Below are 55,116 nucleotides of genomic sequence, written 5' to 3' on the forward strand. Positions count from 1 at the left end.
CGCCTCGACGGTGCGGTTGAACACCGCGATCTTGTTGCCCTTTTCAGCGATGTTGAGCGCCAGGTTCGAGCCCATGACGCCGAGACCGATTAGGCCGATTTCCGCCTGTGACACGTGATTGCCTCCTCAGGAGATTGGACGAGGTGATGTTTCAAATTGCTAAAGGGGAACTACCCGGCGACCGCAGTCTCCCGCGGCCGCCTGGGGCAATGGCGGCTAGAAGGCGAGTTGCACCTTCATCGACCGATTGCGGTCGCCTGCCGTCTCGAACGCGGCCACCGCGTCCTCCAGCGGGAAGATGCCGGTCAAGAGTGGGGTCAGGTCCACCCGGCCGGCGTTGATGAGATCGACGGCCAGCCCGAACTCTTCGTGAAACCGGAACGTGCCACGCATCTCGATTTCTTTCGCCACCACCAAGTTTTGCGGGATGGCAACGTCACCCCCAAGCCCAAGCTGGACGAGCACCGATCGCGGTTTGAGAACCTCGAGACCGGAGCGCACCGCCTGTGCATTGCCCGAAGCCTCGAACTGCACGTCGAAGGTGCCTTTGTTGGCTGCATAGGCTGCGAGATGATCGGGAGCGTTGGCAACATTGATCACCCGGTCGGCGCCGATCATGAGCGCCTTGTCGAGCACGCCGTCCATGACGTCGGTCGCCACGATCTCGCGCGCGCCGTGCACACGCGCGGCAATGATTGCCAGCGCCCCGATCGGCCCGCAGCCGGTGACGAGCACCCGCTTGCCGGTGAGCGAACCCGCTCGCGCCACGGCGTGAAGCGTCACGGCAAAAGGCTCGGCCATCGCCGCTTCGTTGATCGACACGCCATCAGCGACCTTGTGGCACTGCCACGCCTCGGCGACCAGGCGCTGCCGGAACGCCCCCTGGATATGCGGCATCGGCATGGCGCTGCCGTAGAAGCGCATGTTCAGGCAATGGTTCTGCTGGCCGCGCTGGCAATAGTCGCAGGACCCGCAGGGACGGCTCGGCGACACCGCCACCCGGTCGCCGACGGCCAGCGTGGAGACTCCGTCGCCAAGCGCCTTCACCGTGCCGGCGACCTCGTGGCCGAGGATCATCGGCTCGCGCAGCCGCACCGTGCCGAAGCCGCCATGGTTATAGTAGTGAAGATCCGATCCGCAGATGCCGCCGGCTTCGATCTCAATCTCGACCTGGTCCTTTCCCGGCGCCTCCGGTTCCCGCTCCTCGATCCGCAAATCCTTGGCGGCATGAATGACAACGGCTTTCATCTTATCGCCTCAGATGACGGGGGTAATGAGCGCTTCGCCGGCAAAATGCGCAGCGAGGTTGTCCCGCACCAGCTTGCCCATCGCCTTGCGGGTTTCGATCGTGCCGGAGGCGTGATGCGGCTGCAGCAGGACATTGTCGAGCTTCAGGAAGCGCGGATTGAGCTTCGGCTCGCCCTCGAAGACATCGAGCGCCGCCGAACCCAGCGCACCGCTTTCGAGCGCATCGAGCAACGCGTGCTCATCGATGTTGGAGGCGCGCGAGATGTTGATTAGCATGCCCTCCGGACCGAGCGCTTCGATCACCGCTTTCGAGACAATGTGCCGCGTCGCTGCCGAGGCTGCGAGCGTCACGAACAACACGTCGGAGCGCTCTGCCAATGCGACAGGATCGGCGACGAAGGTCATGCCGTCTGCATAGGGCTTCTCGGAGACGTCGCTATAGGCGATGTCCATGTCGAAACCCTTGAGGCGCTTGGCGACCTCGAAGCCGATGCGGCCAAGGCCGAGCACCCCGGCCTTCTGGCCCCAGACCCGCCGCTTCAGCGGATAGAGGCCTTTGGCTGCCCAGCTGCCGTCCTTGACCCAGCGTTCGGCGCCGATCATGCCACGCGACTGGCAGAGCATCATGGCGACGCCGAGATCGGCGACGTCGTTGGTCAAGACATCGGGGGTGTTGGTGACGCGAATGCCGCGCTCGCGGCAGGCGGCGAGATCGACGGCGTCATAACCGACGCCATAGACGGAGACGATCTTAACCTGTGGCAGCCTGCCGATCAGATCCGCCGATGCGCCGAGTTCGCCTCGGGTGGCGATCGCTCGGATCTTCGGGCCGTGTGTCGCCAGGAAAGCGTCGCGATCCTCGGCCTCGTAGATCTTGTGGACGGCGTAACGCGCTTCGAGCTCCACCAGGTCCCACTCCGGATAGGGGCCCATCAGCAGGATGTCCGGTTTCGTCATCAGTTTCCTCCCGTGGTTTGTTCACTGGCCGCGCGATCGGCGCGGCTCGCCAGCATGTTCATCGCCAGCGCAACGATGCGCTCCAGCGACTGGTCGATTTCGATGGTAACGACGTCCGCCTCCCCCGAAGGCAGTTCGAGGGTGGCAAGTTGGCTGTCGAGCAGCGACAGCGGCATGTAATGGCCCTTGCGCTCTCCCAGCCGCGCCGCCAGCAGCGCCCGCGTTCCCTGCAGGAAGACGAAGGTGATCGGCTGCCAGGCGACGTCCCTCAAGCGCTCGCGATAGGCGCGCTTCAAGGCCGAGCACGACACGACGGTGGCAATCGGGCTCGCCAGCCGGCTGCCGATCTTGTCCAGCCAGGGCCAGCGGTCCGCATCGGTAAGCGGGATGCCGCTGCGCATCTTCTCGACATTGGCGGCCGAATGCAGGCTGTCGCCCTCGATGAAGCGCGCACCGAGATAGCTGGCGAGCCGTTCGCCAACCGCGGACTTACCGCAGCCGGATACGCCCATGACGACGACCGGGCCGAAGCCGCGGCAGACCTCAGAGGCTGGTGGTGATGCCGCCATCGACATAAAGCGTGTGTCCGTTGACAAAGGAGGAGGCCCTGCTCGCGAGAAAGACCGCTGCACCCACCAGTTCTTCGACCTCGCCCCAGCGGGCCGCCGGCGTGCGCTTTTCCAGCCAGGAGGAGAACTCCGCGCTGTCGACCAGCGCCTGGTTCAGCGGCGTCTTGAAGTAGCCGGGGGCGATCGCATTCACCTGCAATCCATACTTTGCCCAGTCGGTGCACATACCGCGCGTCAGGTTCCTCACCGCGCCCTTGGTCGCCGTGTAAGGCGCGATCGACGGGCGCGCGAGCTCGCTCTGCACCGAGGCGATGTTGATGATCTTGCCGGCGCCGCGGCCGATCATGTGCCGCGCCACCGCCTGGCCGACATAAAAGACACTGGAGACATTCGTCTTCAGCAGCTGCTCCCAGCGTTCGGCGGGAAAATCCTCAAGCGGCGCGCGGAACTGCATGCCGGCATTGTTGACGAGGATATCGATGGCGCCGACATGCCTCTCGATCTGATCGACGCCGCGCTTCACCGCTTCGGCGTCAGTCACGTCGAAATCCGCCACATCGACCAAGTGGCCGGCGTCCTTCAAGGCGGCAGCGGCCGCATCAAGCTTCGAACGGTCGCGACCGTTGAGCACAAGGGCAGCGCCATGCTCGGCCAGACCACGCGCCAGCGCCAAACCGATCCCCTGCGATGAGCCCGTCACCAAGGCCCGACGGCCCTTCAGGTCGAAAAGTGAAAATGACAAACCTGTTCTCCTTAACCGCCGGACGCCTCGCGCGAGATACGCCCGGACCTTGGTCAGCCTTCGACCACGAGCCCTTTTGCCTTCAGCACCGGCTCGAGCTTGCTGACTTCGATGACCGATTTTCCTGCCTTGTATGCGGCAATATACTCAGCTTCAGCATCTTCGCGCGCCTGCGACAGCCTCGCGACCTCGAAAGCCTCTTCCCGCCGCACCACGACCAGGCCATCAGCGTCGCCGACAATGATGTCGCCGGGATGGACAAGCTCCCCGCCGATGATGATCGGGTCGTTGGTGGCGGTCAGGGTCTCCTTGACCGTGCCCTTGATGCAGACGCTGAGCGAGAACACCGGAAATCCGAGCTCGCGCAATTGCAGCGTGTCGCGCACGCCGGTGTCCGTCACGAGGCCGCCAATGCCCTTCGCAAGGCAGGCATTGGCAAGCACGTCGCCGAACGATCCAGCCTCCTCATAGTCGCCCGCCGAAACGACGATGATGTCGCCCGGCTGAGCGTAGTTGATTGCAAGCTGCAGCATGATGTTGTCGCGGGGCGCGCAACGGACCGTGAAGGCCGGGCCGCAAAGCTTCATGCGGTAGTCGACAGGTTTGATGCGGGAGGACAATGCCCCCCGGCGTCCCTGCGCTTCATGGATCGTTGCCGGCGAAAACTTGGCGACCGCTTCCACTTCGGCGGCACTCGGACGAATGGGCATTTTCTTGATATGCGTCATGATTTTTCCCACGGGTGGTCGCGGCGGGCGCGACGCCCGCCGTTTGCGTTGTTCAAAACATTCGGAAAACGGGGGTCGCTTACGCGAGACCCGGCCCCATCAGGGGATCGGGTCGAATTTCAGGTCGGAGAGCGGTGCAACCTTGTCGGTGCGCGCCATTTTGTATTCGGTATTCGGGCCAAGCCATTTATCCCAGATCTGGTTGATCTCACCGCTATCATCGAGCTTGTGCAGCACTTCGTTGATCTTGGCTGTCAATGCCGGCTGATCCTTTGCCATGCCGACGCCGATCGGCTGGAACAGCATGGGCTCAGGGATCATGCGCATTTCCTTGCCGCGGGTCTTCGATTCGTTGACCAGCTTCGTGGTCGTCATCGTGTTAGCGACCATGCCGCGCGCCTTGCCCTGCTGCACGGCGAGGTAGGCTGATGCGGTATCCTGGAAGGTGAGCGGCTCGGACTTGTTGAGCTTGATTGACATTTCCGAGGTCGAACCCTTGGTGGAGGCCAGTCGCTGGCCAACATAGTCGGCCTTTGCCTTGCCGGCATCATCCGCCAGCACGATCAACATTTCCTTGGCCAGATAATAGGGGTCGCTGAACTGGATCTGTTCGGCACGGCTCTGGGTGTAAGCGAGGTTGGCGACGGTGATGTCAACGCGCCCAAGCTTTACCTCCGGCACGCGGGCTTCGACCGAAACCGGCTTGATCTCGGCTTTCACGCCGAGTTCGCGGGCAATCGCGCCGCAAAGATCGACGTCGAAGCCGACCATTTCGCGCGTCTTTGCGTCCGGAGCAGCGAAGGGCGGCACGTCCGCGAAAGTCGCGCAACGCAAGGTCTTATTCGCGATGATGTCTTCGAGCTGATCAGCTTTTGCCGGACCTGCGAGCGCCGCTGCCGCAACGCTCATTCCGAGAATAAGATGACTGCACTTCATTGCTGTTCTCCTTCGTTTGTTGGCTTTTCTCGTTTTAGTGGCGCAGGTCCGCGAGGAAGCGCTGCGCACGCGGATGCCTGGGGTTCTTGAAGAACTCCTCAGGCGTCGCGGTCTCGATGATCTGGCCTGCATCGATGAACCAGATGCGGTCAGCGACGTCACGGGCGAAGCCCATTTCGTGGGTGACGCACATCATGGTCATGCCTTCGGCCGCGAGAGACTTCATGACATTCAGCACTTCGCCAACCATTTCCGGGTCGAGTGCGCTGGTTGGCTCATCGAACAGCATGACAGGCGGCTCCATGGCGAGCGCGCGGGCGATCGCCACGCGCTGCTGCTGCCCGCCGGACAATTGGCCCGGATAAGCATTGGCCTTTTCACGAAGGCCGACGCGCTCGAGCAGCTTCAGCGCCTTCTCGTGAGCCTCCGCCGGCGCCACACCTTTCACTCGGATCGGGGACATCGCGACATTGTCTATCGCGGAGAGGTGCGGGAAGAGATTGAAGCTCTGGAAGACGAAGCCGATGCGGCTGCGCAGACGGTTGAGGTCTCGCCCGCTCATCGGCGCATGAAGGTCCTGTCCTTCGAAGAAGATCGAACCGCTGTTGATCTCTTCAAGCCGGTTGACGGTGCGGATCAACGTTGACTTGCCCGATCCGGAAGGGCCGCAAATGACGACCACTTCGCCCCGCGCCACCGTCGCGTCGATCCCTTTCAAGACGTCATAATCGCCGTAGCTCTTGCGGACATCGGCGAGCCGGATCGCCTGATCCTTTGCGAAGGGGGAGGTTGACGCGGTCATGGCTGCTCCGTGGCGTTCGGTGTCAGGGGAATCGGCAACTGCCCACGGCGTTTCGGGGCAACAAGGCCGGCACGCCGGCGTGTGATGCGCCGTTCGACCACACCGGTGAGCCAAGTGAGCGACCAGCAGATCACGTAGTAGGTCAGCGCCAGGATAAGGAAGACCTGGAAGGGCTGCGTGAGGAGCTGGTTGTTGACCTGGCTGGCAGCGAAGGTGAGGTCCGGCACGTTGATAACGTAGCCGAGTGTCGTGTCCTTGATGGTTGCGACGAAGGTCGACAGCATGCTCGGGATCATGTTGTAAAGCGCCTGCGGCAGGATCACGTAGCGCATCGCGCTGAAATAGCTGTGACCGAGCGCGCGAGCCGCATCCATCTGGCCCTGACCCAAAGCGACGATGCCTGCGCGGATGATTTCGCTCAGAAACGCGCCCTGATAGACGACCAGGGTCGTCAGCATGGTGAGGAAGCTCGGCACATCGGCGCCCGTCAGAAGCGGCACGAGGAAGTAACTCCAGAGCACGAGCATCAGCAGCGGCACGCCGCGGGTCACATAGACGAGCACGGTCACCGGCCAACGCAGGACCCGGTATTTAGAAAGTCTGGCGAAAGCCAGAAGGATCGCGAACGGAAAGGCAATCGCGATGCTGAGCGCCGAAAGGATCAGCGTATTGGCAAGGCCGCCGAGCGGTCCGTTCGGGTACTGCCCGATAAGGAGCAGCAACCAGTATTGGTCGACGATGGCGATCAGGTCGTGGATCATCGTCTCGCTCCATTCGCCGGATCAGCACGCCAGGTGAGGTAGGCACCAGCGGCCATGATTATCAGGGTGAAGAAGAGATAGAGGATCGTACCGACCAGGTAGATTTCGAAGGTTCGGAAGGAGAGGTTCTCGATCTCCTTGACGGCATGAGTGAGCTCCGGCGCGCCGATCACGATGGCAAGGCTGCTGTTCTTGAAGAGCGAAACACTGTGATTGACGAGCGCCGGCAGCGCGTTGCGGACACCCTGCGGGATCAGCACGAAGCGCATCGCTGAGAGATAGCCGTGACCCAAGGCACGCGCCGCCTCCATCTGGCCAGGATTGACCGAGCGCAGGCCGGAGCGCAGATCCTCACTGAAGTAGGCCGCCTGGCAGAGCCCGAGCCCGACGACGGCAAAGATCATTTCCGCCGAATGCGCCGAAAGCCAGTCGGCCAGCCCTGAGGGCAGGATCGTATAGATGCCGAAATACCAGAGCATGAGCTGCACGAGCGTCGGTACATTCCGGTGGTAGGAAACGTAAGCTGCGACCGCCGCATTGCCGATGCGGCCGGGAGAAAACCGGATCGCGAGCAGGATGATCGCGAGCGTCATCGCCAGAGTCCACGAGCACACGGCGATGATGAAGGTCATCTCGATGCCATGCAGCAGCATGGCCACGTATTCCGGGTTCCCGAGGATCGCGGCGAGTTCAAAGCCCTTCACGACCGTGGTTCCTTCGTCTGTGGCTTGGCCGTTTGCAGACCGCCCATGACCTGAAGCGTCGGCGTGATTTCCATGTGCCCGATGTTGACCGCGACGGGTGCGGCGATCGCAAAGGCAATCGCATCGGCGATATCGCTCGCCTGCGGCAGTTCAAAACCGTCGATGAAGCGCTCACGGATGGAAGGATCGTTGCCGTGAACATGATTGAAGATGTCGGTCGCGACCCGGCCCGGGCAGATCTCGGTTACGCGCACGCGTTTGCCAAAGGTATCGATGCGCAGCTGATTGGAGAGCATGCTGACGCCGGCCTTGGTAGCGTGATAGGTGGAGTTACCGCCGAAATTGTAGTTGCCGGCAATCGAAGAAATGTTGATGACATGGCCGCGATCGCGCGTCGCCATGCCAGGCACGATCAGCCGGCAGAGATGGAGGACGGCGCGCAAGTTGACGTCGACGAGGAGATCGATGTCGCCTTCGTCCGCCTCGAGGAACTTCTTGGGCCGGTCGACGCCGGCATTGTTCACCAAAACGTCGAACTCAACTTCACTGGCAAGCTTTGCCAGTGCGGCACGGTCGGTTACGTCGATGGTGTGGGGAATGCAGCCGGTGCGCTCCGCGAGTGCCTTCAGCGCATCGGCGCTACGGGCAACCGCATGCACTTCGAGGCCCTCGCGGCGGAGCCGCTCGACGACCGCCGCACCGATCCCGGAGGATGCGCCCGTCACGAGTGCGGTTCTGTAATCGGAAAAGGACATTTTGGTTCCCCTGTTGTTGAATGAGAGAGTAACGAAGGTTTTCAGGTCTGAATAAGACCGTTTGAATCTGGATGGATAACGAAGGCTTATGACTTGCGGCGAACCCACCGGCCTGTAACATTTGCGCCGAACAGGCAGGCAGGGCATATGGATACCAGGCGTCTCAAATCCTTCATCGTCATCGTCGACACCGGGAGCATCACACGTGCGGCCGACGTTCTTCACATCGCGCAGCCGGCCCTCAGTCAGCAACTTGCCGCGCTGGAGGACCATTTCGGACAGAAGCTCCTGATCCGCAGCCAGCAGGGAGTGTCGATGACGGAGGCAGGAAAGGCCGTCTATCGTCATGCCCAGATCGTCCTTCGCCAGATGGACCAGGCACAGGCAGACGTGAAGGCAGCCGGCGCCACCCTTGTCGGGCGCGTCTCGGTCGGCCTCGTACCCTTCTCAAGTGCCGCAACACTCTCGGTCGACCTGTTGACAGAGACGCGCAAGCGGCACCCAGGCATCCTGCTGCATCTGACCGAAAGCGTCGGCCAGACCTACAGCCAGATGATCATGAACGGCCGGCTGGAAATGGCGCTGATCCATGGTACGGGACCAATCAAGGGCGTACGGTTCGAGCCGGTCTTCGTCGAAGAGTTTCACCTCGTGGCACATCGCGATTTCGGCATCGAACCGGGTGACGCGCCGCTACCGTTGAGTGCGCTCAACGACATTCCGCTGCTCCTTCCGCCACCATACAATTTCGTGCGCCGGGCGATCGACCTTGCTTTCACGCGCGCGCGCCTGTCGCTCAATGTCGTGGCCGAGGTCGAAATCGTCCGCACACTCGGGCGCGCCGTCTCAAGTGGCGTCGGCGCGACCATCATGCCACGCGCGATCGCGGAACGGATCGTTGCAGAATCCTCCGAGCCTCTGGTTTCACGCATGGTGGCGCCGAAGATTGAGGAGACCCTATCGCTCTGCGTTTCCGATCAGAGCGAACTATCAGAGCCAGCACTGGCGGTGAGGTCGATCCTCATGGAACTCACCGCCCGTCTCAAAGACTGAGTGCTCACCGAAGACCGGCGCAGAATTCGGCGATGCGACCGCAGGCCTCACTCAGTTGCTCCATGCTGGTCGCGTAGGAGATGCGGAAGAACGGGCTCATGCCGTAGGCCGCGCCCTGCACGGTCGTCACGTGATGTTCGTCGAGCAGCGCCAATACGAAATCCGTGTCGTTCTCGATCCTGCGACCCTTCTTGCTGGTCCGGCCGATGAGCTCGGAAATGTTCGGGAAAACGTAGAATGCACCTTCCGGCTTATGGCAGCGGATCCCTTCGATTGCACTCAGCCGCTCAACCACGAAGTCGCGCCGCTTCCGGTAGATGGCCGCCCGCTCCCTAAGGATGTCCTGCGGACCGTCGAGCACTGCGGCAACAGCGGCCTGCGTGATCGTCGACGTGCCGCCGCTGTTCTGACCGTTGACGTTGCTGATCGCCTTGATCAGGTCCTTCGGGCCGCCGCAGAAGCCGAGGCGCCAGCCGGTCATCGCATAGGCCTTCGATGCACCGTTGACCGTCAGCACGCGATCCTTAAGGCGCGGTTCGACCTCGGCAATCGTGCAGAATTCGAAGTCGTCGTAGATCAGGTGCTCGTACATGTCGTCGGTCATGATCCAGACATCCGGGTGCCTGAGCATCACCTCGGTAATCGCTTTCATCTCGGCGCGTGAGCAGGCAGCACCGGTCGGGTTGTTTGGGAAGTTCAGAAACAGCCACTTAGTGCGCGGCGTGATCGCGGCTTCGAGGTCTTCGGCCCTGAGTTTGAAGCCGTTCTGTTGCGGGCAATCGACCGGAGCCGGTAGCGCGCCGGCGAATTTCACGATATCCGCATAGCTGATCCATGAGGGCGAAGGGATGACGACCTCGTCGCCGGGATTGCAGGTGGCAAGGACGGCGTTGAAGATGATCTGCTTGCCGCCGCCGGCCACAACGATCTCGGAGGGATCGTAGTCGAGGTTGTTGTCCCGCTTGAACTTGCGGGCGATGGCCTGCCGAAGTGGCGGAGTTCCGTCGAGTGGTGGATACTTCGTGTCGCCTGCAAGAGCTGCTGCATGGGCCGCCTCGACGGCGTTGGCGGGCGTCGGAAAATCCGGCTCGCCTGAGGAGAGGCTGATAACCTTGATGCCGTTTGCTGCAAGGTCGCGGGCGCGCTGGCTCATGGTAGCAGAAGCGGAAACGGAAACGTTCTTCAAGCGGTCGGCAATAGCGGGCATGATCGTTGCTTTCGATAGGGACGGATAAGGTTTTGCAGTGCGCGAGGGCTCAACCCAGAAGCCTGGAGACGGGCGTGACCACGCCGCCAGCCGCCTCGATTTCGCTGCGGACGGTACGGGCAAGTTCGAGCGAACCCGGCGTATCGCTGTGCACGAGGATGGAACGAGCCAGCATGGGGATCACGGTCCCGTCGATGGCGGTCACGGTCCCCTCGATCAGAAACTGCCGCACCCTTGCGCGCACCAGCGCCTCCTCCTTGACGAGGGCACCGGGCTTGCCACGCGGCACGAGTTTGCCTTCGGCGTCATAGGCGCGGTCCGCGAGGAAGAGGGTCAGCGTCTTGAGCCCGGCATCGAGCGCCGCGCGTTCAATGGTGCTGCCGGACGTGCCAAAGACAATCAATTCGGGATCGACCGCACGGATCGCCGCCATCATCGCAGCCGCCAGGGTCGGGTCGCGATTGACCATGTTGCCCATTGCAGCATGAAAACTGACATGGGAGACGCGCACATCTTCCGCACGCGCGATCGCAATCAGCGCGCCCAGCTGGTAGAGCATCTGTTGGCGCAGCTCATCAGGTCCGAAGGGCAGTTCGCGGCGGCCGAAACCTTGCCGGTCCGGCAAGCCCGGATGCGCACCGACATCAACTCCCCTCGCCCGTGCGAGACGCACCATCCGGGCCATCGTCTCGGGGTCGCCGGCATGAAAACCGCAGGCGACGTTGGCGGAAGTCACGACATCCATCATCGCTTCGTCATCGCAGAGCGAATAGGGTCCGAAGCCCTCGCCCATGTCGGAATTGAGATCCACCTTCATCAATGTCCTCCTAAGCCATGGCGGCGAGCGCCTTGCTGACGAGGCGCGCGGTATTTCTGATGTCTTCGACATAGGCGGCGAGCGCCTTCTCGATGGCCCGAGCCTCGGCGTGCGTCGCCGGCAAGAAACGCAGCGTCGAACCAATCCGGGCCTGTCCCATCCGCCAGAGATCCGCCTCGATGACGCCGGCGATCTTCGGATAGCCTCCGGCCGTGTTGGCATCACTCATCTGGACGATCGGTTCGCCTGCAGGTGGCACCTGGATGACACCGGGCACGACGCCGTGCGAACGCATCTCCACCACCTCCACCGGATGGATCGGATCTCCGCTGAGGCGATACCCGGTGCGGTCGCTGCGCGCCGAGATCTTCCACGGTTGGCGCCAGAACCGGTCCGCGTCGGACCCGAAGAGATCATGTTCGCCGGCCGGCAGTGCGCGAATGAGAAGCGCCCCACCTTCGTCAACAGGAAACACATCTTTCAAAGCAACCGTTGGCGGCACGACGCCGAAGCCGCCCTTCGGCAGGACTGCGGGTTCGGCTGGACCGGTCGCGATGTCGTCGCCGACGGCAAGGGTTCGGCCGGAAAGCCCACCGAAGTTTCCGCGCAACGACGTGCTGCGCGATCCCATCACCTGAGCCACATCGACCCCGCCAGTCAGGCTCACATAGGCCCGTGCATCGCGAAGCGGTGGAAAGAGCTCCAGCACCTGACCGGCCTCAGCTTGCACAGCCCACCAGGGTGGCAGGGCGACGCCGTCGAGCTTCGCCCCGCAATCAGCACCGGTGACGGCGAATGCGCCGCCTTTCACAAAACGTAGCCGGAAAGGAAAAGTCTGTACCTCGATGACGGCGGCACCCTGCGGATTGCCGAGGAGAATGTTTCCGACCTCCATAGCCAGCGAGTCCATCGCTCCTGAGGCCGTGACTCCGATGTTGCGATAACCCGGCCGCCCCAAATCCTGGACGGTGTTCAGCGGACCTGTTTCGACGATCTCGATCACAGCTCGATCCTTTCGGGGCGGAAGCGCACGATATCGCCAGGCGCCATCAGAGCGGGTGTTGCGGCCAAGGCATCGAACATCTGAAGTTCGGCAAAGCCGATCGAATTCCATCCATTCGGGCCGGTCAGCACAGCCACGCCGGTCTGCATGCCGCCGATCGTTACGCAGCCCCGCGCCATCTTGAGCGAGGGCACGGTCTTTCGCGGCATGTGGATGCGTGGATCAAGCCCTTGCAGATACCCGAAGCCCGGCGCACTGCCGAGGGCGAAGACGCGATAGATGCCTTCGTGGTGAATGCGCACGACTTCCCGATCGCTAAGGCCGCTGAGGTCACAGAGCGCCGGAAGGTCGGTGGCATGTTCGCCGCCATAGATGACGGAGACATCAATTTGCCGACCGGCAAGATCGATGCCCTGCGCGCGCTGCCATTCGTCCTGCAGTTGTTGGACGACCGCTTCCGGATCGTCTGGGGTCTCCTTCAAGATCATCAGCAGGTTCGTCATACCCGGAACGATCTCGGCGACGTCTTCGTGTCCCTCGAGCGCGCGGGAGAGCGCCCAGATACGCCTCTGGTTTGGCAGGTCGAAGGCGCCGGGTGCCTCAAGCAGAAAGGCACGCGCACCGATGAAGGAAATCTTGGCCAACCCCTCGGTATTCGGGACGATTGAAGTCGGCGTCGGAAATGGCATCTGTTGCAGGACACTCATTAGGCGTGTTCCATCGTCAAAACGGGATCGCCGTAGCCAATCAGCTCTCCGGCACGGGCGTGAACTCCTGCCACGAGAGCGGTTGCCGGCGCGATTACCGGGATGAGGATCGGCCCGACCTCTACAAAACCGGCGATATCGCCCGCCTCAAGCGTACGGTCCTCGCCGGCAAGCGGTCCAGGTCCGAAGCCGCCGGGATGCCGGTCGCGAAACACTCCGGCAAGCGGCGCCTTGACGGCCCGACCTTCAAGGACCGAAGAGGCGGCGTCCTGAGCCTCGTCACGATGCCTCACCGGGCTTGCGTCGGGGGCCAGCACAATCTTCAAGGCGTGCCCGTCCTTCGTGCTGATCTCCAACTCGCTCGCGCCGGAAGCGCCAAGCCAGGTGGTGAGAGTGGAGATTAGCGCCGGATCGGAGAAGTCACCGATCCCGGATCTGCCTGACGATCGGTCACGCCTTGACACAGGCTTCCTCCCTCAAACGTTTTTCAAGATGATGAATATCGACGCAGCCCTGCATGAAATCCGGATCGGCGAAGATTCTTTCGTGCAGCAGAAGGTTGGTGGAGATGCCCTCGATCCTGGTTTCCGCAAGGGCGACCTGCATGCGCCGGATCGCCTCGTCGCGGGTCGGCGCATGGACGATCAGCTTGGCGATCAGAGAATCATAGTATGGGGAAACCCGGTATCCGGCCGAGACATGGGTATCGACACGAATGCCCGGTCCGCTCGGAAAACGAACCGCTGATATGCGGCCCGGGGCAGCCATGAAAGTGGTCGGGTCCTCCGCGTTGATGCGGCATTCGAAGGCGTGTCCCCTCGCCTCGCCGCGAAAGCGGCCCATGTCGAGCACGTCGCCCTGGGCGGCACGCAACTGTTCGTGGACCAGGTCGACGCCGGCTGTCGCCTCCGTCACGGGATGTTCGACCTGCAGCCGGGTGTTCATTTCGATGAAGTAGAACTCCCCGTGCTCGTACAGGAACTCGAAGGTACCAACGCCGCGGTAGCCGATCTGCCGGCAGGCCTCGGCGCAGCGCGCGCCGATCCTCTCTGCGAGCTCCGGCGCGATACCGGGTGCCGGAGCCTCCTCGACGACCTTCTGGTGCCGTCGCTGAACGGAGCAATCGCGATGACCGACCCAGGCCGCATGGCCGTGATGGTCGCAGAGTACCTGGAACTCGACATGGCGCGGGTGCTCCAGAAACTTTTCCATGTAGAGCTCGGGCTTGCCGAAGGCGCGGCGCGCCTCCTCACGCGTAATCGCGACCGCGTCGGCTATGTCGGCGCCATCGCGCACGACGCGCATGCCCCGCCCGCCGCCGCCACCGGCCGCCTTGACGATGACCGGGTAGCCAATGGCCTCGGCAAGAACGCGCACGGCCTCGACATTATCAGGGAGAGGTTCGCCCGGTCCCGGCACACAAGGGACGCCGGCAGCCATCATCGCGCGCTTCGCCGCGATCTTGTCGCCCATGGTACGGATCGCCGAGGCCGGGGGGCCGACGAAAACCAGCCCGGCCTTTTCGACGGCTTCGGCGAAATCAGCATTCTCCGAGAGAAAACCGTAACCCGGATGGATCGCCTCCGCGCCGGTCACACGCGCGGCAAGCAGTATGGCCGCCTGGTTGAGGTAGCTCCTGGCCGGTGACGGCGGCCCGATCGAGAGTGGACCACCTTCGGCGGGCGCTGCCGCTCCGGCCCTATCCGCCTCGGATGCAACAAGGATCGCGCGAAGGCCGAGTTCCTTGCAGGCCCGTTCGATCCGGGCGGCGATTTCTCCGCGATTGGCGATGAGGACGGACTGGAATGAGTGGCCGATTTCCCGGGCGGCCTGGAAAGACGCGTCCATCAGCCGATCTCCACGAGCGGGTCACCGAAGGTGACCTCCTGGGCGTCCTCAAAGAAGATGCGCGTAACGATACCGCCGAACGGAGCCGAGATGGTCGTGAAGACCTTCATCGCCTCCACGATGCAGAGAGCCTGCCCCACGTCTACCACATCGCCTTCCGCCACGATTGGAGCGGATCCCGGGCTGTTTGACCGATGTACGATGCCTGAAGTCGAAGCGCGAACAAGCTGTGTTTGCGGCCGGTCATCCAACCTAGCCGGCTCGTCCGTCGCTAGTGCCTGTACTGTGGTTGGAATTTCCTGGCTGGCTGCAGCGTCACGAACCGGCTTGCGGATGACGACGGTCGTGTCCGCATCGCTGACTGCCAACTCAGAGACGCGAGAACGCCCGACAAAATCGAGAAGCGTCTTGATCTTCTGCAGATCCATTGTTTTCCCCATGGAACAAAGATCACCGGGGTGCGGCCCTTAGAGCCGCGATCCGTCCGGTGCATTCGGGGGAATCTTACACAGCATCCCGATTGATGGGGGCAGACAAACTTTGAATAGAGAAACCACGGCCAGGTCTAGAAACTGCGGCGATGAACGAATGGAGCGTCCGAGGCAGCGGCCGCGACATCCTACCCGAGCCCTTCGCACCAGGCTTGACCGATTAAAGAGGTGCCGCGCGGGCCGGATGCGACGGGTCCGTCATGCGACTGAGTGAATTGTCCTGTTTCTCTTAGAGATAAGATAGCAGACACAGGATGCTTCCGGTGCGACGGCATGTTCGCGCGAGCAGTCGTGACAAGCACGAGCGTCAACACAGTCGCTCTGATGGCTTATCCATTCAACGCTCCGCTGCCAAGGCGACTTCGGTCTAGTCTGATGATTATGCAAATTCCCGCGCCAGAAGCTTGAGGAGTCGAGTGCCATTGAGTAGCAATTAGAGTTCAAGGGTTGATGCCGATACTGGTCGCGATTGAATGAATAGAGATGAATATCTAAACGACTGCGCCAAATACCTGGGTCGACTAGGTCATGAAATTAGAGCGCTTAACGCAGCGGGGCGCTTCGACATCAACTCCGTCACCGAGGATTTCCTGGTTCCGATTCTCAAGGAGATTTTCGACTGTCCGGAGCTTCGAAACCAGAACGAGATTCAACAGAATTTTCCTTCTGTCGACCTCGGCTGCAGGAAATCGAGAATTTCGTTTCAGGTTACGACGGACGCCTCGAGCGACAAGGTGGTCAAAACCTTAACAAAATTTCGCGAACACAATTTGGAACAGTTCTTCGAGCGAGTCTGCGTTTTGACGATCACGGAGAAGCAGTCGAGCTATACCGCCAAGGCATTGGGCGAAGCGATATCTGCACTTTCTGTCAGATTTGATCCCGCGTCTGACATCCTCGATATCAGTGACATCGTCTCTCGCCTAAGCAACCTTGATACGCCTAAGCTCGGGCGAATTGACCAGTATCTCGCGTTAGAATTTAAAAAGCGAGATCAGCATCTGCAGTTTCGTATGGAATTGGAAAAATTCCTCGAATTCTCTCAAAATAAAATTGATGTAGAGAAAAATTCAAAGAAATACATTCCGAGCATATTTGTTGAAACCCATAAAACAAAAGAGGAAATGAGACTTTTTGCTCATCCTCTATTCTTTTGCAGAAAAATCCAAGACGTCCTCAGTAAGATAAATTATTATGACTTAAATCATCTGCTAAAGATTGGCAGACAATCCGAACTTTTTCTTGAATTTAACAGAGAGATTCTAGGCGCCACGCCGACGACATTCCCTGAACTATGGCCGTGGCTGACCGCAGTCGACACTGCCATTGAAAGAGAGCTGCGGAAGGTCGGCCCCCTTTCCTGGAGCTACAAAGAGTATGGGGGAAAGTACGCGCCGAAAAACGGAGATGCGGCTAGTTGGTCGATCGTGCGTTTCCGCATTGAGAGCATAACAACCGGTCTCACCTGGCTGCTGCGGGATGCCCGCTCCTTAATTGCTCTAATGCGGAATAAGGTTTTCTTGATCACGAGTATGGCCGGACAGGGTAAAACCAACTTCGTTTGCGATCTCGTCGATAGGCAGTTCCGCGCATTTGAACTGCCTTGCATCTTTGTGCCAGCGAGAGAGTTGAATAGCTATCAACCCCGTCAGCGCTTGCTCGGGTATATATCGAACAACCGCTATGCACCAAGCTTTTCATCAATCCATCAGTATTTAGGCTTCTTCAACGAGGTAGCCGGTGAGTTCGGGAAGCCGTTCCTCGTTGTTATTGATGGCATCAATGAGGTGAACGCACTCGATGAATTTAACGGTGAGCTAAAAGATTTCTGTAACGCCGTCTGCCAGTACGATTCGATCAAAGTGGTGATTACGTGCCGAAGCGAGTTTTTTGATCAAAAATACTCGTCTCTATTGAACGAACCGTTCAGCGACCAGGTGCACAGGGTCATGAACCTCCGCGAAAAAATGACTGACGCCAGCAAGCGAAGACTTCTCCGATCGTATCTCGATCACTTCCATGTCACGGGGCGTCTCTCGGGTGCTGCGAAAGGGTTTCTCCAGAACGACCTCTTGCTCCTTCGCATCTTTTCCGAAAGTAATGAAGGACAAGACGTCGGCTATCTGTCTGACATCTACAAAGGCGACTTATTCGAGGAATTCCTGAGAAGGAAAATTGAAGCCTTCCCAGAACGTCTAAAGTCGAAGGCACTTCCCACACTGATAAAGATCGTTTCGTCGATGCTTGAGGCCGATGATTTCTCGACGATTTCTGTGCGCAAATTTTCGGATGAAGAAAAGGAAGTCGTTCTTCGTTATGTCGCCGAAGACGTAATCCTGAGGCAGGAGATCACGCCGGCCGGGCTCGCAAATCTCGGTGAGCTCGTCATCTCATTCACCTATGACGAATTGCGAGACTTCGTCATCGCGTACAATTTCATCCAAGATGCGGGAAGCGCGGAGAGCATGAACCGAGCGCTCTCCAACCTATCCGGTCGGCCGGTCTTCGAGGGGGTGTATCGATACGTCTACTTGCTGGCCAGGAAGCTGGGAGTGAGGACCGCCGTCGAAGCTTGTGAAGGCTCGGACGACTTTGTGAACCACTATGCACTGAACGTCCATCTGGTGCCCCCGAATGTGCAGAATGTGCAAGATGTCGAACGGTTAAATGCGATCCTGGCAGAAACTGCTTTTCCGGATAGGGTACGCCGCGCTGCCGCGTTTTTGATACGTCGTGGCAATTTGGCTGAACTGTTGAATATCAACATTCTGATCGAGCACCTAAATGGCTTGGATGCAGCGGATCATAATGAATTCATCAAAATTCTCTTCACCGACCGAAACGACTTCGATCTCAGTAACTGGCAAGGAAGACTCAACCAGTTTGTCGAGCAGGTGTGTGATGCTAATCGAGATGTGGTCTTGAAAGACCGTTCTCCCGAATGGTGGGCATTCTTCCTGCACGTCTCGTCGTCGGCTGGATGGTTTGAACGAGAGAGTGTCGCGGGCCTTTTCGCCAAAAACGCACACACCTCTACATTGAGCACGGCATTGCGCTTAGTCGAACCGGCCAAAGCGAAGTCCGTGCGCGCATTGGCAGCCGAAATTCAGTCCTCGCCGGAGGGTAAATGAGATGGACGAAGAGATAGATGTTCTCTCGGTAAACATTATACCGGAGTTCAGCGAATTTCTAAGCGCCCTGAAGATTAGGGATGCTGGCCTCGGGGCGCAGCTATTCAAATCCGTCTACGACCACATTTTCGTAGCGTCTACCGATCTGAGGAAAGAATACGACCGTTACTACTGCGTCGAGTATCCGTCTCTCGGCGAATATCTCGAATGCGCCCAGAATGTATATCTTGAAGACAACGAGCTGGAAAAGACGCATATCTTGAAATTCAAGCTAGATCACGGCCTTATGAACCAGGCTTACGAGGACAACATACTCGAAACCGTGGTCGACGCCATTCGAAAGCTGGAGGCCAAAAATGAAAATTAAGATGGATTTTGTGTCCAACAGCTCATCGACGTCGTTCGTTTACATATCAAAGGAAATGCTCTCGAAGGAGGACTTTTTCGGTGCGGCAGGTGTTAGCCCCGACAGCCCCGTCGCGTCGCTGTTCGAGTCGATGTTCTACCAACTGAAATCAAGTATCGAGGGTGGCAAAACCTTGCAATCATTGGAGGACGTCGATGCTCTCGCAGGCGGAGATGAATTCACTACCGAAGTCCTCGAACGGATGCGTGATGCCATCAAGCAGGGAAAAACGGTTACAACCGGGCATCTTAGCAGCGACGAATGTCTCGCAGAGACACTCCTTTGCACCGAAATTTTCGAGATCGAATCCGAAAGGTTTTATATCAATGCGTACGACAACTACTGGTAACGCAAACCTGAGGGTCAATCGGTACAAGGATTTAGGGTATTCCACGTTTTCGAACGCTCGAACTGGGTTTTTTGCGCGCGTGCCGGATGCGGGTAAACCCGAACCATTTTGGTCGCCGCATGGTCCAGAGTTAATGGACATATCCATTACGAACTGGTGCGATAAGGGTTGCGTCTTCTGTTACAAGTCGTCAACCAAACACGGATCTCACATGGCTTTGCGAGACTACAAGCGTGTTATAGATGAAGCCGCAACCATGGGGACATTTCAGGTCGCGCTTGGGGGTGGCAACCCCAATCAACACCCGGACTTTGAAGAAATTCTCGAATACACCGCGGCGAGAGGAATCATTCCCAACTATACGACGAACGGTCGAGGGTTGACGGAGAACATATTATCGGTAACGAAGCAGCACTGCGGAGCCGTGGCGGTATCCGCTTACCCTCCCTATCTTGAAACCGCCGATACCCTGAGACTGCTTGCCGACTGGAAGGTCAAAACTAACGTCCATTTTATAATCGATAGCCAGAGCATAGACACTGCCATTGAATGGCTCAGCGCGCCTCCTGAATTCTTAAAGGAAATCAATGCGCTCGTTTTCCTGAACTATAAGCCATCAGGACGTAAGGTCTTTGAAGAGCGACTTCTCCGAAACAGCCCGCGCGTAGATGAATTCTTCAAGCTAGCGACGTCCCCACAAGCCAAACTGAGGGTCGGTTTTGATGCGTGCTGCGTAAGCGGAGTATTTGCGAGGACAGGCGCGAGCACCAGCCTAGTGGACGCTTGTGATGCCGGTCGGTTCTCGTTGTATGTATCCGAAGACCTGAGAGTGTATCCATGCTCGTTCCAGAGCGGACTAGTGGAGGGGGACCAATTCAGCGATGAGAATTCGCTCCTCAATATATGGCACAACTCGGCGAACGTCGGTTCATTCAGAGATTACTTCGCATCCAACCGATGCGGTGGTTGCTCGCATAAAAAAAATTGCATGAACGGCTGTCCCATCTTCGACCAGTTGGTGGTCTGTGGGAACCGCTAGGAACCATTCTGACAATCCGAGTGGTTGCCCGGAAGCGAATGCCCACTCCGGATAATCCAAACAGGTTTTTAGATCGCCTAACCGACAGCTCCATTCCCCACATCGGGGTGATGTAAGTTCCCATCAGGACTATTCCTCGTCGTCCCATTGCTTGTTCGCTATAGGGGTAAACGCCGAGCCCTTGAGTTCACCAATCAGGACCAGACGTACGATGGACCGTAGCGTCGCGAGTTCTTCTTTTGTAACCCTTTTGCCCTCGTAAGCGGCAAGGAGACCCCGTCTGGCGTAGGGGGTTGGCGGTCGGATATCGATAGCGCACGTTGTGAGCCGATGTGAGCTTCTATGTCTGCACCTAGTTCTGGAACTAGAACCTTCCACATGATCGAAGCTGTCGCCGAGCGCCTCGAGGGTGCGCCACGGCAGCTTCGCCGACGGTGGTCGGATGAGTTCAAATCGCAGGTGGTGGCCGAGGCGCTGGAGCCGGGCGCGAGCGTATCGGCGATCGCCCATCGGATCGGCATTCGTCCGTCGCAGCTCTTCGCCTGGCGTCGTGACGCTCTGGACCATGCCTCCTCGCAGCGTTCGGCTGGCGAAGTGGCCTCGGCGCGCCCGGCTGCCCCGGTGATCGAGGTTGTCATTGGCGACATTGTCGTGCGCGTCGGCGCAGATGTTGACGAGGCGCACTTGCAGCGGGTGATCCGGGCGGTGCGTTCGGCATGATCCCGTCCGGCGTGAAGGTGTTCCTGGCCAGTCATCCGGTCGACTTCCGCAAGGGCCCCGACAGCTTGCTGTCGCTAGTGCGGGATTCCGGCAGTGATCCGTTCAACGGTGCGCTATATGTCTTCCGGGCCAAACGAGCGGATAGAGTGAAGATCGTCTGGTGGGACGGCTCCGGCGTCTGCCTTTATGCCAAGCGGCTGGAAAAGTCGCAGTTCTGCTGGCCGCGGATCGGCCATAACCGGGTTCAGCTCAACCATGCCCAGCTTCTGGCGCTCATCGATGGCATGGATTGGAAGCGGGTTCGATCTGTGCCGGTGAAGCCGCCGGAGATTGTTGGGTAAAAGCCCTGCGGCGAAGTGAATCAGTAGCCTGAAAGGGCAGGAAAACCGGAGCAAAATGTGCTCTGGTCGAACCGATGACGCCGCCCGATCTCAAACTCCCGGAGGACGTAGAAGCGCTGAAAGCCATGGTGCTTGCCATGGCCGAAAAGGCGGCGCGGATCGACGCCTTGGAGAGCGAGGTCGCTGATCTTAAGGCACGAAACGCCGATGCCGATGAGCGCATCGAGCGGCTGACGCAGATCCTGAAAGCATTCGATCGCGCCCGCTTCGGCCGGCGATCGGAAAAGCTCGGCTCCCCCACCACCGACGACGAGCAGCAGGCCTTTGTCTTCGAGGAAATCGAGACTGGCATCGCCGCGATCAGAGCACAGGTCAGCAAGGGCCGCGAGCGCCCAGAAGGCAAACGTCCGCCGCGGCCACGCAAGGGCTTCGCACCTCACCTGGAGCGGGTCGAAGTCGTCATCGAGCCGGAGGATCGGCCGGAGCATGCCGGCAAGCAGAAGGTGCTGATCGGCGAGGACGTCTCGGAGCGGCTGGATGTGGTGCCGGCGAAGTTCCGCGTCATCGTCACCCGTCGCCCGAAGTATGGCTTCAAAAACGAGGACGGCGTCATCCAGGCGCCGGCGCCGGCACACATCATCGAGAGCGGCATTCCGACGGAAGCGCTTCTGGCGCAGATCGCCGTCTCCAAATATGCTGATGGTCTGCCGCTCTATCGGCAGGAAGCGATCTACGCCCGCGACAAGGTCGAGCTCGACCGCAAACTGATGGCCCAGTGGATGGGCAAGCTCGGGTTCGAGCTGGAGATCCTTGCCGACTACCTCTTCGATGAGATCAAGAAGGCCGAACGGATCTTCGCCGACGAAACCACCTTGCCGACGCTCGCTCCCGGCTCCGGATCGACGAAGACAGCCTATCTATGGGCCTACGCCAGGGATGATCGACCATTTGGCGGCAGCGGTCCGCCGATGGTGGCCTACCGTTTTGAGGACAGTCGGGCCGGCGAGTGCGTCGCCCGGCATCTCAAGGGCTACCGCGGCATTCTCCAGGTCGACGGTTATGCCGCCTACAACAAGCTGGTCCGCTCCGATGGCGGCAATGACGGCGTCACATTGGCTGGCTGCTGGTCACACAGTCGGCGCAAGTTCTATGAGCTGCATGTCGGCAAAAGCTCCGAGATTGCAACGACGACGGTCGAGCGGATGGCAAAGCTCTGGCAGATCGAGGAGACCGTGCGCGGCCAAAGCCCTGACGCCCGCGTCGCCGCGCGTCAGCAAACCTCCGCCGCGATCGTCACCGAGCTCTTCGCCCTATGGCAGAAGACCCTGCCGCGGATCTCCGGCAAATCGAAGCTCGCCGAGGCGATCCGTTACGCCATCTCGCGTCGCGCCATCTTCGAATGCTTCCTGACCGACGGTCGCGTCGAGCTCGACTCCAACATCGTCGAGCGAGCGATCAGGCCCCAGGCCATCACGAGAAAGAACTCACTCTTCGCCGGCAGCGACGGCGGCGGAAGGAGCTGGGCGACCATCGCGACACTCCTGCAGACGGCAAAAATGAACAACGTCGATCCGCTCGCCTGGCTCACGCAAACGCTCGAGCGCATCGCCAGTGGCTGGCCGAGCAGCGAAATCGACGCGCTCATGCCGTGGAACTACGCCGGCTGAACGGCCTCAGCTTGCCGCTTACTTGCCCTCGTGCAGTACCGAGCTTCTTCTTCGATATGCGGTCCGCGCCCGTTTCTTGAGTTCGGCGACTTCCTCCTCAGAGCAGTTTGCGGTTCTGGCGGCCTCCTCCACCATCCTTGCGATCGCAGCACTGATTGGTTCGACTCGCATCGTGTCCAGCGCGTTTGCGAGGTCATTGCGGCCAAGCGCATTGGCCTCATCGATCCACTTCTTCAGGAGGTCTCGGGCCTGTGGGTCGCGTTCGGCACGCGCAGCAATCAATTCAATGATCGTCGAGAGATTGATGAAGCGTGCAGCAAGACTGACCTCGAAGTCGACATCGGAAAACACCCGCAACGCCTCGCTAAACGGATATTCCTCTGGAACCTCTGCAACCGCATCGCTCAACACAGTCACCGGGAGCCCGACCGAATAGCTGTCATGCCTCACGCTCGCCAAAGGCGTCTCGCCTGCTGGAAAAGCGCTAATGTGCGCCAGATCCACGTGCCCCCCTGAAGAGACGATCTTGATCGGTGTTTGCACAGGGCGCATCGATATATCCAACCTTGCTGCCGCCCATGACAGACGATGTAGAACCGTTCTGAGCCGGACTTCCAGGTCGCTTTCTCCGCAATTAACTCTGATGATGAGGTAGGCCGTCTGTTCAAGTCGATGGAACGACGCGTCCCAGCCAGCGAACGAAAAACCGATCTCTACGTTCAATGCGATAGGATGCCGGGCGCTTCTCCCAATGAAGTCGACGCTCGCCGGGATGTCCAATGGGACCAGCAGGTCGTATCTCTGATCCCGTCCCCCATTTGTAGATGTTTGCTCCTCGGCCTTCACTGACTAACCCTCCGCCACCCATCAAGCGCGCTTGTCCCAGCATATCAAGCCATCACAGATGGTCGGCTGATACACGAAGCGCGCGGTATCCTCTATTCGCAGACCTGCGCAGGCAGGTCAGTTTCTACCGGCAATCGACACGTTGCCTGCCCAAGCGCCGGAAGTCATGGCTGGTCGGTTGCCGTGTATAGGACTGACACATTGGCTAGCCTCAATCCGCCTGATCGCAGGCTGTCATCCCTTTAAGCGCTCAGAATTCGGCCGTTTTGAAAAGACGACCTGCTTGGCCGCTGTCGTCCAAACGCAGAACGATTTCATCATCAGCAAAAGCAACGAGCTTGCCCTTGGCGTCACGGGGCAGATCGGACGCTATGACGGTCATGATGTACTGGAGCTTGCGGTTGCTGATCTGATCGCGAACGACTTCAAGGAAAGCCAGCTTCTTCCGATCGTCAAGCGCTTCCATCATCCCGTCGTGGTAGACGAAATGAAAGAACGGAATGTCCTCATAGACGCGCAAGAGTGCGAGGTCGAATAGAGCGCAAATCAGCTTCTTGTAGCTAGTTCCCTCCCCCTGGCTCGATGCAACCCCCTTCTGGCCAGCGAGACCCAAGCTGATCTTATAGTCCAGATTGTTGTTCGAATTGACCTGGAAGAAGAACAGGCCCTCGTGGTTCAGGACTTTTTGGCAATAGTCATTGAAGATACGGGTGAAGCGTTTGTAGATAACCGTCGGCTTGGACAGCATATCCTTAATCTCGTCAACGACGCGGCCGCGGTCACGTTCCGCCTCACGGACCTGCCGAGCGGTTTCCACCACCGCCTCAAGTTTCTTGCGCTGCTCGCCGAGGTAGACAAGCTGCGCCCGTTGCTCGGTGACATCCTTCTGCAAGGCCTTGAACTTGTCGAACGTATCGGTCGAGCGGAGCACTTTCAGACGTTGGACGCGTTGAGCATCAAGTGACGCCTTGCGACCTTCAGCGGCCGAAAGTTCCTCCTCCAATTCCTTGCGACGCTTGCGCAGCGCCGCGTTGCGCTCCTGCGTGACCTTCTTCTTGAACTCGACCAGCTCGCTGTATTGTTTTTTCAGCTGCGCCGGGAAATGGAGCTTTGCATCGTCGAAGATCGATTGTACCTCGTCCAGATCGAACTTGTCCTTGTGGCTGAGCGAGCTGTCGATCTGGCCAATGTCGTATCGAGCATCATAGATCTGCTGGTTCAGGCTCGCGATCTCGCTCTCGATGGTCTCCACCAAATCGCGCATGAGGCGGCGCTCTTCGTCATCGAAGCGGAAGGCATCGATTTGCGCCTCAAGATCCTCGACGTGTTGTTGGAGCACGCCGAGTTCGGCCGTCAGCTTGGGCAGATCCTCTTCCCTGAACTGGACCTCCGCCTGTTGCTCCCCCTGCTTTTCCTGAAGCTTCTGGATGAGCTCGTCGAGCTCGTACTTCCTGATGATAGGCTTCTGGTTGAAGCCAAACAGATGGGCGACAAACGGCTTCCAGTGAAGGTCGCGTCCGGCCTGGAACTTTTGCAGCTGCAGCTCATCACTCCAGTCGCCCTGAGATCGCAGGAAATACGTGATTGCCTTCCTATAATCGTAAGGCTTTAGCGCTCTGAGATCGAGCCATGCGTCAAGAAGCTTGATCGCTTCGTCGATCGGCAGATCGGGGTGATCCCAGCCATCATCGGCTGCCGCGCTGAAATCTGCATCCGGGTCTTCGTGACGGGAGAGCGCGATCCGGGTTGGCGCGACCACGCTGCGCCTTATGGTCGCGTAGCCGCCACTGTTCAAGGCGATCTCAAGAAAGAAAACGAATTCCGAAAAGCGGTCCCGATGCCTATAGAGAAAGCTCTCCTGTGACCATCCCTTCAGCATCATGAAGTCGATGAGGTGCAGGAGTGTCGTCTTGCCGAGATTATGTGAGTCTTTTTTGCGATCTTTAGGATGCTTCACCTCACCGAGCACCACATTCAGACGATTGGCGTCGGCTCCGTGATTGAAAGCAACCGGCGAGAGGATATCTGGAAGGTTGGAGTATAGGCGGCTGAGCTGCATGGTCAGTCAGTCCCCCTTATATTCGAGCGTATCGTTCTTGAGGTGATACTCGGCCTTGCCCAGGAGAAACAGGAGGTCGAGGGCGGGCAGGAAGGAAAGCTCCCCATTGGCGCCCACCCGTCGGATCACGACGCCGCGCAGTTTCTCAAATTCACAGACGCCCCGCTTCTGAAGCTCTTTGAGGACGAGCGAAAACACGCGCAGCAATGAAGTGTCCAGGTTCAGATGCTTCTTAGGCGTCAGCGTGGACGACATCTTCGTTCTCCTCCAGCTGCTTGATGCCAATATCGCAATTGAAATACATATAGTGCAGCAAGATCGAAATCAGGCGGCGTTTGCCCCGCAGGGCCTCACGCTTCTCCTGGATCTGTTCGTACATGAAGACGAAGATGTCATCGAACGCTCCGAACTGAGCACGCCTGGCGATGATCTTCTGCTTCAGCTCATCGGCAGCATCATGATAGAGCGCCGCGAATTCCTCGTTTCTCGGATTCTGGAGGAACTGGGCGACGCGATCGAAATGCGGCATGGATTGAGCGACGATCACCTGCTTGTAGTATTCGTCGGAGACGCCGTTGAGCTTGTTTTTCAGCGGCATCTTGAGCTTCTCGAAATCGAGCGCGCTGTCAAACTCGCTGGCAGCGTCGTCCTTGGTATAAGCGTGGAGCGCGCCGATCACTTCCACCAGTTCGTCCGGGTTGAAGCGGAAAGGCGATGGGTCAAGCCAATTGGGCAATGTCTCTCGGATATTCGCGCAGTCGTCGAGCGCAAGGTGGAGACGTTCTACGCCGATAATGTGCGCGGAGTCGATCCCGAGCCCCAAGAGATCCTTCATGAACTTTTCGTCAGCACCGCCCGTATATTTCCGGTTGGTGAAAACGAGATAGTGATCGCAAATGCCGTCACCGTTCAGACGCTTGATCTTGCCATGCTCTTTCCCGAGCAGACCAGCGAAATCCGGGTCAGAACACGATTTGTTTGGCGCGCTGATGTGCTTGGCCTGGAGGACAAAATGTCCGGACAGCGGCGACGCAGCGCTCGGGAATGCGTTCGCAGTGCCGTGGAACTTTCCATCGCGGCCACCGTCCCGTCCGCGAGCGAAAGGGGTTACGCCCTCGCCTAACCAGCGTACGCAAATGCGGACGACGAGCTTCTCAAACTCATCTTCATTAAGCTCGTGCAGTCTGTAATCGCGAGGCAGCATGGGATCAGGATTGCAAACAAAAGTTGAATATAACTCTAACGGATTTGGAGTATCCGAGGGCAAATGCGTTTGCAATGCGTGGAGACGACTGAACGATGAAATCACTGACCGTCCGACAAACGCCGGCGCTTTGAGAGGCAGGGTGATAGACAGGCTCATCACACCACGCCCCACGCCCGAAACCTCCCCCTCCCCGTCATCTCACGCAGGCCAAGCTCACCGACAATTCGCCGCGCCGCCTGCGGCGTGACCTCGAGCGTCTTCCCAACCATGCCGGCCGAGACAAGCGGCTTCGCCATGACCAGCTCGATCAGCTCCGGCAGCTTTGACGACGTCCGCCGGCCGTTGAGCTTTCGCTCCATCATCTGCCGCGCCAGCGCCAGCCGATCGTGTTCCTTCAGACCGAGCTCGGCTGCCGCGATCAGGCCGCGGGCGATGGCCAGCAACCGTGTTTCGCGGTCGCGATGCCGGCGGCGATCGACGGGAATGGATTTCAGGCCGAAGTTGAACGCGGCGAGATGCGCTGCAGTGGTGATGCCGGCCTGGCGCAGGATGGACGCCGCCAGCAGCCGGCCAAGCCAGGGCGCACGCTGCAAGACGGCCAGTTCATTCCAGGCATCCAGCGCAAGGACGGCCTGCAGCACCGGCGGCAGATCTCCTATCAGGGTAAGCGCGCCACGCCATTCCTCGAGACGCGCGTCCTCGTCCCAATCGAGATCATAGACCAGCGGATCCCGTTCTCGGACGGCGGCCTGAGCCGCGCCGGGCGTCTTGGCTACCTCGATCGCTGCCTCCGATCGGGCGAGCAGCGCATCGATAGCGGCGAGCTCGGCGTCGAACGGACTGGAATTTTGCTCGGCTGCGTCTTCCCCCTGCCCTCCTCCGCCGGACGCAGCATCCGCCGGCGGAACGACACAGACTGGACTATCGGCACGAAGGTATGCTGCAGGCCACGCCTGCCGGAGGCCGTCGGGGCTGAGCGCCCAGCCAGGCGGCTGCGCGGCGATGCGCCGGCGGGAGCGCAGCACGTCGCGGGCAATGGTCAGCTCGTGGGTCGGGGTGCGAATGTCGTGGCCGGCGTCGTGCAACACTAGGTCCTCGAGGTGGACAAGCTCGCCGTCGATCCACAGCGAGGCGCAGGCATCGGCAAAATGGGATCGTTCGAGAAAGCCTTCGCCGACGGCTGAGCGAGCGATGCGCTCGTCAAGACGGGTGAGTGCGACACCGGCGTCGGAGATGGGCCGCAGCAGGCTTCGGATGGGCAATTTGGCGAGATCGTAAGGCATTGAAATCATGGTAAATGATTTGCTAAGAGAACTCTATCTCAAAGTTAGAGTTCTTCACTTGGTATGGCTGCTGGAAGCACGTCTCACTATCGATAGTATCCAAGTATCGATACGATGGATTTCGAGGCGCAAATCGCCTATGGCAGTCTGGCTAGATCAGTTGAAACGCCGGGTTTTGCGGGCTTTTCAGCGGATTTCGCCCGGGATAGCCGGACTCCCCACAACAGTATTCCGCAGCCCGGTCGGCCCACAAGGCTCCTCCTATCTTTGGGAATTGCGCGCCGGCGCCTTCCATCAGGCCCCCTCGCTTTCGAAGCCACCTCCGAAACGCTGTTTTTCCCGGCATTTCCGCCACAGGAGCCCGCTGACACGCATTCGCCAATGCCGACGCTCCATTGCTCGTCCGCGGCGACATTTCGAGTCTGGGGGGGCCGCTGTTCGATATATAAAACACGCTTGCAACTGTTCAATTTTTGACGCATTCCTTATTTGTACAAAGCCCCTCGAAACAAGACCGTTAAAAGCGCGATGGCGAAGCCACTAACAGTTAACGTCCAACAATCTCCCAAGCGGCTAATCGGTTATGCCCGCGTTTCGACCGACGATCAGGTTCACGACTCCCAGCTGGACGAACTGCGGGCCGCCGGCTGCGATCGGATCTACCAAGAACAGGGCTCCGGGGCATCGCGGGCTCGTCCGGTGTTGACGCGACTGCTCGGCGAGCTCACCGCGGGTGACGTCCTCATCGTTGTCCGCCTCGATCGGCTGGCCAGATCGGTGAGTCATCTCTTGGCGGTGATAGAAGACCTCGAGGAGCGCGGCGTGCATTTCCGGTCGATCCGCGACCCGATCGACACCTCGACGCCACAGGGCATGTTCTCCCTCCAGGTTCTCGGCGCGGTCGCCCAGCTCGAGCGGGCGCTGATCGCCGAACGCACCAAAGCCGGCATCAAGGCGGCGAAGGCGCGCGGCAAGCTTCCCGGAAACCCCGGCCTGCGAGAACGGCGACCTGAGGCAATCAAGGCCGTCTCCAAAGCGCGCGAGAAACGCTATCTCGATGAGCTCATTGCGTCCGCGCAGACGTGGTTGCCGATGGTACGGCAACTCCGGCCCCAGCACAGTTGGGACAATGTCGTGCGGGTGCTCAATCGCCGCGGTCACGACTGGACCGTCGAGCGCCTGCGACGCGCCGTTCATCGCATGGTCCGCGAAAAGCTCGCGGAAAAAGATCTCCTGGCCCGATCCCCTCGCCGCGCCCCCGAGGACCATCTGATGAAGCTGGTGGCGGCGATCGCCATTGCCGATCCCGACCTGTCGCTTCGCGACATTGCCGCGCAACTGGACCAGATGGGCGAACGGCCTGTGCGCGGCGGCAAGAAGTGGCAGCCCTCTTCCGTTCGTGACCTGCTGGATGAAGCTCATCGGTTCGGTCTTATCCGCCGCTGAGGGCACGGTGCATCAGGCGACCAATCGCGCGGCTTCTTTTGCCGCGAGTGGACGGCATGGTTTCTGAGGCCTGGTGTTTAAGGATTTGCAACGCCAGGCGCAGGTACTCGGTATCGCTCCGCAGTTTCAGCTCAACACTCTCACCCTGAGCCGCGGCGGCGGTGACTTCCGGCGCCTGTTCCCCCTCCCCCCGAAACTTCCTGAAGGCCTCATGCAAGAAGGGCGGAACGCTTTCGATTTCACGACGCTCGATCAGGCCAGTAAGTTCGGCGATGGCTTCGATGGAGACGGCGTGCCAACCAAGCGACAGCGTGGATGGTGGCGCGGGCGCCGATGAAGAGGGCGGCGACTTGCCAAATGGAAACGAAATCCCGAGGCCGGCGACGTTGGGCAATCCGTGCGGGTGTGCGGTCCAAAGTAGGCGGCTAGCGGCCATTACAGCATCAAGGCATCCCCTTTGCCGCGACCGCGCGATCGCTGTACCGTGACGCCATCGGTGAGGTCGAGAATGCGCCGATGTACAGGCACAGACCCCAGATCCGGGGGGCGCCACAGCGGCAGGATTGTTGCGAGCCTCGCCAGGAGTTGCGCAAGAGACTCATCAAGTGTCTGCCCTCATGGGTCGTAATCCCCGCGGCTGCCGAACAGCCGCGATCGGTGCGTCTCCCATGACCGACGCAGGAAAGTCTGCTGCTAATATTCGTCGCTCACCTCGGCACCCGCTGGCGCGGCCTGACTGGTGCCGTTGACGGTCCTTCGCTCAAAATGGCGCTTCGGCTTGCTGTCGGCGCAAACGCCTGTCCGCGGCAACGCCAGGCTCGTCTGCCCTCGGTGCGCTGTGGTGGTCTCGCAACGGGGACAACTTGATCGATTTCAGCATCCCGTTCTGTCGTGAGTGCCTGGTCTTGCCGCTGGTCGCGACGGCACAGCAAGCGGAGCGGGAACTGCGGCGGACGGTGGCGCGGTGAGGCATGTGCGGCTGCTTCCGGTCGCACCTCGTCCCTTGGAGGACGAACTGCTCACATCCTGGCAGTGGCGGCTTGCCTCCCGCTATCCCAGTACATCGCCACTGATCGAGGTTTGGTTCGACGGACAGCCGCCCTCTACACGGAGAGGCGTTGAGGGTCGGGATGGCGCTGGGCGGGGCCTGTAGGCTCAAGGGAACACGATCTCCAGCGACTGGCGCTATCCAGTTTTCAAGATCTGCAGAATGGTACGTCAGGAATCCACGGAACCGAGGGGTTTGCCCCGCTTGCTTGGATGAGGACGCGGCAAAGGGCGGCGACCACTATTGCCGGCGAAGCTGGGCTCATGTGGAAGCGGTCGCGTGCTTCAAGCATGGTGCTGCCCTGCAGAGCGCCTGTCAGAGCTGTTTTCGAAGCGGTCTATTTCAGTTTCGCCTTCTGTCGGAAGCCGATGTTCTGGGCAGGCGCCGGCGAACGTCTATTCTATCTCGGGGACCGAACTCCCCTTCTGGCCGCTTTCGTATCTGCCGGGCGGCGGCGATCCGAAGTAGCAACAATGTGGGTCGAGGAACTCGTCGATGACGAAGTTTCCGATCGTGCCCATTTGAACGACATGGCCCCCCTCCCCTTCTTGCCTCTCGATCGGACTCGGCCGCACCAAGACAGCACAAGCGTCGACGACGAAACGTCAACCTGATCGGTCGGCCAGCTGAAGCACTGGCTCGAAGAGACGCAGGTCAAGGATGGTCTCATGTTCCAGCGCATCGGTTAGTGAACGGATGTTGATCGCCGCGGTCCACGCCGCAGCCGACCAAGCTGATCCTCAAGTGCAGGGGCAACCTGTCGTTGGGAGCTCCCAACAGCGGATTGAGGTCGATATTTTTCATTCAGTGCGACTATCGGGGGCCAGGTGGCAACAACCGATACGAACGTGTGAGAGCCTGACCAGGCCTCTCGGCACGCGAACGCTCTCATTCCGCACGATTAAGATCGCGTCTGTTGGGAGCTCCCAACAGAACTATATCTTCGCAGAGTTTGGCGTAAGACAGACAGCGCCTGCGGCACTATTAAGCGCACATAGTGGCCGGCGCAGCCGAGAGGCTTTCGGGGATCACGTGCCGCCCAGCCGGCTCCGCGTGAATGCGGTCACGTGCGCAGCCAGCTGAGCTGTCGTTCAGTGACCCTACATAGGGGGGCAATGATGCACTTTGGCTCCCAGCTCATTCCAGCCGATTTCCCGAGCTTAAGAAACTCGTTTGGAACCGTGATCCTCTTCGCCCTATTCCAGCGGCTGAGGTATTTGATCTTTACGAACGCAGCTGCCGTCACGTTAGCGCGATGAATTGACACCCAGAGAAGCAGTTCTCATCCATGAGCTTTGCATGGAATATGGGCCGCGAAGTCAAGCCGATCTAGTTTCGTTTTCCTGTTTTGCCTTCTTAGTATCGCACTTCGCGCTGCTCTGGCGGGAATGAACTAGGACCGGCTATTTGAAAATAAGTGCTCATTCCGAGCCGGTACAGAACTCTTAGTGGTTGGCAAACCAGCTAGATCACGGCGAATCTTCCTTAGGGAAAAGGTGAGACTGAGGCCTCTCCGTAACGCGACATGAACATGTTCGGTTGAGCGGCAATTGCTCGTGGCGACGGGCTGGGATCGGCATGGCAATCGCCACAACGCGCTTCATCAAATCGGTCTTCGGCGCCCCGTGGGATGCCGGATGTCAGTCCGAGCGCCTATCAGGTGGTCTAGAGATATCGGGCGTAGGGAACGCCGCGGCGGTTATGGCATGCGTTCCGGAGAGGGCAGGGGAGATCAACTAGGCCCGCGGGTAGTTGCGCGATCTGACGAGGAAAGCGGACGTGGAAGTTTTCGATGGCGCCAAAGCAGATGGCGCTTATGCGGACGAACGGTGCAATAGGGCGCAAAGCGTCTTAAAGAAATGGCCCCGCGGTGACGTGGGTCATGGAGAGAATGTGCTGCTTACTCAAACAAGGTGGACCGGCATATTGGCCGGTGTTCCCAGGATTAGCCCGCGATCCTCTGAAGTCGATGGAATTGCGCGTCACAAAGGTCCAATCGCCATCCAGAATGACAGGCTTTAGTTGATGGTCTTTCCATCCCTGCTTGCCCATCCAAACGACATGGGAAGATTCGCCATAGCCGGCAGCCTGCGCACGAACTGCAAGCTGAGGACTAAGGCACTCGTCAATGAGCAGCTTCATTCGGTCTTTCCGACTTGGAAGACCTTCGCGCGCTCAAGGTCGCACCTGCCGGCAGCCTTAGACGCGATGTGGGGCGGCCACGCGGCGGGTTCGCTTTTGCATACACGGCCGCCAGTTCGATTTTCTGCTCGTCCAGGCCCGGGAAATCCTCAAGAATCTCAGCCATGTACACGCCCGCGGAGACCATCGCAGCCACTGTGTACACGGGAATGCGCGTTCCTTTCAGGACCGCGGTTCCCGCCAGGATCTCCTCGTCGACAACCACCATCGCACGCGCGGCTTCCAGTTGCTCGAACCGATCGACGGTGTCCTTGAGAACGTCCCAAAATTCAATGGTCACAAACCTCTCGTGCAACGTCCAATCAGCTCGACGAAATTCTCTCATGTTCATCTTATGAACTTCGAGCGCGCGCAGCCTGTCCAGAAACCTGGTGATAGCCGACCTGCGGGTATGAGCATCCAAAATGTTGGCGCTATGGACGTAGAAGTTGATTGCGACGCAGCCTCCAGGCAGAACGCGTCGGCCCCCGTTTCGCACGAAGAGTTCGTCCGGGAGTATATGATTGTCGATCAATTTGTTGACGTTCTCGACTTCCACGTCTGCTACAACGGCGGCCTCGGTCGTCTTCAGGAAATGAGACTCGGCTAGCATGGCAAACTCCATTATTCTTCCCAGACGAGGGAAGGTATATGTTGGTCCGCTTTTACGTTGACCTTCTTGCGGGGCTTCAGAAGCTTTCGGGGGAGGGGAGCAGCCCGCAGAAGCCACTACTACAGAATGAAAGCGTTGATCCGAAACTGTTAACGAATGCCGGCTAGCGGCGCCTCCTCAAAAACGAACCATGGAAGACATGCCGCGTGGGACATTACATGTTTGTGGAGGCGCCATCGCGCACCGGTTTCCAGATGCGTGAGAAATCACCCGGTTGCAAGCGTGGTTTATCGACCGAACAGCAGCCCGTCCGACTCGGAATGTCATCGGGAACGAGCAACCGACCGTTCCCGGTGTCAGATGCGCGGCAGCAGGCTTCTGTGGCGGAAATCTGGAAAAACAGCGGTAGAACATGGCTTCGGGAGGAAGGAGCCTGCGGAAATGCGCCCGCTCACGGATCGTGCAGTTACGTTGCGTCAACTTGACGGCGTTAGGATCGCAAACAGCATGGCTTTTGCTGTCGAGGAACGAAAAGGTTTCCGAAAAGCAGGTTTGCGAGCGGAATTGGACGGAGGGCGGACCGTGGAAAACAGCGTCAGTGACCGCGAGCTTATCGCGGTGATGAGACAATATTTTACGGCGAAAGCTGAGCTGGAATGCTTGAAAAAGCAACTGGAGTCGGCGCGAAAGGCTGCCGGCGCGGCTATCGGTGTGTTCTACGATCCCCGCCAAAACCTCGAGCACGCCGTTGACCTGCTGCGATCGCATCGCTTGAACGGCGAGATGGCGGCGTTGATGCAACGCGCTGAAGCCTGGTGGAGGGCAGCGTCGGCGGCCGACCAACGCAACAGATCGGAGGCGGATGCAGAACCGGAAGACTGGCAGACGTTCGAGAAGCGAGCCGATGTTTTCTTCGGGTCGTAATGGGGGAGGGGGCTTGCTCATGCGTTCGATTTATCACCAGAATAGTAAATCATGCCGCCATCGCCCACTGTGCTCCCGTCTGGATTCGTCTTTCGTTACTGTGGCCGACTAGAACGGAGCAGCCAATCGCTACGCCGATCGTAGTTGCCCACTGCCGCTAGCACGCATGAGCGCCATCAACATTGGCCCGAGACTAAATTCGCCTCGCTCCGCTCGAGCGGTCAGATCCCGAAGGTAACCTCCCGCTGAATTGATATGCCCGGCTCGCTCCAGGATGCAGGCGGTCGCCACAGCCGCATTCTCCGGTCCCATTACCAAGCAAGCCTGTTCATAGGCTGACGGCGAAACGCCCAGCATCGCACGGACCACGACGGCCGCGCTCATCAGTTCACGCCAGTTTTCTATTCGGCCTCCGTGCCCATAATCCGCAATCTGCGGGCACGCTCGCAGTACCATAGAGAGAGGAAACGCTTTTATCGGCTCCCCTCGTCGATGCGGTTCCTGCCGCGGCTTCGCCTCCAGCTCGTTTCTAGAGCTAGGTTCAAGTTCAAAATGAGAGTCGGTATTTGAATTCTGTATGTGCTGACGGCTAGCGCTATCATTGGTGTCGGATTCTTGCTGAAAAAGCTGAGATTCCAACAAGTTGACGACACCCTCGTGCAGCAGCGTTAGTTCATCAAGGCACACCGAATAGTCTTCGATCGTCCTTGCCATTTTGACCTTAGCGACGGCAGCGACGTACAGCTCTTCAATTGCCTCCCAATCGCCCGGTGCACCCTCCTCAACTGCGGCCGATATCAGCTTGCGAACATCCCTCCGCGCGATTGTTATTTTCTCCTTGACCAGCTTCAGGCGGCGATTTTCGTCATTAACCTGCTGAGCCAGTCGAGCGATTTCTTCTGCGCGAGCAAGCAAGGGCGCTAGGCTGAAGCCGTACGCCGTATCGATCATGCCATCCCGATCCTTTCGAGCGTAGCGCTTACCGTTGGGACTATCGTTCCGAATGATCAGCCCAGCTTGTACCAGCAGGGCCAGGTTCTCACGAAGAGTCGTTCCTGCGATACCGTTCGCACGTGCCGTGAGCTGTGCGTTGGAAGGAAATACGATCAGATTTGAGGCTTCACTCAATTTCGTGTCCGGATAAAAGGATAGCAGTGCGCTTAAAACGGCCAGCGCGCGGTCTCGCAATCCAAGCAAGGTACGGGCCGCGCAGGCATCTTGATAAACCTTCCACTTGTCGGCTGACTTGCCTTGCTCGATGTCCGCTGCGGCGAACTGGTTCTTTACGAGCGCAAGCGTCATCGGCCGGCGCCCGAAGGGCGTCGTCACATGTCCACTCTGCATTTCTTTCACCTTTTCGAAGGCAATAGAAAAGCGCTCACCAAAACGGTGCCAAAGACTCTTGACGTGGATTCCGGGAAATGCGATTCTCTTAGGTGCGAACTAATTGAGAAGGGCTTCCGGATCCGTTTCGGGGGCCTTTTTCTTTGCCGTGTGTGTATTTACCGAATAATCACGGGCTTGCTGTTATTCGCTTTCTCCCTCACCGTTGCTCTCCTGGAACTCCCTGTAAAGCTCGTCCAGCTTCCCTGAAACGAACTGGGCGAATTCCGGGACAACCTTTTCTTCAAAAATGATGGTTGTTTTCCCATTCCGCGCCTCGATGCGCGCACCGCGTTTGCCAAGCGGCGTCTTCCACGTTTCTGGCTTGCTGGCCGTGGCTTTCTTTTCCGGCTCGTCAAGCGAACGAAGCAAAGCATCCAACCGCGCGTCGCTTTCGAGCTTGTTGTCAGCATAGTCGAGGAGCCGCTCGCGAGCGGTAGCCAGCTTGGCAGGGGAGGCGAGGTGGTCAACGAGGGCCAACCAACGTGCCCGTCCTGCTTTCGGTGCTGGGCCGATCAGTCGAACCAAATCTTCTGGTAGTTGCCGCGCGGTCGCCACATAGCGACTTACGTCCGCCTTGTCGGATGCAAGGGCGGCGATGATCGTTGGTCGATCGCACCCGGCATCTTCAAGGTGCTTCGCGAAGAAAGCCTTCTCGATGAAGGAAAGGTCCTTGCGATCAAGATTTTCGCGCCCCTGCGCGATGACGAGCTGGCTATCAGAGAGGTTTCTCACGATCGCGCGGACGGGTAGCCCTAACTTCTCGGCCGCCTTAAGTCGCCGGCGCCCATAAGCAATCTCGAATCGGCCCGCAGTCTGTGGGCTCGGTCGCACCAGGATCGGAACCTGCTGCCCGTGTTCGGACACACTTTCGACCAGAGCATCAAAGGCGGGGTCAACGTCGGCCGGGATGCGGTCCACGATCTTCGAGATATCAATCGAAGCCGTGTCAATGGAAATGACGGCTTCGCCTTCGGCTAGTTGCTGCTGAAGTCTGGTCGCCTGCTTCGCGTTCTCTGCCATCTCGTGCAACGACGAGCCCATTGCCGAGATTGCACCCGTGCGCACGCGGTCCGCTGATTTTGACGCGGAGGAAGCCGTAGCAACTGGCTTCTTCAGAAAGAGAGAGTCGATCGAATCTCGCCTACTCATGATGCCTCGCCTGTCATATCTTCATATAGATCTGCAAATTCCACGGCGCCCACTACGCGCGACCCCATGCCTGTTTTATCAGCGCCTCGACTTCAGAATTCACCGCGTCGAGCGCTTCCATGGCGCGATCATAGGTAGATCTCGTCAAGTTTTCCCGGCCGATCTCATACAGCGTCTGCTTTGTCAGTCCTGCATCCGAAACGGCAGCGGACTTTAGCATCGGGTTCGTAAGGACATGATCGTCAAACAAATTGCGGAGGAGGGCTGCAACCTTCGTTTGCGGGGCATCCTGCGGTTCGAACCGCGTAAGGAGATAGCGTATGAAGTCATATTTCAGGTCGCCGCCGGCGTCGCGTACGACACCGAGAAGGTCCCGCGTCATGAGAAGGAACTGACTCATGGACGATATGTCGAGCATCTGCGGATGCACAGTGACTATCATGGAGGTTGCCGCGCATAGTCCGCTCAAGGTGAGGAAGCCGAGTTGTGGCGGGCAGTCGATGACTACGACATCATAATTATCGGCGACCTCATCAAGCGCAGCAGCAACACGTGCAAAGAACAACGTACCGCCGGACGCGCCAGCGCTAAGTGCCTTGGGAGTCGTGTGCTCGAATTCCATGAGTTCGAGATTACCTGGAACGAGATCTAATCCGTCGAAATAGGTCGACCTGATCACGTCCGAGAGATTCCGACGTTCGTCATCGTACCTAATTGCAGCGTAGAGCGTCTGGTTGGAGGCGACATCCAGTTCCGGGAGGACTCCGAGCAGGGCGGACAAACTCGCCTGGGGATCGAGGTCGACAGCGAGAACGCGATAGCCTTGCAGGGCCAGGTGCTGTGCCAAGTGTGCCGAGGTAGTGGTCTTGCCCGACCCGCCCTTGAAATTCGTTACAGCCAGGACTTGAAGGTGTTCTCCAGGACGACGATGCGGTACGAATTCGATACTTTCGCGTCCGCGAGTGGATTGAGCCAGTATGCGCCGAATCTGGTTGATGTCAGCAAGCGTATAAAGCCGTCGCCCGTTGCTCGTGGTCTCCGGCTGGGGACCTTCCCCCGCAAGGGTCATCTTCCTCAGTGTCGAATCAGATACACCGATTAACCGGGCTGCCTCGCCAGACGTGAATTTTCGCAGAACTTTTTGAGCGGTGGGCGGAAAAAGCGCTTCACTCATGGATTGCAACTGTGAGCTCAACAGATCTGCCTGCTCACCGATGGTTTCATCGACGCTCGGCAAAGACTGACGATTTGGTTTTGTTGCCACACTCACGCTCATATCTCTCATCACGGATTTTTTACCGGAACTGCATTTTAACCGTGACGATACCCAAAAGGCATTCCATGGCAAGGACTTAATGGTTAATGAATGGTTAATACAACCGCGGCCGATCTGTACTCTGACGCCGGATTCTCCAATCAGTTCCGCCTCTTAGCCTTTCGTAAGACTCACCTGTTCACCAAGTGTTTTACTGTGAATCCTGCATACCGTCTCCTCATTGCAGGACTCGAAAAGTCAAATATTCGAGCGGCACAGAAGGCTCGTCGTGCGACTCAGTCAGATAAAACCCTGGAGAATCCTACAACTGCCCTGCCATTCCGATTCGTGCTGACTTCCTTCCGATCAACATCGATTGGAGGAATTCATGCAGATTCGCGCGATTTCGAAACCGCGAAACAATGACGAGACCAGACTTCTCGAAGCTCAGCATCAGCTGCGCGCCAGTGTCTTTTCCGATCGGCTGGGATGGGAAGTCAACGTTGTTGGGGATCGCGAGTCAGATCGATTCGACGAGCTCCAGCCAACCTATATCATAGCCGTATCTGAAACTGGCCAACTGGCCGGATGTGCGCGACTTCTTCCTGCGCTCGGGCCCACTATGCTGGTGGATGTCTTTCCGTCGCTTCTTCCCCAAGGTCGGCTCGATGCTCATCCATCGATGATCGAGAGTTCGCGCTTCTGCGTGGATACCACCCTTGACGAGGGAAGGGCAGGGGGATCCGTGCACGAGGCCACTCTCGCAATGTTCGCGGGAATTATCGAGTGGTCGGTCGCAAACCACTTCACCGAAATTGTAACTGCAACGGATCTGCGGGTCGAACGGATCCTTTCCCGCGTCGGATGGCCGCTGCGGCGTCTTGGCGAACCGAAGAACATCGGAAGTACCGTGGCAGTAGCGGGCACTCTGTCGGCGACCGTCGATACGTTTCGAAAGCTTCGTCCTGTTGGTTACCGCTCAAAGATTTCTGGCCCTTTCGGCCGAGCAGCGTGAGCGGTGGCCAATGACACAGCTTCGTTCTCATGCTCGCCTCATTCGCAAACTTCAGGAGGCACTTGGCGACCAGCTCTGCCATGCGCTCGACGACAGTACCGTCGTCGAAATCATGCTGAATCCTGATGGAAAGCTGTTCATCGAACGGCTCGGGCATGGTGTTGCACCCGCTGGCGAGATGTCCTCGGCCGCGGCAGAGATGGTTATCGGCACGGTCGCTCATGCCCTCCAGTCAGAAGTCGATACCGACCAGCCCATCATTTCCGGAGAGCTTCCGATCGGAGGCCATCGCTTTGAGGGTTTGCTGCCGCCGGTCGTCGCAAGGCCCGCGTTCACGATCCGCCGGCGTGCGTCACGTATGATCCCGTTGGACGATTATGTGCGTACCGGCGTAATGACGGAAGGTCAGGCTTCCGCCATTCGCAGCGCGATAGGCGCTCGCCTCAACATCGTCATTTCCGGTGGGACGGGCTCGGGCAAGACGACGCTCGCCAACGCTGTGATCGACGAAATCGTCAAAAGAGCGCCTGAGGATCGGCTATTGATCCTCGAGGACACCGCAGAGATCCAATGCACCGCCGATAACGCGGTTCTCCTCCACACCAGTGACGCAATCGATATGGCGCGATTGCTGAAAAGTACGATGCGCTTGCGGCCTGACCGCATTGTCGTGGGAGAGGTTCGCGACGGAGCTGCGCTCACGCTTCTCAAAGCGTGGAATACCGGTCACCCCGGCGGTGTCGCGACAATTCATTCAAACACCGCGACATCTGCCTTGCGGCGGCTCGAGCAACTGACGGCAGAGGCAAGCCAGCAGCCGATGCAGGAAGTGATCGGTGAAGCAGTCGATCTCATCGTATCCATCGAGCGCACCTCCCGCGGACGCCGCGTTCGCGATGTGATCCATGTCGAGCGCTTCGTAAACGGCGAGTACCAGATCGAATCTGAGGGACTGACAGAGGAACAGGAGGCGCGGCATGTCGCGTAAAAGTAGGGCGCTACAGGGGGTTATTGCAGCGACGTTTGTTTTCGCGGCCACAATGCCCGCGTTGGCCAGTTCCGGCGGCAGCCTTCCTTGGGAGGGGCCGCTCGAGAGAATTCAAGAGTCGATCACTGGGCCAGTCGCCGGCTACATCGCTCTCGCAGCAGTCGCGATCGCCGGCGGAATGCTGATCTTCGGCGGTGAACTCAACGATTTCGCGCGACGTTTGATGTACGTGGTTCTTGTCGCTGGCGTCCTGCTCGGCGCAACGCAAATCGTCGCTCTTTTCGGCGCGACTGGCGCCTCCATTGGATTATCCGAACCAGAAGCAGCGACGCGGGTTGGAGAAGGGGAGGGGGCGCGTGGCTGAGCACCTGTCCCGCCTTCACCGCAATCGCATTCACCGCGCCCTGTCGCGCCCGAGCCTCCTGATGGGTGCCGACAGGGAACTGGTGCTCATCACAGGCCTCGCCGCAGTCATATTGATCTTCGTCGTGCTCACGCCGTACTCGGTGCTCTTCGGTTTGGCCGTCTGGTTCGCCGTCATTGGACTTCTCCGCTTGATGGCGAAATCCGACCCGCTGATGCGTCAGGCCTACCTCCGGCACATTTCCTACAAACCCTACTACAGAGCGACCAGTTCGCCGTGGCGGCAGTACTGAGGGATTCACCGATGGTCGCTCTCAAACACTTCCGGGCGAAAGGTCCGTCCTTCGCCGACCTCGTTCCCTACGCAGGCCTGGTCGACAATGGCGTGCTCCTCTTGAAAGATGGGAGCCTGATGGCCGGATGGTACTTCGCGGGACCGGATTCCGAAAGTGCCACGGATTTCGAACGCAACGAGCTATCCAGGCAGATCAATTTAATCCTTTCGCGGCTCGGTAGCGGATGGATGATTCAGGTTGAAGCCATTCGCCTTCCAACGATGGAATATCCTTCAGAGGATCGTTGTCATTTCCCTGACCCCGTGACACGCGCGATCGATGCCGAACGCCGGGCGCATTTCGGACGCGAGCAGGGGCACTTCGAGAGCAAGCACGCTCTCATTCTCACCCATCGGCCAGCCGAAGCCCAAAAAGTGGGCCTCAGTAAATACGTCTACTCGGATCCGGAAAGCCGCCGGACGACTTATGCTGATACCGCGCTTCTCACCTTCAGGAACGCCATTCGCGAGATCGAACAGTATTTAGCGAACACACTTTCGATCCGGCGAATGGAAACGCGCGAAGCCGCCGAGAGGGGAGGGGAGCGGGTTGCCCGTTATGACGAGCTTCTTCAGTTCGCTCGCTTTTGCATTACCGGCGAGAACCATCCCATCCGACTGCCAGACGTGCCCCTCTATCTCGACTGGATCGCGACCGCTGAACTTCAGCATGGATTGACGCCAAAGGTCGAAAACCGGTTTCTCGGCGTCGTGGCCATCGACGGACTGCCAGCGGAAAGCTGGCCGGGAATTCTCAACGGCCTTGATTTGATGCCGCTCAGCTATCGCTGGTCTTCGCGTTTCATCTTCCTGAATGCGGAGGAAGCGCGGCAGAAGCTCGAGCGGACACGCAAGAAGTGGCAGCAGAAAGTTCGGCCTTTCTTCGATCAGTTGTTTCAGACGCAAAGCCGGTCTCTCGATCAAGACGCGATGAGCATGGTTGCCGAGACCGAAGACGCTATTGCCCAGGCGTCATCACAACTGGTCGCTTATGGATACTATACGCCGGTCATCATCCTCTTTGACGACAACGGCGATGCGTTGCAGGAGAAGGCCGAGGCGATCCGCCGGGTGGTGCAAGCTGAAGGCTTTGGTGCGCGGATCGAAACGCTCAACGCCACGGACGCCTTTCTCGGAAGTCTTCCTGGCAACTGGTACTGCAATGTTCGAGAACCACTGATCAACACAAGCAATCTCGCGGACTTGGTCCCGCTCAATTCGGTCTGGTCGGGAAGTGCGATTGCCCCTTGCCCCTACTTTCCCACCAATTCGCCACCGTTGATGCAAGTGGCAAGCGGATCAACGCCGTTCCGGTTCAACCTACATGTCGATGATGTCGGTCATACCCTCATCTTCGGCCCGACCGGCTCGGGGAAATCGACACTGTTGGCGTTGCTTGCAGCGCAGTTCCGGCGCTACGAGTTCGCCCAGATTTTCGCTTTTGACAAAGGCAATTCACTCCTGCCGCTGACGCTGGCGGCCGGCGGCGACCATTACGAGATCGGCGGTGATCATGAACAAGAAGGGAGAGCGCTCGCGTTCTGTCCGCTGTTCGAACTTTCAACTGATGGCGATCGGGCCTGGGCTAGCGAGTGGATCGAAATGCTCGTTGCCTTGCAGGGCGTAACGATCACACCCGACCACCGAAATGCCATTTCTCGCCAGGTCGGTTTGATGGCAACAGCGGTTGGGCGATCTCTCTCTGACTTCGTCAGCGGCGTTCAGATGCGCGAAATCAAGGATGCGCTTCATCACTACACCGTCGATGGCTCGTTGGGGCAGTTGCTCGACGCCGAAGAGGACGGCCTGACGCTTCGGTCGCTCCAATGCTTCGAAATCGAGCACCTCATGAACCTTGGCGATCGCAATCTCGTTCCAGTGCTGACCTATCTGTTTCGAAGGATCGAAAAGCGGCTAGACGGCTCGCCAAGCCTCATCGTTCTAGACGAAGCCTGGTTAATGCTGGGGCACCCGGTCTTTCGCAACAAAATCCGCGAGTGGCTGAAGGTGTTACGCAAGGCGAACTGCGCGGTAGTGCTCGCGACCCAGTCCATCTCCGACGCTGAGCGCTCAGGCATTATCGACGTGCTGAAGGAATCCTGCCCGACCAAAATTTGCCTTCCAAACGGCGCAGCGAGCGAGCCAGGCACCCGGGAATTCTACGAGCGGATCGGCTTTAACGAGCGCCAGATCGAGATCGTTTCGACGGCCATTCCAAAGCGCGAATACTACGTCGCGACGCCCGAAGGCCGCCGGCTGTTCGAAATGGCGCTGGGTCCCATTGCACTGAGCTTCGTCGGCGCGTCTGGCAAGGACGACCTCAAGCGCATCCGCGCGCTCAGATCTGAACATGGCCGGGACTGGCCGATCCGCTGGCTTGAAACGAGAGGAGTTCCCGATGCCGCAGCGCTGCTCAACTTCGTATAGGTCAATGGCAGGCCTAGTTGTCTGCGCTCTCGCATCAATCGCACCACTCCGAGCCCTTGCCGGTTCCGCGACGGGGGTCGCCACCGAATGGACCCAGCTCGCAAACAATGCCCAACTCGTCGATCTCCTCAAGAGCAATGGTCTACAGGTCGACAACCAGCTCACTCAGATCAGCCAGTTGGCCGAGCAGATCCAGAACCAGCTGAAAATCTACGACAACATGCTCCAGAACACGGCGCAGCTGCCAAAACACATTTGGGGCGAGGTCGAGCGCGACCTGAGCGAGCTCCGAGGCGTCGTCGACGAGGGGCAGAGTATCGCGTTCTCCATGGCCAACGCCGACGACGTCCTGCAGCAGCGTTTCAAGAGCTACGCGAACTTTAAAACAAACCTGCCGAAAGGTGAGAATTTCTCTTCGACCTACCAATCCTGGTCAGACACGAACCGCGACACCATCGCCGGAACCTTAAGAGCAGCAAGCCTTACGGCCGATCAATTCGACACGGAGGAGGGCACCATGGATGAACTCCGATCTATGTCCCAATCCGCAGACGGGCAGATGAAGGCACTGCAGGTAGGGCATCAAATCGCTACCCAGCAGGTTAGTCAGCTGCAGAAGCTACGTGGCCTCGTTTCGCAGCAGATGACGCTGATGGGCACTTGGCTCCAGTCAGAGCAGACCGAGAAGGATCTGGCGCAGGCACGTCGGGAAAGGTTTTTCGGCGCGACCGTCAACGACATTCCTGAAGGTCAGAAGATGGAGCCGCGCTGGTGAACCGCGCTTATGCAATAGTTGTCATCGCGACCGCCACGGGATTGGCGGTTGCCGTATTCATCTCCCATCGCTCGGTCGTGCCTGCCATGTCCGACGAACAGAGAGAGGCACGCGAGAGATTCTTTGGCTCCAACAAGGAACTCTCTCCGATCGAACAAGGCCAGGAGATGAAACCGAGATGGTGATCCATTCACTCTCCCGGACCCTCGTCCTGAGCGCCGCGATTGTCCTTTTGACTGATGCACCGGCTTTGGCTCAGACCGGCCAAGTCCTAACGGAGCTCGAAAACCAGGTCGTCGCCGCAGCCAGGGGATGGGAAACGACAATCATCGACGCGGCGCGCTCGCTGTTTTGGATCCTCGCAGCAATCGAGATCGCCATATGTGCCGTCTGGTTGGCCCTTCAGGCAGCTTCACTCGACGGTTGGTTCTCCGAGCTCGTGCGGCGGATCATGTTCGTGGGCTTTTTTGCCTTTGTGCTCGATCAGGGGCCAACTTTCGCCCGGACAGTGATCGACAGCCTGTTCCAGATTGGCGCGGGCGGTGGGTCGGCGTCGCCGGCCGAAGTCTTTGACGCGGGTATACGGGTCGCCTCACAGATGTCGCAGCAGGCGAAATTCGGCGTTTTCGAAGACAATGCGCTGGCAATAGCGGCGGTTCTCGCCATGGGAGTGGTTGTCATCTGCTTCTCGCTCGTCGCCGCGATCTTCGTCTCGGTAATGGTCGAGATGTACGTGGGCCTGCTCGCTGGCATGATCATGCTCGGCTTAGGCGGTTCGTCTTTCACCAAGGATTTCGCGGTTCGCTATCTCGTCTATGCTTTCGGCGTTGGCATGAAGCTGATGGCCCTCGTGATGATCGCGAGAATAGGATCGAACGTCCTGCTCGGATTGGCGCAGGCGCCAACCGCAACGTCCGATCAGTTCATTACAACACTCGCGATCGCGGGCATTTCCGTCATTGTCTTCCTCATCGCGATGTATGTGCCAAACATCATTCAAGGCGTTGTCCAGGGCGTCTCTGTGACCGGCGGTATGGAAACCATACGGCACGGCAGTCAAGCAGCGTCGTTCGCAGCCGGCGCAGCCTCGTTGGTCGCCGGCTCGGTTGGTGCCGGCGCGGCAGCGGCCCAGTCTGCCCGCGCTGCCGGTTCTTCGATCGGTGGTTCGGCGCTCCGCGGCATGGGGTCAGCACTCAGTTCTGGAGCAAAGGCGGCCGGATCTGCCGCCAAGGAGAAGGCGATTGGATCGCCCGGCGCCTATGCCGGGTCATTGCTGGGCCTCGCCAATGCAAAGCTTGATGACGCGCGCGGCCGTGGAAAGGCAAGCAAGCCGCTCCCTGAACGAAACGAACAATCATAGTCCGAAGGATCGACAGATGGCTGCAAACCGCGTCCCCGAAAACCCGTACCTTGCCGCGCGGCAGGAATGGTCCGAGCGCTATGGATCCTATGTGCAGGCCGCGGCCGCCTGGCGCATTGTAGGCATTCTCAGCCTCACCATGGCTATCATCGGCTTCAGCTATGCGATGTATTTGAGCACCCAGGTCAAGCTGGTGCCCTATATCGTCGAGGTCGACAAGCTCGGAACACCGGTCGCTGCGGGCTTCCCTGAGCAGATCGCGTATGCCGACGCGCGTGTGGTGCGCGCAATGCTCGGCAACTTCGTGACCAGCTTTCGTAGCATCTCGCCCGATGCGGTTGTTCAGAAGCAATACATCGATCGCACGTATGCCCTTGTTCGCACCGCGGATCCGTCCACCCAAAAGATCAATTCCTGGTTTCGCGGCAACTCTCCATTCGAAAAGGCGAAATCGTCGACGGTTGCAATCGAAGTCAACAACATCGTCGCGATATCGAACCAGACCTACCAGATCGACTGGACGGAGTACGAGCGTGATCGAAAGGGCAAGGAAACCGGCACGCGCCGCTTCCGCGGGATCGCAACGGTCGCGCTAACCGCGCCGCAGGAAGAGGCGATCATCCGGCTCAATCCGATTGGCCTCTACATCCAGGATTTTGACTGGACCGCGCAGCTCTAAGGCAGGGACATTCAAATGCACAAAACAGTTTTGATCGCGGCCGCGAGCTGCATGGCCGGACTCGTCTTCGCAGGGACAGCTCAGGCCCAGAGCATGAGCAAGAACGAAGCCAAGGGGACCAGCATTTCCGGCAAGTGGCGAGGTTCTTCAGGGCTCGTCACGAAGGGATCTGACGGCAAGGTCATATTTCTGTTTGGCGAGATCCAGCCTTCCGTCGTCTGCTCACCCTTGCAGGTCTGCGATATCGAACTACAGGGCGGCGAAATTGTTCGTGATGTACTGGTCGGCGACACCGTGCGCTGGAAGATCGAACCCGCGACGTCAGGAGCTGCAGACGGGCAAGCCATTCACCTGATCGTCAAGCCATCCGAACCCGGTCTTGTGACCTCGATGGTTGTCACGACGTCGCGGCGAACCTACCACATCCAGCTCAAATCCCATCCGAGCCAATACATGGCAAGGGTGGGTTTTGAGTACCCAGAGGACACTTCGAACAAACTGGCGGACATCAACGCTCGCCTGGAAGCCAGTCGCCTCGCCGAAGCAGCGCCGGAAGCCTTGAGCTTTTCTTATTCTATCAGCGGTCGCGCTCCATGGAAGCCGAAGCGTGTCTACTCCGATGGCATGAAGACTTACATCCAATTTCCGCGCTCCATCGCAGGTCAGGACGCGCCCGTCCTCTTCGTCGTCAGCGGCGGCCAGAACCGCATCGTCAATTACCGGATGAAGAGCGACATGATGGTCGTCGACTACGCGATCGACAAGGCGGTACTTGTTTCTGGCGTTGGCTGGCGCAAGCAGAAAATCACCATCCGGAGAGGAGGCTGACGATGCGCATCGTCCCTATATGTTTTCTCGCCGCCCTGCTTGCCGGTTGCCAGACCGGAGATGACGCGCTCACCACAAGCGCAACTCCGGCAGCGGTCACTGGACAGGCCGCCAGTGCCATCGCCGGCGATATGGCAAGCCGTTTTGCCGAACAGATCGGCTCACCGGAAACGACAATGATCCATCTCGACAATGACGAAACCGAATACGCCACCGCACTCGAAGCGGCGCTCAAGGGTTGGGGTTATACGGTCACGTCCGAGAACAAGACGGCCAAAAATCAGAAAACCGTCGACCTCGCCTATTCGATCGACGCTTTCGAGGGCCAGATTCTCTCGCGCTTGACCGCGCCATCGATCGCAATTGCCCGTGCCTATACGAAGACAGCAGCCGGCGCGACGCCCGCCAGCCCGCTCTCGGTGATGCGCCGCAACTGAGGAGGAGAGAATGGCCCAATCCCTGCAGCTTGGCACTTCCAGGAATCACGATCAGCATGGGATGCGCCGCCTCAATCGTCTCCCGATCATTGTCGCAATCGCAGTGATCGTGCTCTTCTTTGGCGTCGTGGTTCTCGGCCTTTCATGGCGAGGGCTATCCTTCGACCGCAGCAACGAGCTTGGTGGCGCGGCGAGCACGCCGGCGACGAGTTTTGGCGAGCAACTCAAGCGCGGTGTTTCGGACGGCATCATCGGAGAACCCGAAAAACACGAGGTTTTTCAGCCGGTCCCGACAGTCGTTCAAAGCCAACCCCATAGGGAGCTCCTCACTGAAACCCGTCCGATCGAACAACGTCCGCACCTCGACACCGAAGACGAATGGAAAGCGCGGCTCAAACGTGAGCAGGATGAGCAGTATCTCCGCGAAGCGCAGCGTCAGCGCATGGCGCGGCTTCAGGCGAGTGCCACCGCCCATGACTCGCCATTGAAGGTGAACATCGCGGACCTTGAGGGTATTTCCAACCATTCAAGGGCCACGGCCAATGGGGTCACTATCGCTGCAAACAGCGCGTCAGATCTCTACGCGACTGCGCTCAACGCCGGACTAATGGGGCAGAAAGGCGACCAGAACGGTCAAACTTTGAAAGAAGATTTCTTCAACCAGGACATCAAAGACCTTGGCTACTTGCCGAACCAGGTCGTCCCGCAGCTGTCATTATTCGAACTAAAGCGCGGCTCGGTCATTCCTGCCACCTTAATTACTGGGCTGAACTCCGATCTACCAGGCCGGATCACCGCGCAGGTCAGTCAAAACGTCTACGACAGCGCGACCGGCCACCGGCTGCTCATTCCTCAGGGAACCAAACTCTTCGGCCGTTACGATTCTAAGGTTTCCTTCGGCCAGGAGCGCGTCCTTGTCGTTTGGACCGACCTCATCTTCCCAAATGGATCAACGCTGCAAATCGGGGGAATGGCGGGTACCGATGCCGAAGGATATGGAGGCTTTAGCGACAAGGTTGACCGGCACCTCTTAAGGACGTTCGGTTCGGCCGCACTGATCGCTCTCATTGGAACAGGGATCGACATGTCGATGCCGGAGAGCTCGACGCGTGCGACACAAGACACCGCGTCTGACGCCGCGCGCCGGAATTTTGCGGAAACATTTGGCCGCGTTGCCGAACAAACAATCTCGAAGAACCTCAATGTCCAGCCAACAATCCGTATTCGTCCCGGCTACAAGTTCAACCTCCTCGTCGACCAGGATATCATTTTTCCGTCAGCGTATCGTGGGTAGTTAGTTGTTCGACAAGCGGGAGCTTCCGCCAAGTGGTTGAATTGTTGTGTGGACCACGAGCACAACTGAATCATCGGGACTCTTCACGTGTCCGCAATTTACGGTAGCGCGCCTTGAAAGATGGATTTCCTTCGCTAGAAATAGCAAACGCGGTTAGGAGGAACAAGTTCACCTCAAGCTACCAAAGGTTGCTGTAATTATCGTGAGTACCATGCGTGCTCACATGACCAGCAGGTCGGTAGCGCGACGATTGATCGTGTTTAAAGGGTAACTTGCCGGATCAAGAGGAGAGGTAAACGTGAGTGAACACCTTCGCTCGTTCATCGATAGGCTGGAAGCCGCGCCTGATGAGCAAATGATAAAGAGTGCTCTCAAACGCTATGCCCGTTCCCATGGATATGAACGGTTCGCATATCTTCAAACCGACGGGTCTCAGGTCAAGACCTTCAATTCGTACCCAGGACCATGGGAACGCGACTACCTCAAGAGCGGATACAACACCCTCGATCCCGTCGTCACCGAAGCAAGACGGATGCGAGAGATGTTTGAGTGGACGGCAGACGACTGGCCAGTGCGAGGACGCTCGGATCTGCGGCGTTTTCGCGACGAGGCAATCGATCATGGAATTCGATCCGGGGTCACTATCCGAGTTGAGGGCAGTTATGGATCTGCGCTGATGCTGACATTCGCGTCGCCGGAACAGAAAGCAAGCATTGCAGGAGCACTCGATTCGAAAACGGCGCTTCAACTGCTGATCACCGTCCACTATCAGTTGAGGGCAGTTGCGGCGAAGACAGCAATGAATCCCAAGCGGTCGCTCTCGCCGCGTGAAATGTACTGCCTTATGTGGGCATCAAAGGGAAAGACGGTTGAGGAAATCGCGATTATTACGGGGATCAAGGCGCGGACGGTGCAGCACTATCTTGATCAAGCTCGTGGCAAGCTGAATGCGGATTCAGTTACTCACCTCTACGCGATTGCCAAAGATCGGCGCCTCGTCTGATCCCTGATCGCCGTCGTTGAAACGAACGTCAGGGACGAAACCGAGCGCGTCGAGAATCTCCGAGAGCTCCGCTTGCTGGGCCTCGGATTTTTTTTGGCGTGCGAGATATTCATCCTGGAGGGTCTGAAGGACTGCGCTGGAGGTCGACAGATCCTCGCTCGCGCGTGACCACTCCTCATAGACGACCTGATCCGCCGCAAGAAGCGCGCGGTGGTCGCGAATTGCTGAAACGGCCAGCGCCTCCAATTCCGACTTACTGGTCGAGCCGTATCGCGATGTGCCCTCCGTGCCGTTATCCCGAGAGCATCGAGCCTCTTCCATCCTCAACTTCCCCAAGTGATGTCCCCGACGATTACTACTCTACCAAATCGTAACAGTGGCATGATCGTCGAATGCGTATTAACACATCGCTGGTTGAATCGGAACTATCGTTCCTGGAACGATAGTTCCGATTGAGGTTCCGCTCATGGAATGGATCTCAAGGAGGTCATGGCGGTGAACTTGCGTCGAATACGCCATGGCAAGAAGATGACGCAGGAAGAACTGGCCCACCGCACCGGCCTGAGCGTACGACACATCGGGGATATCGAAAGGGCTACCGTTTCTGCCAGCGTCACTGCGCTGGGGAAAATTTCCGAAGGCTTGGGTGTCGATCCAAGCGAGCTTTTGGCGAAGCCAAACTGACCGGCCGCAATCACGCGTTCCGAAAACTTCGGCGACAAATCGATCCGCATCTCGGGCGGCCCGACACTTTCGTGGCCCTGATCTAGCCCGGTCTTTACGGTGGGCATGATCTGCATTATATATGCTCCACAAGGAGAATGATTATGACTAGCGCAGCACGAGCCTACACGCCGGCCGAAGCCGCAGCTCTCAGTGAGGTCGCGGTAAAGTCTGTCCACAATGCAATCGACAAACGGATCATTGAGGCTCATTTCGGGCGCGAGGGCAGAGAACTTTTCGACGAGGATCTACTGCGCCTGAAGCTCTGGTACGGTGTGGGATCGATCCTGTCTGCCGAGCGCCGCAAACGGTTGTTCGATACGATCGAACAGAACCCCGATGCGGATACGGTAAGAGCCGACGACTATCTGATCGTTGACGTGGCGCGGGCGAGGGAGCAACTGGCCGCACGCGCAGAGGCGCTTCGAGAAGCCGAACAAAAGATCCAAGCCGTCAAAGGTGTTGCAGGCGGCGATCCGGTCTTCAACGGAACGCGAGTTCCCGTGCGGATGATCGCAGCGATGAAGCTGCAGGGCGCCAGCACCGCGGAAATTGTCGAGGGTTATCCTTCGGTCACAGCACGGATGGTAGAACTTGCCGAAATCTGGACGGCCGCCCATCCGGCTCGAGGGCGACCGAAAAAGCTCTCGGAGCAAGGGCTGAAGGTGAAATCGGTAAAGCGTTTGCCGCTTTCGGCGAGCATATCCAGGAAGTCCCCGGGCACCGCTTCGTGAAGTTCCTCATCGATGAATGCCTGCACACGTCGCTCGTGGCCGTTGCCCAAGAACACGGCCACGACTGCTTTCATGTCAACTGGCTGGGCTTAAGTGGCGAAACTGATTGGGATCTGATGCCCAGGATCGTCGCTGAAGACTTCACCTTCGTGACAAACAATGCACGCGACTTCCGAAAATTATACGCAAAAGAGGCGTTGCACGCCGGCCTTGTCATCATCGTTCCGCAGGTCCTTCCTGCCGTCCAACGGGAATTGTTCCTGGCGGCCGTCGGCGAAATCGCAGATCGAGAAGACCTGGTGAATGAAGTCATCGAGATTGCCATTGAAGACGACGAGGCGGTCCTGACACGGTATGCACTGCCGGACTGAGCGTCAATTTCCACCGATGCGGGACAGATCGATGCGAATTCCGGCGCGCTCGACGTCCTCATCCGTCCTCGCTTGTTTCTCGGGTGTCGGCTCTGCTCCTCCCTCCTCACGGAGGGGCACTATCCCTTGCTGCTTCAGTGGTGTTGAACTTCCCGGATCGTCTGCCTGGAAAACCCTAACGCCTTCGAATTCTCCGGTCTTCCAAGCGTAGACCGCATCCTCGAATATCTGCGGGAATACGTCTTCACTCTTGGGATTGCCGTACCACTTGACGACGATGCGCAGGGTTTTGGCGAACATCGCCGTTCCCTTGCGAAGGTTTTCGCAGGGGTCGACCAAGTCGGGCTTCAGATCTGCCGCATCCTTGACGCCGACGCCAGCCGGGTACTGTGTCAGCCCGACACGAACCACGGCTTGGCCGGCATACTGCCTGACGATCGCCATCGCTTCCTCCGCCGAGGCCGCCTTGGGAACGAGAATGAGCCTGCCACCGGATTTGACCGTGACGGCAAGCGGATCGCTCGTTCCGGCGGCCGCGACGAACCGTTCGACGAGTGCCGGCTTCAAGGAGGGGTCGGCGCATTGTTGGATCAGGGCAGCGTCGAACATGACGTCTCCTTGGCATTCAGGTGTTGAAGGAAAGGATGAGTGGTTTTGCGAAGAGGCGAGCCCATGCGACCGCACTCGCATGTTGAATCGCGACGATGGACGTGCCTTTTGTCCACCAACCGTTTCCGACCGCGACAACGACGTCCGGATCGTGGAGCATGGATTGGAGAATGGGCCAGACGATCAGTTGCTCGTAACAGATCAGCGGCGCTATCCACTTGCCGGCGGCGGTCGCAACCGGGTTTGCGAAGACATGCGCCCGAGCACCGCCGCTTAGACCGAGCAAGGGCCGCCATGGCTGCCACATCGAGCCGGGAACCGGCATACGCTCCCGATAGAGGATCTGGGCACCGGCGGCCGAGAGGGCAACCAGAACATTGTCGTATTCGCCCGCATTGACGATCGCCGCACCCGCAATGACGGTGACTTCGGTTCTCTGCAGCGCCCGCAGCCAGAGTCGCTCCACCGTCGGTGTCCAGAAGCCAAGAGTGCTTTCGGGAAGCACGATGACGCGCACATCCCCTGATGCGTGACCCTTCACCGTGGCAATCAGATCACGATGCCTGACCATGCTCACGTCACGACCGAGCGAAGCGCCCAGTTCGAGATCGACGCCTTGCCACGTTTCCGGTAGCGTCGGGTCGGTCCAGAATGCGGCGGACCACAACCAGAAGCCTGAAAGAACGATTGCGACAGCTGGCCACATGCGGGTAACGAGGCCCATGAGGCCGGCTGTCGTGGCAACAAGCCCCCACCACCCCCAACCCGGAAACAGCACGCCTGCGGCGGTGATCGGGTGCGCCCAGCCGATAATGCCGATTGGCGGAACAGCCATCAGCACGGCTGCCGCAAGATAGCGAAACGGCCGCGCGCGTTCCCACCCCGTCCAGAGAATTGTGTGGACGCCTAAAAAGCCAGCTGAAGCGCATAGCCATAGAGCCAGGCCTGGCCCGAGATCCGACGCATAGAAGGCGGCGACGCCCTGCGGCAGTCCTCGGGAGGCCGCCAGGAAATAACCGGCCGAGACATATGCGGCTGTCATTCTCGTTGGCGCAAGCGCCCATACGATTGGAAACGTGAAGGCGACCGGAAGCAGCAGGACGTAGCCGCTCCAAGCAACCATTCCCGCGGCGATGGAAGCGGCAATCAACAGATATGGCCGACGGAACTCACGGCGCATAGGTGAGCACCTCTTGTGCCAGGCCAAGGATGCCCGCCGCGGGCAGGGGTCCGAAGTAACGGGAGTCATAGGAGCCCCTGAACGGGGAATGCAGGAAGACGCTTCCAACAGGGACGTTGCCCTCGGCAAATGGCGTCAGCGACCGACCCTTGCCGTCCCGTTTCGCCAGGTCAGAAAATGCGATCGGGCGTCCGTCGATCGACACCGCTTCGCCGATTTCGACATGCTGCCCGGCCATGGCGATGACGGTCTTGATAAGCGGCGCGACCCCGCCCGGGCAGGTTCCGAAGCGGAGATAGCCGCGTTCTCTCGCCACGCGCATCGCCAGCGTTTGCGGCGGGCAAATGAAAACGAGATCACCAGCCGCCGGCGGTCGATCGAGCGCAACGATGCGCCAGAGACCGAACGGTTCGCTGGGTGTCAGGTTGATGCGGTATCCGCCTGGTATCCCGATAGCAGCAATGCCTCCGACAACAAGTGCCGACGCCAACAGGATCATGACTGCATTCGCCCTTCGAGCGCTTCTGAGCCGACGCGCGGAAACGGACGCCGTCATTTGAGAGAAAGCCCTTGGGCTTTCGTCTGGCGCAGCGTCTCTGCCTGTTTCAGCGCCACCGTCGTGCGCTCGTGCGCGGCGAGCTGCTGCACCGTTCGCATCAAATTCCACGCCGACTGGACTTGCGTCCTCTGCCCGGCTGTCATTCCAGCGGTAACGGCGTTGAACGTCTGGCCGTTGGCTTCCTTTGCAGCAAGGGACAAGAAGGTTCGTTCGCCAAATCGCTCCGAGACCGCTCGCGCAAATCCCTCCAGCTCAGCCTTGACCATCTTTTCCGCGAGCGCGAACTCCAGGCCGGCAGGCAGGTCGTTGCGATCGATCGCGTCGCGGACCCGCTCGAGCGTCTGTTTGGCGTTCGCCGAGAGCGCAGGGATATCGATCGACACCTTCAAGCGGACGGCGCGCTCCTCAACCCCGAACTTGCGCTCGGCTTCCGCCCGCTGGCGCAGATAGCGCTCAAGGTTGCGCGCAAGCGCCGGCGCATTGGTCTCGGCCTTCTCGCGTTGCTGCTTGTCGGCGCGGCTTGCAAAAACCCCGGTCTTGCCCTTCAACATTCCGAACTGCTCTGGCTGCGATCCGATCTTGGCGAGCGTCGTCTTCGCAACGGTTCCGTCCTTCAGCATCGCGTCGACATTGACAGCCTTGAACGCGGCCTCCGGCTCAGCGTAGACAAGATGGAAGCGGGTCGAGACTTCGTCCCACTGCTTCTTCAATCCAGGATCGGCGGCGACCTTGTCCACGATCGCCTGGTCGATCGATTTGGGATGAGTGGTGATGCCTGAGACCATCGGTCTTGCCTCCTTGATGCTGTCTTGTTTTGAGGATTGCTGGATGCCGCGGACGAGCCCGAGCTTGGCCGCAACGGCGGCAAGCCGGGCGCCCAGTTCAGCAAGTCTGTTCTTCTGCCGAATGGTCCATTCCAACCGGTCGCGAACGAGGGTCCGGGCGACGGTGACGGGATGCAGGCCGCGCGCTTCGGCGAAACGAAGAGCCTGGCGATAGAACGCGCCCTTGTCGTAATCGAGCGTGGTTTCCTTCAAATTCTTCCGCGACAGGATCGGG

At 59.0% G+C, this 55,116-nt stretch carries 61 protein-coding genes (1 of these 61 only partly in view); 27 read left to right on the forward strand and 34 right to left on the reverse strand.

What is annotated here, in order from left to right; translation table 11 throughout:
- From ACQ5BM_RS24955 to ACQ5BM_RS25005, 11 genes are all read right to left on the reverse strand, one after another.
- Positions 1–114 (reverse strand): NAD(P)-binding domain-containing protein (locus ACQ5BM_RS24955; protein ID WP_429807688.1); only part of this gene is annotated, 114 nt, incomplete at its 3' end.
- A 102-nt stretch (positions 115–216) separates the two neighbouring features.
- A complete protein-coding gene (locus tag ACQ5BM_RS24960) occupies positions 217–1,248 on the reverse strand; it encodes an L-idonate 5-dehydrogenase (protein ID WP_429817221.1) in 1,032 nt (343 codons plus the stop codon).
- A 9-nt stretch (positions 1,249–1,257) separates the two neighbouring features.
- Positions 1,258–2,205, reverse strand: a complete 948-nt coding sequence (locus tag ACQ5BM_RS24965; RefSeq protein ID WP_429817223.1) for a 2-hydroxyacid dehydrogenase — start codon at positions 2,203–2,205, stop codon at positions 1,258–1,260.
- On the reverse strand, positions 2,205–2,780 hold the full coding sequence (locus ACQ5BM_RS24970) for a gluconokinase (RefSeq protein ID WP_429817225.1): 576 nt from the start codon (positions 2,778–2,780) through the stop codon (positions 2,205–2,207). Before ACQ5BM_RS24970 ends, ACQ5BM_RS24965 begins: the two co-directional genes overlap by 1 nt.
- Complete coding sequence (locus ACQ5BM_RS24975; RefSeq protein ID WP_429817228.1) at positions 2,749–3,516, reverse strand: SDR family oxidoreductase; 768 nt, start codon at positions 3,514–3,516, stop codon at positions 2,749–2,751. The genes ACQ5BM_RS24970 and ACQ5BM_RS24975 overlap by 32 nt, the downstream gene beginning before the upstream one ends.
- A gap of 53 nt (positions 3,517–3,569) precedes the next feature.
- A complete protein-coding gene (locus tag ACQ5BM_RS24980) occupies positions 3,570–4,244 on the reverse strand; it encodes a 4-carboxy-4-hydroxy-2-oxoadipate aldolase/oxaloacetate decarboxylase (protein WP_429817230.1) in 675 nt (224 codons plus the stop codon).
- Positions 4,245–4,343: 99 nt separating this feature from the next.
- Complete coding sequence (locus ACQ5BM_RS24985; RefSeq protein WP_429817232.1) at positions 4,344–5,180, reverse strand: ABC transporter substrate-binding protein; 837 nt, start codon at positions 5,178–5,180, stop codon at positions 4,344–4,346.
- Between the two features lie 34 nt (positions 5,181–5,214).
- Positions 5,215–5,982 carry an amino acid ABC transporter ATP-binding protein gene (locus ACQ5BM_RS24990; RefSeq protein WP_429817234.1) on the reverse strand — a complete coding sequence of 256 codons (768 nt, stop codon included), beginning with the start codon at positions 5,980–5,982 and terminating at the stop codon, positions 5,215–5,217.
- Positions 5,979–6,743, reverse strand: coding sequence for an amino acid ABC transporter permease (locus tag ACQ5BM_RS24995; protein WP_429817236.1), 765 nt, complete (start codon positions 6,741–6,743; stop codon positions 5,979–5,981). The genes ACQ5BM_RS24990 and ACQ5BM_RS24995 overlap by 4 nt, the downstream gene beginning before the upstream one ends.
- Positions 6,740–7,447 (reverse strand): amino acid ABC transporter permease, encoded by a 708-nt coding sequence (locus ACQ5BM_RS25000; RefSeq protein ID WP_429817238.1) that lies wholly within the window; start codon positions 7,445–7,447, stop codon positions 6,740–6,742. Before ACQ5BM_RS25000 ends, ACQ5BM_RS24995 begins: the two co-directional genes overlap by 4 nt.
- The gene (locus ACQ5BM_RS25005; RefSeq protein ID WP_429817241.1) at positions 7,444–8,202 is read right to left on the reverse strand and encodes an SDR family oxidoreductase; all 759 of its coding nucleotides are present in this window, start codon (positions 8,200–8,202) and stop codon (positions 7,444–7,446) included. Before ACQ5BM_RS25005 ends, ACQ5BM_RS25000 begins: the two co-directional genes overlap by 4 nt.
- Before the next feature lie 147 nt (positions 8,203–8,349).
- Between ACQ5BM_RS25005 and nac the strand changes: the two genes are divergently transcribed.
- Positions 8,350–9,255 (forward strand): nitrogen assimilation transcriptional regulator NAC, encoded by a 906-nt coding sequence (nac, locus tag ACQ5BM_RS25010; RefSeq protein WP_429817244.1) that lies wholly within the window; start codon positions 8,350–8,352, stop codon positions 9,253–9,255.
- Positions 9,256–9,259: 4 nt separating this feature from the next.
- Here the strand turns inward: nac and ACQ5BM_RS25015 are convergent, their stop codons facing one another.
- From ACQ5BM_RS25015 to ACQ5BM_RS25045, 7 genes are read right to left on the reverse strand one after another with little or no spacing between them, the layout of a single operon-like run.
- The gene (locus ACQ5BM_RS25015; RefSeq protein ID WP_429817246.1) at positions 9,260–10,462 is read right to left on the reverse strand and encodes a pyridoxal phosphate-dependent aminotransferase; all 1,203 of its coding nucleotides are present in this window, start codon (positions 10,460–10,462) and stop codon (positions 9,260–9,262) included.
- Between the two features lie 49 nt (positions 10,463–10,511).
- Positions 10,512–11,279 (reverse strand): LamB/YcsF family protein, encoded by a 768-nt coding sequence (locus ACQ5BM_RS25020; RefSeq protein WP_429817248.1) that lies wholly within the window; start codon positions 11,277–11,279, stop codon positions 10,512–10,514.
- A 10-nt stretch (positions 11,280–11,289) separates the two neighbouring features.
- Complete coding sequence (locus ACQ5BM_RS25025) at positions 11,290–12,282, reverse strand: biotin-dependent carboxyltransferase family protein (protein ID WP_429817251.1); 993 nt, start codon at positions 12,280–12,282, stop codon at positions 11,290–11,292.
- Positions 12,279–12,971, reverse strand: a complete 693-nt coding sequence (gene pxpB, locus ACQ5BM_RS25030) for a 5-oxoprolinase subunit PxpB (protein ID WP_429817643.1) — start codon at positions 12,969–12,971, stop codon at positions 12,279–12,281. Before pxpB ends, ACQ5BM_RS25025 begins: the two co-directional genes overlap by 4 nt.
- Before the next feature lie 17 nt (positions 12,972–12,988).
- On the reverse strand, positions 12,989–13,453 hold the full coding sequence (locus ACQ5BM_RS25035; RefSeq protein WP_429817253.1) for an acetyl-CoA carboxylase biotin carboxyl carrier protein: 465 nt from the start codon (positions 13,451–13,453) through the stop codon (positions 12,989–12,991).
- Positions 13,440–14,837, reverse strand: a complete 1,398-nt coding sequence (locus ACQ5BM_RS25040; protein ID WP_429817257.1) for an acetyl-CoA carboxylase biotin carboxylase subunit — start codon at positions 14,835–14,837, stop codon at positions 13,440–13,442. The genes ACQ5BM_RS25035 and ACQ5BM_RS25040 overlap by 14 nt, the downstream gene beginning before the upstream one ends.
- Entirely contained in the window at positions 14,837–15,265 is a 429-nt protein-coding gene (locus ACQ5BM_RS25045) for an acetyl-CoA carboxylase biotin carboxyl carrier protein (protein WP_429817259.1), read from the reverse strand. The genes ACQ5BM_RS25040 and ACQ5BM_RS25045 overlap by 1 nt, the downstream gene beginning before the upstream one ends.
- 536 nt (positions 15,266–15,801) lie before the next feature.
- Between ACQ5BM_RS25045 and ACQ5BM_RS25050 the strand changes: the two genes are divergently transcribed.
- The 7 genes from ACQ5BM_RS25050 to tnpC all read left to right on the forward strand — a co-directional run bounded on the left by ACQ5BM_RS25050 (position 15,802) and on the right by tnpC (position 22,981).
- A complete protein-coding gene (locus ACQ5BM_RS25050; RefSeq protein ID WP_429817261.1) occupies positions 15,802–18,459 on the forward strand; it encodes an SMEK domain-containing protein in 2,658 nt (885 codons plus the stop codon).
- Between the two features lies 1 nt (position 18,460).
- Positions 18,461–18,826: a hypothetical protein gene (locus tag ACQ5BM_RS25055; protein WP_429817264.1), complete on the forward strand. Its 366-nt coding sequence runs from the start codon at positions 18,461–18,463 to the stop codon at positions 18,824–18,826.
- Complete coding sequence (locus ACQ5BM_RS25060) at positions 18,816–19,214, forward strand: hypothetical protein (RefSeq protein ID WP_429817266.1); 399 nt, start codon at positions 18,816–18,818, stop codon at positions 19,212–19,214. The genes ACQ5BM_RS25055 and ACQ5BM_RS25060 overlap by 11 nt, the downstream gene beginning before the upstream one ends.
- Before the next feature lie 133 nt (positions 19,215–19,347).
- Positions 19,348–20,253 (forward strand): radical SAM protein, encoded by a 906-nt coding sequence (locus ACQ5BM_RS25065; protein WP_429817269.1) that lies wholly within the window; start codon positions 19,348–19,350, stop codon positions 20,251–20,253.
- Between the two features lie 378 nt (positions 20,254–20,631).
- Complete coding sequence (locus ACQ5BM_RS25070; protein WP_429817272.1) at positions 20,632–20,973, forward strand: transposase; 342 nt, start codon at positions 20,632–20,634, stop codon at positions 20,971–20,973.
- Positions 20,970–21,314, forward strand: a complete 345-nt coding sequence (tnpB, locus tag ACQ5BM_RS25075) for an IS66 family insertion sequence element accessory protein TnpB (RefSeq protein WP_429817274.1) — start codon at positions 20,970–20,972, stop codon at positions 21,312–21,314. The genes ACQ5BM_RS25070 and tnpB overlap by 4 nt, the downstream gene beginning before the upstream one ends.
- Before the next feature lie 74 nt (positions 21,315–21,388).
- Positions 21,389–22,981, forward strand: a complete 1,593-nt coding sequence (tnpC, locus tag ACQ5BM_RS25080) for an IS66 family transposase (RefSeq protein WP_429817275.1) — start codon at positions 21,389–21,391, stop codon at positions 22,979–22,981.
- Positions 22,982–22,999: 18 nt separating this feature from the next.
- On the opposite strand, the gene ACQ5BM_RS25085 is transcribed toward tnpC, so the two are convergent.
- From ACQ5BM_RS25085 to ACQ5BM_RS25105, 5 genes are all read right to left on the reverse strand, one after another.
- The gene (locus ACQ5BM_RS25085; protein ID WP_429817278.1) at positions 23,000–23,827 is read right to left on the reverse strand and encodes a hypothetical protein; all 828 of its coding nucleotides are present in this window, start codon (positions 23,825–23,827) and stop codon (positions 23,000–23,002) included.
- Positions 23,828–24,077: 250 nt separating this feature from the next.
- Positions 24,078–25,886 carry a DUF2326 domain-containing protein gene (locus ACQ5BM_RS25090; protein ID WP_429817281.1) on the reverse strand — a complete coding sequence of 603 codons (1,809 nt, stop codon included), beginning with the start codon at positions 25,884–25,886 and terminating at the stop codon, positions 24,078–24,080.
- 6 nt (positions 25,887–25,892) lie between these two features.
- Positions 25,893–26,141: an ABC-three component system middle component 8 gene (locus ACQ5BM_RS25095; RefSeq protein WP_429817283.1), complete on the reverse strand. Its 249-nt coding sequence runs from the start codon at positions 26,139–26,141 to the stop codon at positions 25,893–25,895.
- The gene (locus ACQ5BM_RS25100) at positions 26,119–27,249 is read right to left on the reverse strand and encodes an ABC-three component system protein (protein ID WP_429817286.1); all 1,131 of its coding nucleotides are present in this window, start codon (positions 27,247–27,249) and stop codon (positions 26,119–26,121) included. The genes ACQ5BM_RS25095 and ACQ5BM_RS25100 overlap by 23 nt, the downstream gene beginning before the upstream one ends.
- Positions 27,249–28,385 (reverse strand): RHE_PE00001 family protein, encoded by a 1,137-nt coding sequence (locus ACQ5BM_RS25105; RefSeq protein ID WP_429817289.1) that lies wholly within the window; start codon positions 28,383–28,385, stop codon positions 27,249–27,251. Before ACQ5BM_RS25105 ends, ACQ5BM_RS25100 begins: the two co-directional genes overlap by 1 nt.
- Before the next feature lie 519 nt (positions 28,386–28,904).
- Between ACQ5BM_RS25105 and ACQ5BM_RS25110 the strand changes: the two genes are divergently transcribed.
- A complete protein-coding gene (locus ACQ5BM_RS25110) occupies positions 28,905–29,822 on the forward strand; it encodes a recombinase family protein (protein ID WP_065091850.1) in 918 nt (305 codons plus the stop codon).
- On the opposite strand, the gene ACQ5BM_RS25115 is transcribed toward ACQ5BM_RS25110, so the two are convergent.
- The gene (locus ACQ5BM_RS25115) at positions 29,809–30,258 is read right to left on the reverse strand and encodes a hypothetical protein (RefSeq protein ID WP_065091849.1); all 450 of its coding nucleotides are present in this window, start codon (positions 30,256–30,258) and stop codon (positions 29,809–29,811) included. The genes ACQ5BM_RS25110 and ACQ5BM_RS25115 overlap by 14 nt on opposite strands.
- A 694-nt stretch (positions 30,259–30,952) precedes the next feature.
- Between ACQ5BM_RS25115 and ACQ5BM_RS25120 the strand changes: the two genes are divergently transcribed.
- Positions 30,953–31,369: a TniQ family protein gene (locus tag ACQ5BM_RS25120; protein WP_156765788.1), complete on the forward strand. Its 417-nt coding sequence runs from the start codon at positions 30,953–30,955 to the stop codon at positions 31,367–31,369.
- A 1,352-nt stretch (positions 31,370–32,721) separates the two neighbouring features.
- On the opposite strand, the gene ACQ5BM_RS25125 is transcribed toward ACQ5BM_RS25120, so the two are convergent.
- Positions 32,722–33,012, reverse strand: a complete 291-nt coding sequence (locus tag ACQ5BM_RS25125) for a DUF5615 family PIN-like protein (protein WP_172831077.1) — start codon at positions 33,010–33,012, stop codon at positions 32,722–32,724.
- Positions 32,996–33,676, reverse strand: coding sequence for a DUF433 domain-containing protein (locus ACQ5BM_RS25130; RefSeq protein WP_082960279.1), 681 nt, complete (start codon positions 33,674–33,676; stop codon positions 32,996–32,998). The genes ACQ5BM_RS25125 and ACQ5BM_RS25130 overlap by 17 nt, the downstream gene beginning before the upstream one ends.
- Before the next feature lie 429 nt (positions 33,677–34,105).
- Between ACQ5BM_RS25130 and ACQ5BM_RS25135 the strand changes: the two genes are divergently transcribed.
- Entirely contained in the window at positions 34,106–34,588 is a 483-nt protein-coding gene (locus ACQ5BM_RS25135; protein ID WP_245305023.1) for a hypothetical protein, read from the forward strand.
- 129 nt (positions 34,589–34,717) lie between these two features.
- Here ACQ5BM_RS25135 and repC read toward each other — a convergent pair whose 3' ends face one another.
- From repC to repA, 3 genes are all read right to left on the reverse strand, one after another.
- Positions 34,718–35,932, reverse strand: coding sequence for a plasmid replication protein RepC (gene repC / locus ACQ5BM_RS25140; protein WP_065091847.1), 1,215 nt, complete (start codon positions 35,930–35,932; stop codon positions 34,718–34,720).
- A 183-nt stretch (positions 35,933–36,115) separates the two neighbouring features.
- Positions 36,116–37,123: a plasmid partitioning protein RepB gene (gene repB, locus ACQ5BM_RS25145; RefSeq protein ID WP_065091846.1), complete on the reverse strand. Its 1,008-nt coding sequence runs from the start codon at positions 37,121–37,123 to the stop codon at positions 36,116–36,118.
- Positions 37,124–37,175: 52 nt separating this feature from the next.
- Positions 37,176–38,408, reverse strand: a complete 1,233-nt coding sequence (gene repA, locus ACQ5BM_RS25150) for a plasmid partitioning protein RepA (protein ID WP_172831076.1) — start codon at positions 38,406–38,408, stop codon at positions 37,176–37,178.
- 358 nt (positions 38,409–38,766) lie between these two features.
- Here repA and traI point away from each other — a divergent pair, with 358 nt between their 5' ends.
- The 13 genes from traI (at position 38,767) to ACQ5BM_RS25215 (ending at position 49,881) form a co-directional block, all read left to right on the forward strand.
- Positions 38,767–39,393 carry an acyl-homoserine-lactone synthase TraI gene (traI, locus tag ACQ5BM_RS25155; protein ID WP_429817296.1) on the forward strand — a complete coding sequence of 209 codons (627 nt, stop codon included), beginning with the start codon at positions 38,767–38,769 and terminating at the stop codon, positions 39,391–39,393.
- A gap of 10 nt (positions 39,394–39,403) precedes the next feature.
- Positions 39,404–40,381: a P-type conjugative transfer ATPase TrbB gene (gene trbB, locus ACQ5BM_RS25160; RefSeq protein WP_065091844.1), complete on the forward strand. Its 978-nt coding sequence runs from the start codon at positions 39,404–39,406 to the stop codon at positions 40,379–40,381.
- Positions 40,371–40,745, forward strand: coding sequence for a TrbC/VirB2 family protein (locus ACQ5BM_RS25165; protein ID WP_065091843.1), 375 nt, complete (start codon positions 40,371–40,373; stop codon positions 40,743–40,745). The genes trbB and ACQ5BM_RS25165 overlap by 11 nt, the downstream gene beginning before the upstream one ends.
- The gene (locus ACQ5BM_RS25170; RefSeq protein ID WP_065091842.1) at positions 40,738–41,037 is read left to right on the forward strand and encodes a conjugal transfer protein TrbD; all 300 of its coding nucleotides are present in this window, start codon (positions 40,738–40,740) and stop codon (positions 41,035–41,037) included. Before ACQ5BM_RS25165 ends, ACQ5BM_RS25170 begins: the two co-directional genes overlap by 8 nt.
- A gap of 11 nt (positions 41,038–41,048) precedes the next feature.
- A complete protein-coding gene (locus tag ACQ5BM_RS25175) occupies positions 41,049–43,505 on the forward strand; it encodes a conjugal transfer protein TrbE (RefSeq protein WP_065091841.1) in 2,457 nt (818 codons plus the stop codon).
- Positions 43,477–44,280, forward strand: a complete 804-nt coding sequence (gene trbJ / locus ACQ5BM_RS25180) for a P-type conjugative transfer protein TrbJ (protein WP_065091840.1) — start codon at positions 43,477–43,479, stop codon at positions 44,278–44,280. Before ACQ5BM_RS25175 ends, trbJ begins: the two co-directional genes overlap by 29 nt.
- Positions 44,277–44,465 (forward strand): entry exclusion protein TrbK, encoded by a 189-nt coding sequence (gene trbK / locus ACQ5BM_RS25185; protein ID WP_065091839.1) that lies wholly within the window; start codon positions 44,277–44,279, stop codon positions 44,463–44,465. The genes trbJ and trbK overlap by 4 nt, the downstream gene beginning before the upstream one ends.
- Positions 44,459–45,640, forward strand: coding sequence for a P-type conjugative transfer protein TrbL (gene trbL / locus ACQ5BM_RS25190; protein ID WP_065091838.1), 1,182 nt, complete (start codon positions 44,459–44,461; stop codon positions 45,638–45,640). The genes trbK and trbL overlap by 7 nt, the downstream gene beginning before the upstream one ends.
- A gap of 16 nt (positions 45,641–45,656) precedes the next feature.
- A complete protein-coding gene (locus ACQ5BM_RS25195; protein ID WP_065091837.1) occupies positions 45,657–46,319 on the forward strand; it encodes a conjugal transfer protein TrbF in 663 nt (220 codons plus the stop codon).
- A gap of 15 nt (positions 46,320–46,334) precedes the next feature.
- Positions 46,335–47,147, forward strand: coding sequence for a P-type conjugative transfer protein TrbG (trbG, locus tag ACQ5BM_RS25200; protein ID WP_065091836.1), 813 nt, complete (start codon positions 46,335–46,337; stop codon positions 47,145–47,147).
- Between the two features lie 2 nt (positions 47,148–47,149).
- Positions 47,150–47,584, forward strand: coding sequence for a conjugal transfer protein TrbH (gene trbH, locus ACQ5BM_RS25205; RefSeq protein ID WP_065091835.1), 435 nt, complete (start codon positions 47,150–47,152; stop codon positions 47,582–47,584).
- 10 nt (positions 47,585–47,594) lie between these two features.
- A complete protein-coding gene (trbI, locus tag ACQ5BM_RS25210) occupies positions 47,595–48,878 on the forward strand; it encodes an IncP-type conjugal transfer protein TrbI (protein ID WP_065091834.1) in 1,284 nt (427 codons plus the stop codon).
- A gap of 298 nt (positions 48,879–49,176) precedes the next feature.
- On the forward strand, positions 49,177–49,881 hold the full coding sequence (locus tag ACQ5BM_RS25215) for an autoinducer binding domain-containing protein (RefSeq protein WP_065091833.1): 705 nt from the start codon (positions 49,177–49,179) through the stop codon (positions 49,879–49,881).
- Here the strand turns inward: ACQ5BM_RS25215 and ACQ5BM_RS25220 are convergent.
- Complete coding sequence (locus tag ACQ5BM_RS25220) at positions 49,834–50,202, reverse strand: transcriptional repressor TraM (RefSeq protein WP_065091832.1); 369 nt, start codon at positions 50,200–50,202, stop codon at positions 49,834–49,836. The two genes, ACQ5BM_RS25215 and ACQ5BM_RS25220, sit on opposite strands and share 48 nt — an antisense overlap.
- A 150-nt stretch (positions 50,203–50,352) precedes the next feature.
- Between ACQ5BM_RS25220 and ACQ5BM_RS25225 the strand changes: the two genes are divergently transcribed.
- The 3 genes from ACQ5BM_RS25225 (at position 50,353) to ACQ5BM_RS25235 (ending at position 51,709) form a co-directional block, all read left to right on the forward strand.
- Positions 50,353–50,565, forward strand: coding sequence for a helix-turn-helix domain-containing protein (locus tag ACQ5BM_RS25225; RefSeq protein WP_065091831.1), 213 nt, complete (start codon positions 50,353–50,355; stop codon positions 50,563–50,565).
- A gap of 143 nt (positions 50,566–50,708) precedes the next feature.
- Positions 50,709–51,338: a DUF433 domain-containing protein gene (locus ACQ5BM_RS25230; RefSeq protein WP_065091830.1), complete on the forward strand. Its 630-nt coding sequence runs from the start codon at positions 50,709–50,711 to the stop codon at positions 51,336–51,338.
- Positions 51,335–51,709 (forward strand): DUF5615 family PIN-like protein, encoded by a 375-nt coding sequence (locus ACQ5BM_RS25235; RefSeq protein WP_065091829.1) that lies wholly within the window; start codon positions 51,335–51,337, stop codon positions 51,707–51,709. The genes ACQ5BM_RS25230 and ACQ5BM_RS25235 overlap by 4 nt, the downstream gene beginning before the upstream one ends.
- A 3-nt stretch (positions 51,710–51,712) precedes the next feature.
- Here the strand turns inward: ACQ5BM_RS25235 and ACQ5BM_RS25240 are convergent, their stop codons facing one another.
- The 4 genes in view from ACQ5BM_RS25240 to traA are tightly spaced (at most 53 nt apart) and all read right to left on the reverse strand, a layout consistent with a single transcriptional unit that may run on beyond the window.
- Complete coding sequence (locus ACQ5BM_RS25240) at positions 51,713–52,318, reverse strand: TraH family protein (protein WP_065091828.1); 606 nt, start codon at positions 52,316–52,318, stop codon at positions 51,713–51,715.
- 16 nt (positions 52,319–52,334) lie between these two features.
- Positions 52,335–53,498: a conjugal transfer protein TraB gene (locus ACQ5BM_RS25245; RefSeq protein ID WP_065091827.1), complete on the reverse strand. Its 1,164-nt coding sequence runs from the start codon at positions 53,496–53,498 to the stop codon at positions 52,335–52,337.
- A complete protein-coding gene (gene traF, locus ACQ5BM_RS25250; RefSeq protein WP_425349226.1) occupies positions 53,488–53,997 on the reverse strand; it encodes a conjugative transfer signal peptidase TraF in 510 nt (169 codons plus the stop codon). Before traF ends, ACQ5BM_RS25245 begins: the two co-directional genes overlap by 11 nt.
- 53 nt (positions 53,998–54,050) lie before the next feature.
- Positions 54,051–55,116, reverse strand: the 3' portion of a protein-coding gene (gene traA, locus ACQ5BM_RS25255; RefSeq protein ID WP_429817308.1) for a Ti-type conjugative transfer relaxase TraA. It continues 2,261 nt past the right edge of the window; 1,066 of the gene's 3,327 nt are visible here — the last part of the coding sequence; its start codon lies beyond the right edge, outside the window; it ends in the stop codon at positions 54,051–54,053.

The organism is Ensifer sp. B1-9 (assembly GCF_050474445.1).
In the GTDB taxonomy this organism is placed as follows: Bacteria; Pseudomonadota; Alphaproteobacteria; order Rhizobiales; family Rhizobiaceae; genus Ensifer.

Bases quoted from the DNA above. Each gene is read 5' to 3' on its own strand.
- ACQ5BM_RS25110 (WP_065091850.1), top strand. From the start codon at position 28,905: ATGGCGAAGCCACTAACAGTTAACGTCCAACAATCTCCCAAGCGGCTA.
- ACQ5BM_RS25230 (WP_065091830.1), top strand. From the start codon at position 50,709: ATGACTAGCGCAGCACGAGCCTACACGCCGGCCGAAGCCGCAGCTCTC.
- ACQ5BM_RS24995 (WP_429817236.1), bottom strand. From the start codon at position 6,743: ATGATCCACGACCTGATCGCCATCGTCGACCAATACTGGTTGCTGCTC.
- nac (WP_429817244.1), top strand. From the start codon at position 8,350: ATGGATACCAGGCGTCTCAAATCCTTCATCGTCATCGTCGACACCGGG.
- ACQ5BM_RS24960 (WP_429817221.1), bottom strand. From the start codon at position 1,248: ATGAAAGCCGTTGTCATTCATGCCGCCAAGGATTTGCGGATCGAGGAG.
- ACQ5BM_RS25015 (WP_429817246.1), bottom strand. From the start codon at position 10,462: ATGCCCGCTATTGCCGACCGCTTGAAGAACGTTTCCGTTTCCGCTTCT.
- ACQ5BM_RS25125 (WP_172831077.1), bottom strand. From the start codon at position 33,012: ATGAAGCTGCTCATTGACGAGTGCCTTAGTCCTCAGCTTGCAGTTCGT.
- ACQ5BM_RS25040 (WP_429817257.1), bottom strand. From the start codon at position 14,837: ATGGACGCGTCTTTCCAGGCCGCCCGGGAAATCGGCCACTCATTCCAG.
- ACQ5BM_RS24985 (WP_429817232.1), bottom strand. From the start codon at position 5,180: ATGAAGTGCAGTCATCTTATTCTCGGAATGAGCGTTGCGGCAGCGGCG.
- ACQ5BM_RS25245 (WP_065091827.1), bottom strand. From the start codon at position 53,498: ATGCGCCGTGAGTTCCGTCGGCCATATCTGTTGATTGCCGCTTCCATC.
- ACQ5BM_RS25065 (WP_429817269.1), top strand. From the start codon at position 19,348: ATGGACATATCCATTACGAACTGGTGCGATAAGGGTTGCGTCTTCTGT.
- trbL (WP_065091838.1), top strand. From the start codon at position 44,459: ATGGTGATCCATTCACTCTCCCGGACCCTCGTCCTGAGCGCCGCGATT.
- ACQ5BM_RS25005 (WP_429817241.1), bottom strand. From the start codon at position 8,202: ATGTCCTTTTCCGATTACAGAACCGCACTCGTGACGGGCGCATCCTCC.
- trbG (WP_065091836.1), top strand. From the start codon at position 46,335: ATGCACAAAACAGTTTTGATCGCGGCCGCGAGCTGCATGGCCGGACTC.
- repB (WP_065091846.1), bottom strand. From the start codon at position 37,123: ATGAGTAGGCGAGATTCGATCGACTCTCTCTTTCTGAAGAAGCCAGTT.
- ACQ5BM_RS24970 (WP_429817225.1), bottom strand. From the start codon at position 2,780: ATGTCGATGGCGGCATCACCACCAGCCTCTGAGGTCTGCCGCGGCTTC.
- trbJ (WP_065091840.1), top strand. From the start codon at position 43,477: ATGCCGCAGCGCTGCTCAACTTCGTATAGGTCAATGGCAGGCCTAGTT.
- ACQ5BM_RS25195 (WP_065091837.1), top strand. From the start codon at position 45,657: ATGGCTGCAAACCGCGTCCCCGAAAACCCGTACCTTGCCGCGCGGCAG.
- pxpB (WP_429817643.1), bottom strand. From the start codon at position 12,971: ATGCCATTTCCGACGCCGACTTCAATCGTCCCGAATACCGAGGGGTTG.
- ACQ5BM_RS25135 (WP_245305023.1), top strand. From the start codon at position 34,106: ATGCGCCCGCTCACGGATCGTGCAGTTACGTTGCGTCAACTTGACGGC.
- repA (WP_172831076.1), bottom strand. From the start codon at position 38,408: ATGAGAGATATGAGCGTGAGTGTGGCAACAAAACCAAATCGTCAGTCT.
- ACQ5BM_RS25090 (WP_429817281.1), bottom strand. From the start codon at position 25,886: ATGCAGCTCAGCCGCCTATACTCCAACCTTCCAGATATCCTCTCGCCG.
- ACQ5BM_RS25225 (WP_065091831.1), top strand. From the start codon at position 50,353: ATGGATCTCAAGGAGGTCATGGCGGTGAACTTGCGTCGAATACGCCAT.
- ACQ5BM_RS25020 (WP_429817248.1), bottom strand. From the start codon at position 11,279: ATGAAGGTGGATCTCAATTCCGACATGGGCGAGGGCTTCGGACCCTAT.
- trbI (WP_065091834.1), top strand. From the start codon at position 47,595: ATGGCCCAATCCCTGCAGCTTGGCACTTCCAGGAATCACGATCAGCAT.
- tnpB (WP_429817274.1), top strand. From the start codon at position 20,970: ATGATCCCGTCCGGCGTGAAGGTGTTCCTGGCCAGTCATCCGGTCGAC.
- ACQ5BM_RS25100 (WP_429817286.1), bottom strand. From the start codon at position 27,249: ATGAGCCTGTCTATCACCCTGCCTCTCAAAGCGCCGGCGTTTGTCGGA.
- traF (WP_425349226.1), bottom strand. From the start codon at position 53,997: ATGATCCTGTTGGCGTCGGCACTTGTTGTCGGAGGCATTGCTGCTATC.
- trbH (WP_065091835.1), top strand. From the start codon at position 47,150: ATGCGCATCGTCCCTATATGTTTTCTCGCCGCCCTGCTTGCCGGTTGC.
- ACQ5BM_RS25070 (WP_429817272.1), top strand. From the start codon at position 20,632: ATGATCGAAGCTGTCGCCGAGCGCCTCGAGGGTGCGCCACGGCAGCTT.
- tnpC (WP_429817275.1), top strand. From the start codon at position 21,389: ATGACGCCGCCCGATCTCAAACTCCCGGAGGACGTAGAAGCGCTGAAA.
- ACQ5BM_RS25165 (WP_065091843.1), top strand. From the start codon at position 40,371: ATGTCGCGTAAAAGTAGGGCGCTACAGGGGGTTATTGCAGCGACGTTT.
- ACQ5BM_RS25095 (WP_429817283.1), bottom strand. From the start codon at position 26,141: ATGTCGTCCACGCTGACGCCTAAGAAGCATCTGAACCTGGACACTTCA.
- repC (WP_065091847.1), bottom strand. From the start codon at position 35,932: ATGCAGAGTGGACATGTGACGACGCCCTTCGGGCGCCGGCCGATGACG.
- ACQ5BM_RS25105 (WP_429817289.1), bottom strand. From the start codon at position 28,385: ATGATTTCAATGCCTTACGATCTCGCCAAATTGCCCATCCGAAGCCTG.
- traI (WP_429817296.1), top strand. From the start codon at position 38,767: ATGCAGATTCGCGCGATTTCGAAACCGCGAAACAATGACGAGACCAGA.
- ACQ5BM_RS25055 (WP_429817264.1), top strand. From the start codon at position 18,461: ATGGACGAAGAGATAGATGTTCTCTCGGTAAACATTATACCGGAGTTC.
- trbB (WP_065091844.1), top strand. From the start codon at position 39,404: ATGACACAGCTTCGTTCTCATGCTCGCCTCATTCGCAAACTTCAGGAG.
- ACQ5BM_RS24990 (WP_429817234.1), bottom strand. From the start codon at position 5,982: ATGACCGCGTCAACCTCCCCCTTCGCAAAGGATCAGGCGATCCGGCTC.
- ACQ5BM_RS25115 (WP_065091849.1), bottom strand. From the start codon at position 30,258: ATGGCCGCTAGCCGCCTACTTTGGACCGCACACCCGCACGGATTGCCC.
- ACQ5BM_RS25050 (WP_429817261.1), top strand. From the start codon at position 15,802: ATGAATAGAGATGAATATCTAAACGACTGCGCCAAATACCTGGGTCGA.
- ACQ5BM_RS24965 (WP_429817223.1), bottom strand. From the start codon at position 2,205: ATGACGAAACCGGACATCCTGCTGATGGGCCCCTATCCGGAGTGGGAC.
- ACQ5BM_RS24980 (WP_429817230.1), bottom strand. From the start codon at position 4,244: ATGACGCATATCAAGAAAATGCCCATTCGTCCGAGTGCCGCCGAAGTG.
- ACQ5BM_RS25130 (WP_082960279.1), bottom strand. From the start codon at position 33,676: ATGGAGTTTGCCATGCTAGCCGAGTCTCATTTCCTGAAGACGACCGAG.
- ACQ5BM_RS25045 (WP_429817259.1), bottom strand. From the start codon at position 15,265: ATGGATCTGCAGAAGATCAAGACGCTTCTCGATTTTGTCGGGCGTTCT.
- ACQ5BM_RS25120 (WP_156765788.1), top strand. From the start codon at position 30,953: ATGGCGCTGGGCGGGGCCTGTAGGCTCAAGGGAACACGATCTCCAGCG.
- ACQ5BM_RS25240 (WP_065091828.1), bottom strand. From the start codon at position 52,318: ATGTTCGACGCTGCCCTGATCCAACAATGCGCCGACCCCTCCTTGAAG.
- ACQ5BM_RS25175 (WP_065091841.1), top strand. From the start codon at position 41,049: ATGGTCGCTCTCAAACACTTCCGGGCGAAAGGTCCGTCCTTCGCCGAC.
- ACQ5BM_RS25060 (WP_429817266.1), top strand. From the start codon at position 18,816: ATGAAAATTAAGATGGATTTTGTGTCCAACAGCTCATCGACGTCGTTC.
- ACQ5BM_RS25220 (WP_065091832.1), bottom strand. From the start codon at position 50,202: ATGGAAGAGGCTCGATGCTCTCGGGATAACGGCACGGAGGGCACATCG.